The organism is Amycolatopsis sp. NPDC004169 (assembly GCF_040610315.1).
Taxonomy (GTDB): domain Bacteria; phylum Actinomycetota; class Actinomycetes; order Mycobacteriales; family Pseudonocardiaceae; genus Amycolatopsis.
This window is the reverse complement of the sequence record NZ_JBEXMD010000055.1, coordinates 1-57,671: the sequence shown is the minus strand read 5'-3', so window position 1 is coordinate 57,671 and position 57,671 is coordinate 1. Positions and strand designations below refer to the sequence as shown.

Annotated in this window: 45 protein-coding genes (1 of these 45 running past the window's edge); 28 read left to right on the top strand and 17 right to left on the bottom strand. The window is 71.7% G+C overall.

Going from position 1 to position 57,671, the window contains the following annotated elements; all coding sequences use genetic code 11:
- Positions 1-1,213: the 5' portion of an amino acid permease gene (locus ABZX11_RS43090; protein ID WP_354924345.1), read on the bottom strand. The gene continues 5 nt to the left of window position 1, outside the view; the window shows 1,213 of its 1,218 coding nt (coding positions 1-1,213); it begins with the start codon at positions 1,211-1,213; its stop codon lies off the left edge, out of view.
- Positions 1,214-1,293: 80 nt separating this feature from the next.
- Here ABZX11_RS43090 and ABZX11_RS43085 point away from each other — a divergent pair, with 80 nt between their 5' ends.
- From ABZX11_RS43085 to ABZX11_RS43070, 4 genes are all read left to right on the top strand, one after another.
- Positions 1,294-2,076: a GntR family transcriptional regulator gene (locus ABZX11_RS43085; protein WP_354924343.1), complete on the top strand. Its 783-nt coding sequence runs from the start codon at positions 1,294-1,296 to the stop codon at positions 2,074-2,076.
- A gap of 40 nt (positions 2,077-2,116) precedes the next feature.
- Positions 2,117-2,629 (top strand): hypothetical protein, encoded by a 513-nt coding sequence (locus tag ABZX11_RS43080; RefSeq protein ID WP_354924341.1) that lies wholly within the window; start codon positions 2,117-2,119, stop codon positions 2,627-2,629.
- A gap of 176 nt (positions 2,630-2,805) precedes the next feature.
- Complete coding sequence (locus ABZX11_RS43075) at positions 2,806-3,303, top strand: hypothetical protein (protein WP_176178271.1); 498 nt, start codon at positions 2,806-2,808, stop codon at positions 3,301-3,303.
- A gap of 186 nt (positions 3,304-3,489) precedes the next feature.
- Positions 3,490-4,158, top strand: a complete 669-nt coding sequence (locus ABZX11_RS43070) for a hypothetical protein (RefSeq protein WP_176176067.1) — start codon at positions 3,490-3,492, stop codon at positions 4,156-4,158.
- Between the two features lie 54 nt (positions 4,159-4,212).
- Here the strand turns inward: ABZX11_RS43070 and ABZX11_RS43065 are convergent, their stop codons facing one another.
- From ABZX11_RS43065 to ABZX11_RS43050, 4 genes are all read right to left on the bottom strand, one after another.
- A complete protein-coding gene (locus ABZX11_RS43065; RefSeq protein ID WP_176176068.1) occupies positions 4,213-5,871 on the bottom strand; it encodes a fumarate hydratase in 1,659 nt (552 codons plus the stop codon).
- A 693-nt stretch (positions 5,872-6,564) separates the two neighbouring features.
- Positions 6,565-7,596, bottom strand: coding sequence for a sigma-70 family RNA polymerase sigma factor (locus ABZX11_RS43060; protein ID WP_254897244.1), 1,032 nt, complete (start codon positions 7,594-7,596; stop codon positions 6,565-6,567).
- A 288-nt stretch (positions 7,597-7,884) separates the two neighbouring features.
- Positions 7,885-8,310, bottom strand: a complete 426-nt coding sequence (dtd, locus tag ABZX11_RS43055) for a D-aminoacyl-tRNA deacylase (RefSeq protein WP_176176069.1) — start codon at positions 8,308-8,310, stop codon at positions 7,885-7,887.
- Positions 8,307-9,809 carry a methyltransferase gene (locus ABZX11_RS43050; RefSeq protein ID WP_176176070.1) on the bottom strand — a complete coding sequence of 501 codons (1,503 nt, stop codon included), beginning with the start codon at positions 9,807-9,809 and terminating at the stop codon, positions 8,307-8,309. The genes dtd and ABZX11_RS43050 overlap by 4 nt, the downstream gene beginning before the upstream one ends.
- Before the next feature lie 28 nt (positions 9,810-9,837).
- On the opposite strand from ABZX11_RS43050, the gene ABZX11_RS43045 reads away from it, so the two are divergent.
- Together ABZX11_RS43045 and ABZX11_RS43040 are read left to right on the top strand one after the other, a co-directional pair.
- Positions 9,838-11,103: an amidohydrolase gene (locus ABZX11_RS43045; protein WP_176176071.1), complete on the top strand. Its 1,266-nt coding sequence runs from the start codon at positions 9,838-9,840 to the stop codon at positions 11,101-11,103.
- Between the two features lie 17 nt (positions 11,104-11,120).
- Positions 11,121-11,456 (top strand): DUF3099 domain-containing protein, encoded by a 336-nt coding sequence (locus ABZX11_RS43040; RefSeq protein WP_176178273.1) that lies wholly within the window; start codon positions 11,121-11,123, stop codon positions 11,454-11,456.
- A 3-nt stretch (positions 11,457-11,459) separates the two neighbouring features.
- Here ABZX11_RS43040 and ABZX11_RS43035 read toward each other — a convergent pair whose 3' ends face one another.
- Genes ABZX11_RS43035 through ABZX11_RS43020 form a run of 4 tightly spaced genes read right to left on the bottom strand, consistent with a single transcriptional unit; the run spans position 11,460 to position 14,673 of the window.
- On the bottom strand, positions 11,460-12,362 hold the full coding sequence (locus tag ABZX11_RS43035) for a sugar kinase (protein ID WP_176176072.1): 903 nt from the start codon (positions 12,360-12,362) through the stop codon (positions 11,460-11,462).
- A complete protein-coding gene (locus ABZX11_RS43030) occupies positions 12,359-13,264 on the bottom strand; it encodes a pseudouridine-5'-phosphate glycosidase (RefSeq protein WP_354924337.1) in 906 nt (301 codons plus the stop codon). Before ABZX11_RS43030 ends, ABZX11_RS43035 begins: the two co-directional genes overlap by 4 nt.
- Positions 13,265-13,273: 9 nt before the next feature.
- Positions 13,274-13,891 (bottom strand): HD domain-containing protein, encoded by a 618-nt coding sequence (locus ABZX11_RS43025; protein WP_354924335.1) that lies wholly within the window; start codon positions 13,889-13,891, stop codon positions 13,274-13,276.
- Positions 13,891-14,673: a sporulation protein gene (locus ABZX11_RS43020; RefSeq protein ID WP_354924333.1), complete on the bottom strand. Its 783-nt coding sequence runs from the start codon at positions 14,671-14,673 to the stop codon at positions 13,891-13,893. The genes ABZX11_RS43025 and ABZX11_RS43020 overlap by 1 nt, the downstream gene beginning before the upstream one ends.
- Before the next feature lie 68 nt (positions 14,674-14,741).
- Between ABZX11_RS43020 and ABZX11_RS43015 the strand changes: the two genes are divergently transcribed.
- Positions 14,742-14,984: a DUF3039 domain-containing protein gene (locus tag ABZX11_RS43015; protein ID WP_176176076.1), complete on the top strand. Its 243-nt coding sequence runs from the start codon at positions 14,742-14,744 to the stop codon at positions 14,982-14,984.
- A 165-nt stretch (positions 14,985-15,149) separates the two neighbouring features.
- The gene (locus ABZX11_RS43010) at positions 15,150-15,986 is read left to right on the top strand and encodes a hypothetical protein (RefSeq protein WP_354924331.1); all 837 of its coding nucleotides are present in this window, start codon (positions 15,150-15,152) and stop codon (positions 15,984-15,986) included.
- 90 nt (positions 15,987-16,076) lie between these two features.
- Here the strand turns inward: ABZX11_RS43010 and ABZX11_RS43005 are convergent, their stop codons facing one another.
- Both ABZX11_RS43005 and ABZX11_RS43000 read right to left on the bottom strand, forming a co-directional pair.
- Complete coding sequence (locus ABZX11_RS43005; RefSeq protein ID WP_354924329.1) at positions 16,077-19,208, bottom strand: efflux RND transporter permease subunit; 3,132 nt, start codon at positions 19,206-19,208, stop codon at positions 16,077-16,079.
- An 89-nt stretch (positions 19,209-19,297) separates the two neighbouring features.
- Positions 19,298-20,464: a YihY/virulence factor BrkB family protein gene (locus ABZX11_RS43000; protein WP_176176079.1), complete on the bottom strand. Its 1,167-nt coding sequence runs from the start codon at positions 20,462-20,464 to the stop codon at positions 19,298-19,300.
- 235 nt (positions 20,465-20,699) lie between these two features.
- Between ABZX11_RS43000 and ABZX11_RS42995 the strand changes: the two genes are divergently transcribed.
- The 5 genes from ABZX11_RS42995 (at position 20,700) to ABZX11_RS42975 (ending at position 27,670) form a co-directional block, all read left to right on the top strand.
- Positions 20,700-22,436 carry a DEAD/DEAH box helicase gene (locus ABZX11_RS42995; protein ID WP_176176080.1) on the top strand — a complete coding sequence of 579 codons (1,737 nt, stop codon included), beginning with the start codon at positions 20,700-20,702 and terminating at the stop codon, positions 22,434-22,436.
- 554 nt (positions 22,437-22,990) lie between these two features.
- Positions 22,991-24,130, top strand: a complete 1,140-nt coding sequence (locus ABZX11_RS42990; RefSeq protein WP_176176081.1) for a substrate-binding domain-containing protein — start codon at positions 22,991-22,993, stop codon at positions 24,128-24,130.
- Positions 24,131-24,219: 89 nt separating this feature from the next.
- On the top strand, positions 24,220-24,993 hold the full coding sequence (locus tag ABZX11_RS42985) for an ATP-binding cassette domain-containing protein (protein WP_004561026.1): 774 nt from the start codon (positions 24,220-24,222) through the stop codon (positions 24,991-24,993).
- 20 nt (positions 24,994-25,013) lie between these two features.
- Positions 25,014-26,477 carry an ABC transporter permease gene (locus ABZX11_RS42980; RefSeq protein ID WP_354924326.1) on the top strand — a complete coding sequence of 488 codons (1,464 nt, stop codon included), beginning with the start codon at positions 25,014-25,016 and terminating at the stop codon, positions 26,475-26,477.
- 11 nt (positions 26,478-26,488) lie between these two features.
- Positions 26,489-27,670, top strand: a complete 1,182-nt coding sequence (locus ABZX11_RS42975; protein WP_176176083.1) for an ROK family transcriptional regulator — start codon at positions 26,489-26,491, stop codon at positions 27,668-27,670.
- 127 nt (positions 27,671-27,797) lie between these two features.
- Here the strand turns inward: ABZX11_RS42975 and ABZX11_RS42970 are convergent, their stop codons facing one another.
- On the bottom strand, positions 27,798-27,977 hold the full coding sequence (locus ABZX11_RS42970; protein ID WP_004561029.1) for a hypothetical protein: 180 nt from the start codon (positions 27,975-27,977) through the stop codon (positions 27,798-27,800).
- A 301-nt stretch (positions 27,978-28,278) separates the two neighbouring features.
- Between ABZX11_RS42970 and ABZX11_RS42965 the strand changes: the two genes are divergently transcribed.
- The 3 genes from ABZX11_RS42965 to ABZX11_RS42955 all read left to right on the top strand — a co-directional run bounded on the left by ABZX11_RS42965 (position 28,279) and on the right by ABZX11_RS42955 (position 31,585).
- Entirely contained in the window at positions 28,279-29,109 is an 831-nt protein-coding gene (locus ABZX11_RS42965; protein WP_354924348.1) for an EamA family transporter, read from the top strand.
- Between the two features lie 281 nt (positions 29,110-29,390).
- Complete coding sequence (locus ABZX11_RS42960) at positions 29,391-30,749, top strand: glutamine synthetase (protein WP_354924324.1); 1,359 nt, start codon at positions 29,391-29,393, stop codon at positions 30,747-30,749.
- 53 nt (positions 30,750-30,802) lie between these two features.
- A complete protein-coding gene (locus ABZX11_RS42955; RefSeq protein ID WP_354924322.1) occupies positions 30,803-31,585 on the top strand; it encodes a hypothetical protein in 783 nt (260 codons plus the stop codon).
- Here the strand turns inward: ABZX11_RS42955 and ABZX11_RS42950 are convergent.
- From ABZX11_RS42950 to ABZX11_RS42940, 3 genes are read right to left on the bottom strand one after another with little or no spacing between them, the layout of a single operon-like run.
- Entirely contained in the window at positions 31,563-33,014 is a 1,452-nt protein-coding gene (locus ABZX11_RS42950; RefSeq protein ID WP_354924320.1) for an amino acid permease, read from the bottom strand. The two genes, ABZX11_RS42955 and ABZX11_RS42950, sit on opposite strands and share 23 nt — an antisense overlap.
- Positions 33,015-33,032: 18 nt before the next feature.
- Positions 33,033-33,698 (bottom strand): response regulator transcription factor, encoded by a 666-nt coding sequence (locus tag ABZX11_RS42945; protein WP_354924318.1) that lies wholly within the window; start codon positions 33,696-33,698, stop codon positions 33,033-33,035.
- Positions 33,695-34,858 (bottom strand): histidine kinase, encoded by a 1,164-nt coding sequence (locus ABZX11_RS42940; protein WP_354924316.1) that lies wholly within the window; start codon positions 34,856-34,858, stop codon positions 33,695-33,697. Before ABZX11_RS42940 ends, ABZX11_RS42945 begins: the two co-directional genes overlap by 4 nt.
- Positions 34,859-34,967: 109 nt before the next feature.
- On the opposite strand from ABZX11_RS42940, the gene ABZX11_RS42935 reads away from it, so the two are divergent.
- The 11 genes from ABZX11_RS42935 to ABZX11_RS42885 all read left to right on the top strand — a co-directional run bounded on the left by ABZX11_RS42935 (position 34,968) and on the right by ABZX11_RS42885 (position 54,263).
- A complete protein-coding gene (locus ABZX11_RS42935) occupies positions 34,968-35,552 on the top strand; it encodes a hypothetical protein (protein WP_354924314.1) in 585 nt (194 codons plus the stop codon).
- A 50-nt stretch (positions 35,553-35,602) separates the two neighbouring features.
- Entirely contained in the window at positions 35,603-37,549 is a 1,947-nt protein-coding gene (malQ, locus tag ABZX11_RS42930; protein WP_354924312.1) for a 4-alpha-glucanotransferase, read from the top strand.
- Positions 37,550-37,624: 75 nt separating this feature from the next.
- The gene (gene glgX, locus ABZX11_RS42925) at positions 37,625-39,751 is read left to right on the top strand and encodes a glycogen debranching protein GlgX (RefSeq protein ID WP_176176092.1); all 2,127 of its coding nucleotides are present in this window, start codon (positions 37,625-37,627) and stop codon (positions 39,749-39,751) included.
- Positions 39,748-42,024 (top strand): malto-oligosyltrehalose synthase, encoded by a 2,277-nt coding sequence (gene treY / locus ABZX11_RS42920; RefSeq protein ID WP_354924310.1) that lies wholly within the window; start codon positions 39,748-39,750, stop codon positions 42,022-42,024. The genes glgX (ABZX11_RS42925) and treY overlap by 4 nt, the downstream gene beginning before the upstream one ends.
- Positions 42,021-43,745, top strand: coding sequence for a malto-oligosyltrehalose trehalohydrolase (gene treZ, locus ABZX11_RS42915; protein WP_354924308.1), 1,725 nt, complete (start codon positions 42,021-42,023; stop codon positions 43,743-43,745). Before treY ends, treZ begins: the two co-directional genes overlap by 4 nt.
- 51 nt (positions 43,746-43,796) lie before the next feature.
- The gene (gene glgX / locus ABZX11_RS42910) at positions 43,797-45,944 is read left to right on the top strand and encodes a glycogen debranching protein GlgX (protein WP_176176095.1); all 2,148 of its coding nucleotides are present in this window, start codon (positions 43,797-43,799) and stop codon (positions 45,942-45,944) included.
- Positions 45,945-46,293: 349 nt separating this feature from the next.
- Positions 46,294-48,276 (top strand): maltotransferase domain-containing protein, encoded by a 1,983-nt coding sequence (locus ABZX11_RS42905; protein WP_354924306.1) that lies wholly within the window; start codon positions 46,294-46,296, stop codon positions 48,274-48,276.
- 42 nt (positions 48,277-48,318) lie between these two features.
- Positions 48,319-50,127 carry a maltose alpha-D-glucosyltransferase gene (gene treS, locus ABZX11_RS42900; RefSeq protein WP_354924304.1) on the top strand — a complete coding sequence of 603 codons (1,809 nt, stop codon included), beginning with the start codon at positions 48,319-48,321 and terminating at the stop codon, positions 50,125-50,127.
- A 5-nt stretch (positions 50,128-50,132) separates the two neighbouring features.
- Positions 50,133-51,512 (top strand): aminoglycoside phosphotransferase, encoded by a 1,380-nt coding sequence (locus ABZX11_RS42895; RefSeq protein ID WP_354924302.1) that lies wholly within the window; start codon positions 50,133-50,135, stop codon positions 51,510-51,512.
- The gene (glgB, locus tag ABZX11_RS42890) at positions 51,509-53,716 is read left to right on the top strand and encodes a 1,4-alpha-glucan branching protein GlgB (protein WP_354924300.1); all 2,208 of its coding nucleotides are present in this window, start codon (positions 51,509-51,511) and stop codon (positions 53,714-53,716) included. The genes ABZX11_RS42895 and glgB overlap by 4 nt, the downstream gene beginning before the upstream one ends.
- A 154-nt stretch (positions 53,717-53,870) precedes the next feature.
- Positions 53,871-54,263, top strand: coding sequence for a hypothetical protein (locus ABZX11_RS42885; RefSeq protein ID WP_176176100.1), 393 nt, complete (start codon positions 53,871-53,873; stop codon positions 54,261-54,263).
- 55 nt (positions 54,264-54,318) lie between these two features.
- Here the strand turns inward: ABZX11_RS42885 and ABZX11_RS42880 are convergent, their stop codons facing one another.
- A complete protein-coding gene (locus ABZX11_RS42880; protein WP_176176101.1) occupies positions 54,319-55,722 on the bottom strand; it encodes an RNA polymerase sigma factor in 1,404 nt (467 codons plus the stop codon).
- A gap of 172 nt (positions 55,723-55,894) precedes the next feature.
- A complete protein-coding gene (gene ppgK / locus ABZX11_RS42875) occupies positions 55,895-56,659 on the bottom strand; it encodes a polyphosphate--glucose phosphotransferase (protein WP_176178274.1) in 765 nt (254 codons plus the stop codon).
- Between the two features lie 67 nt (positions 56,660-56,726).
- Between ppgK and ABZX11_RS42870 the strand changes: the two genes are divergently transcribed.
- Positions 56,727-57,545, top strand: a complete 819-nt coding sequence (locus ABZX11_RS42870) for an inositol monophosphatase family protein (protein WP_354924297.1) — start codon at positions 56,727-56,729, stop codon at positions 57,543-57,545.
- Positions 57,546-57,671: the final 126 nt, after the last annotated feature.

The following is a 57,671-nucleotide window of genomic DNA, read 5'->3' as shown; positions in this document are numbered from 1 at the left end:
GGCGGATCCGACGAACGCCGTAGGCCGAAGCGCCCAGCACCAGGACGCCGACCCCGGCGAGCACCGACGGCAGCGGCAGGCTGAAGGCGAGCACCACGCACCCGGCCAGGCCCAGCACGGCGACCGGCCGGGCCTTCCCGCTCAGCGTGAACGCCGCGGCGTTGGCGATCGCGTAGTAGGTCAGCACGGCGAAGGACGAGAAGCCGATCGCCGCGCGGAGATCGAGCGTCGCGGCGAGGACGGCGACGACGAGCCCGACGGCGAGCTCGGCCCGGTGCGGCACCCGGTAGCGCGGGTGCACCGCGGCGAGGAAGCGGGGGAGGTGGCCGTCGCGGCTCATCGCCAGCGTCGTGCGCGAGACGCCGAGGATGAGCGCGAGCAGCGAGCCGAGCGCGGCGATCGCCGCACCCACCCGCACGACCGGTGCCAGCCACCCCGGGACGGCCGCGGCGATCGGGTCCGGGCTCGCGGCGAGCGTGGCCGGGCCCAGCCGGACGAGCAGCAGCACCGCCAGTGCGGCGTAGACCACGAGGGTGATGCCGAGGGCGAGCGGGACGGCCCGGGGGATGGTGCGGGCCGGGTCGCGGACCTCTTCGCCGAGGGTGGCGAGCCGCGCGTACCCGGCGAAGGCGAAGAAGAGCAGCCCGGCCGCTTCGAGCACGCCGCCGCCACCCGGCCAGGCGACCAGCGGGCCGCCCGCGGACGGCCCGGCGGCCATCGCCACGGCCGAGACCAGGAGCACGAGCAGGGTGCACGACACGATCACCCGGGTGGCGAGCGCCGACCGGTGCACGCCGAAGTAGTTGACGCCGGTGAGCGCGGCGACCACCGCGACGGCGAGCAGGCTCCGCCACGGCTGCCCGAGGCCGGGTGCGGCGTAGGCGACGACGGTCAGCGTCATCGCGGCGCAGCTGGCCGTCTTCCCGGCGACGAATCCCCACCCGGCCAGGTAGCCCCAGAATTCACCGAGCCTTTCCCGGCCGTAAACGTAAGTTCCCCCGGATTCGGGGTGAATCGCGGCCAACCGCGCCGAGGACATCGCATTGCAGTAGGCGACGGCGGCCGCAAGGACCAACGCGATGAGCAATCCGGCCCCCGCCGCGCGCGCCGCCGGGGCGAACGCGGCGAACACCCCGGCGCCGATCATCGAGCCCAGGCCCAGGAAAACGGCGTCGGCCAGGCCGAGCCTGCGGTCGAGGGAAGTCGGGGGCATCCGGGTGATCCTCCAAGTGGCGGCCGTGGTTCGTGCCACAGCGAACCACAGCGTGCCGGAAACCGAATAGGGTCGATTCCGTGCCCGCCCCTTCGCGCCATTCCCGCCTGTCCGCCGACGGTCCCGTCCTCGACGGGATTCCCGAACACGGCCGTGTCCCGCGTTACTACGCGGTCAAGGTCGAACTGCTGGCGGTGATCGCGGAACTCGGCGAAGGCGCGGTGCTGCCCACCGAACGGGAATTGTGCGAACGGTTCGAAGTGTCGAGGGCGACCGTACGGCAGGCGGTCGGGGAACTGGTGCTCGAGGGGCGGCTCAGCCGCCGCCAGGGGAGCGGCACCTACATCGCCGGTCCCAAGCTCGTCCAGCCGCTGGCCCTGGTGAGCTACACGGAGGGGCTGCGGCGCCAGGGCGTCCGGCCGGGCCGCACGGTGATCACCCTGGAGCGCCGCCCGGCGGGCAGCGCGCTGGCCGCCGACCTGCAGGTGACCTCGGACGCCGAGGTGTTCCACCTCGAGCGGGTGCTGCTGGCGGAGGAGGAGCGCGTCGGGCTGGAGTCGACATATCTCCTGGCCGCCCGGTTCCCGGACCTCCTCGATGTCTTCGACCCGGAGCAGTCGCTGTACGCGTGCCTGGCCGAGCAGCTCGGCGCGGTGTTCGACGGCGCGGAGGAGCGGGTCGAGACGGTGCTGGCCACCCCGCGCGAGGCGCTGCTGATCGGGACGAACCCGGCGCTGCCGATGCTGCTCACCCACCGCGTCTCGTGGGGTCCGGACGGGGTGCCGTTCCAGCGGGTGCGCTCGCTCTACCGGGGCGACCGGCTCAGCTTCACCACCCGCCTCGGCCGCGCCGCCCATCGGTGAGCCGATGCAACCCGGCGGGCGTTCACTCCGTCTGGGGAGTATGCGTACGACGGTGAAACTGCTGGGCGCGGGCTTGCTGCTGCTCACGGCGACGGCCTGCGCGGCGAATTCCGGCGCCGGCGCCCCGGCGGGGAGCGGTCCGGAGTCCGTTTCGTCCACGATGTCGGTGACATCGGCGACGGCGGTGCCGGGAACACCCACGCCCGGCCCGCCGCCGTCACAGACGGTCGGGCGGCCGACGCAGGGCATCGCGCCCGGGGACGACGTCATCGCCGAGACCCAGGTCGACGCCCGCGCGCTGCCCGAGGGCTACCCGCGCAGCCTGACCCGCAGCCTGGACGGCAAGACCCTGATCCTGCAGGCCGAGGAGGGTGGCTGCCGCCGCGTCTCGGCGCGGGTCGGTGAGCAGACGGCGCAGCACGTGGTCGTGCTGGTCGCCGTGGCCTCGGCGCCGAAGGGCCAGATGTGCCCGGACTACCTCAAGGAGATCACGGTCCCGTTGGCGCTCGCCGAACCGCTCGGCAGCCGCACGGTCGTGCTCCGCCAGGGCTGAACCGCTGAAGACGCTGGGAGGGCCGGCCCGGGATGCCCGGGGCGGCCCTCCCAGACCATATCCGGACCTGGTCGGGGCAGTGTCGGCCGGCTGCGTCGGGGACCACGTTCGAGCCCGGTCGGTGCAACCCCGCGCGCCCTTCGTTCCGTCTTCCGGGCATGAGGTACTCAGCGAAGGTGGTCGGGACAGGCGCGCTCCTGCTGATGGTGACGGCCTGCGCCGGCCCGAGCATGTCCGGCAGCCAGTCCGAGGCACCCGCCCGCACCGTGACGACACCGGCCGCGCCGAGCGGCTCGCCGAGTGAGTCCGTGCTGCCGGCGCCGGCCGAGCCCAATCCGCCCGGCAAGCCGCGGCTGACCGTTCCCGAGGGCAGCACCCAGGTCCCGGCGAAGCAGATCGACGCGACCGCGTTGCCCGCCGGCTTCCCGCGCGAGGTGTGGACCGCCAACGGCGGCACCGTGCTGAACATCCGCGCCCAGGAGGGCGGCTGCGGGCACGCGCTCGGCGAAGCGACCGAGCAGGCGGGCGACCACGTCGTGGTCAACCTGAGCGAGACGAAGGCCCAGACCAACCAGATGTGCACGATGGACATCCGGTACCCGGTCATCTCGGTCAGCCTGGCCGCGCCGCTCGACCAGCGCACGGTGGTGCTGAAGACCACGCCACCCAAGTAACGGATCGCGGCCCCGGGAACGCCCCGGGGCCGCGTGCTGTCCGCAGTGGACGATCGTGGTCCGGACCAGTGGGCACCCGTGGTCCGGTTCGTCGAAGATGTCGAAAATTGTCAGCCCTTCCGCTGAACCACCACCGCGCCCGGAGCCGTGTCCCGGGGTGAGGTGGCGATCAGAGAGGAGGGCCCCATGCCCCGGTTGAGCAGTGGCCGGCACCGCAAGCAGGCGACCGTCGGATTGGCCGCGTTGCTGGGCGTCGCCGGTGTCACCGCGACCGCCATCGCGTTGAGCAGTCCCGCGGGCAACGCGGCCGAAGCGCCCAAGGAGAACTGCGGCGGCCTCGACACCGCCCTGCAGAACAACCTGAACTTCATCGCGGGCCAGCAGGCGAACCCCGACGCGCAGTCGGCCGCGCGGATCGCCAACCGGCAGGCGGTCGTGGACCTGATCCAGCAGCGGCGGCAAGTTGCGGGCTGCACGGCGAACGTCGCGCCGAACAACGGTCAAGCGGCTGCGGCGCCCGGGAATTCCGGCAACGCGCCGGGTAAGGCCCAGGCGCCCGGCCAGCAGAAGAAGCAGGAGCAACAACCGGCCGCCGGTGGCGCGGTGGGTCAGGTGGTCTGCCCGGGTTCGACCGTGACGCTCTCCGGCGAGGGCGGCGCACCGGCCGCGTCCAGCAACCAGTTCCCGGCCGGGACCAAGCTGAAGGTCACGAACCTGGACAACTCCAAGAGCACGACCGTCGAGGTGACGTCGGTGTCGGGCAGCTGCACGCTGCTCAACAACGCGGCCTTCGAACAGGTGCGGGAGCCCGGCAAGTTCCTCATCCGGCGCGCGCGGATCGAGCGCGTCGGCTGAGCGAAGGAAAAAGGGGGACACCGGCGGCGGGCCGGTGTCCCCCTTTTCCGTGCGCTAGCGGAAGCTGATCTGCAGCACCGGGTCGCCGGTGCTGGCGAAGAAGTCGTTGCCCTTGTCGTCGATGACGATGAACGCCGGGAAGTCCTCGACCTCGATCTTCCACACGGCTTCCATGCCGAGCTCGGCGTACTCGAGGACGTCGACCTTCTTGATGCAGTCCTGCGCGAGCCGCGCCGCCGGGCCGCCGATCGAGCCGAGGTAGAACCCGCCGTGCGCCTGGCAGGCGTTCGTCACCTGCTTCGACCGGTTCCCCTTGGCCAGCATGACGAGCGAGCCGCCGGCGGCCTGGAACTGCTCGACGTAGGAGTCCATCCGCCCGGCCGTGGTCGGGCCGAACGAGCCGGACGCGTAGCCCTCGGGCGTCTTCGCCGGGCCGGCGTAGTAGACCGGGTGGTTCTTCAGGTAGTCCGGCATCTCCTCGCCGGCGTCGAGCCGCTCGGCGATCTTCGCGTGCGCGATGTCCCGGGCGACGACCAGCGGCCCGGTGAGCGAAAGCCGCGTCTTGACCGGCAGCTGCGACAGCTGCGCGCGGATCTCGGCCATCGGCCGGTTGAGGTCGACGCTCACGACGTCGTCGGAGAGGTCTTCCTCGGTGACGTCGGGCAGGAAGCGGGCCGGGTCGCGCTCCAGCTGCTCGATGAACACGCCGTCGGCGGTGATCTTCGCCTTGGCCTGGCGGTCGGCGGAGCAGCTCACGGCCACGCCGACCGGGCAGCTCGCGCCGTGGCGGGGCAGCCGGATGACGCGGACGTCGTGGCAGAAGTACTTGCCGCCGAACTGGGCGCCGATGCCGAACTGGCGGGTCATCTCCAGCACCTGCTGCTCGAGATCCCGGTCCCGGAAGGCGTGGCCCAGCTCGGAGCCCTCGCCCGGGAGGTTGTCGAGGTAGCGCGCGGAGGCGAGCTTCGCGACCTTCAGGTTGAACTCCGCCGACATGCCGCCGACGACGATCGCCAGGTGGTACGGCGGGCAGGCCGCGGTGCCGAGGCTGCGCAGCTTCTCGTCGAGGAAGCGCGCGAGCCGCTTCGGGTTCAGGACGGCCTTCGTTTCCTGGTAGAGGAACGTCTTGTTGGCGCTGCCGCCGCCCTTGGCCATGAAGAGGAATTCGTAGGCCGGGTCGTCTTGCCCGTCTTTGTGGTAGAGCTCGATCTGCGCCGGCAGGTTGGTGCCGGTGTTGCGCTCGTCCCAGAAGGTGACGGGCGCCATCTGCGAGTACCGCAGGTTCAGCTGCTGGTAGGCGTCGAAGATGCCCCGCGAGAGGGCACGCTCGTCGTCACCGCCGGTGAGGACGCCTTCGCCGCGCTTGCCGATGACGATCGCGGTCCCGGTGTCCTGGCACATGGGGAGCACGCCGCCGGCCGAAATGGCGGCGTTGCGCAGCAGGTCCATGGCGACGAACCGGTCGTTCCCGGAGGCTTCGGGGTCGTCGACGATCGCCCGCAGCTGCTGCAGGTGTGACGTGCGCAACAAGTGCTGGATGTCGGTGATGGCGGTGCGCGCCAGGGTGGTGAGCGCTTCCGGGGCGATCTTCAGGAAGGTGCGCCCGGCGGCTTCGACGGTTTCGACGCCTTCGTCGGTGACCAACCGGTATTCGGTGGTGGTGTCCTTGCCCAGCGGGAGGACTTCGGTGTGCTGAAACGTGGTGGACGGCACTGCCAGGCTCCTTTGCCAGCTCCGGGATCGGTCCACCCTACGCAGGGTGGGCTCGTACCGGATATGAGCACCCGGTCACTGTGGGCCACCCCACGCGGTTGCTCGTTCCGCTGTGACTCTGTGCGGTTCCACAACCCCGAAGCCCGATTGTGACTACGGCCGGCAGTACCGCGTCAAGGCGGGAAAGATGCCTTGACCCGGCACCGCCGGCCGTGTTGTGGCTTCGGATCGGGGTTGGGGGAGGTCTGGCTTGTGGTTCCGTTCGGTCGTCCCTGCCGGTTCGGTCTTGGGAAACGCGCGTGCCCTGCGGGCGCGCGCGCCGACCCTTCCGGTACGCGAGTCGTCCGTCTGGGTACGCGTGGCGATGGGCTGGGGCGGAAGCTGGTCGGGAGGCCGGGTCCACCCCGACGGACCCGACCTCCCGGGGAAAGCTCCCGGGTGCGTGCACACCCGGTTGCGAGGCCTGCGGGCCGAGCACGGTCGCTCCGTGGCCGCCTCTGACGAGGCTGGCGTGACGCAGGTCATAAGTCAACGCCGCCGAACGGGTGCTGGCGGAGGGTTGCTACCCGCGTTCGTGAACGGTGAAACGCGGTTTTCGTGGAAAATTTTCGCGCTCGGTTGCGTGGCTGGTCATCGGCTTGCGCGCACGAAAAAGGGCGGGTGCCCATGGCACCCGCCCTTTCCGGGAAGCGGTCAGCTGGCGTACGCGCGGAGCCGGTCGGCTCGCTCGCCCTGGCGGAGCTTCGACATGACCTCGCGCTCGATCTGGCGGACGCGCTCGCGGGACAGCCCGAAGTGCTTGCCGATCTGGTCGAGCGTGCGGGGCTGGCCGTCGTCGAGGCCGTAGCGCAGGCGGATCACGTGCTGCTCGCGGTCGTCCAGCGTCGCCAGCACGCGGCGCAGGTCGTCCTGCAGCAGGCCCGAGATCACGGCGCTCTCCGCGTCCGTCGCCTCGGAGTCCTCGATGAAGTCGCCCAGCGGGGCGTCCTCCTCGGTGCCGACCGGCATGTCCAGGCTTACCGGGTCACGCGAGTGGTCGAGCAGGTCCGAGATCTTGTGCGCCGGGATGCCCGACTCGGCCGCCAGCTCCTCGTGCGTGGCGTCCCGGCCCAGCTGCTGGTGCAGGTCTCGCTTGATGCGGGCCAGCTTGTTCACCTGTTCCACCAGGTGGACCGGGAGCCGGATGGTGCGGCCCTGGTCGGCCATGCCCCGGGTGATGGCCTGCCGGATCCACCAGGTGGCGTACGTCGAGAACTTGAACCCCTTGGAGTAGTCGAACTTCTCCACCGCGCGGATCAGACCCAGGTTCCCCTCCTGGATCAGGTCGAGCAGCGGCATCCCCCGGCCGGTGTAGCGCTTGGCCAGCGAGACGACCAGGCGGAGGTTCGCCTCCAGCAGGTGGTTCTTGGCCACGTGACCGTCGCGCACCAGGGCGGCCAGCTCGGTGCGGCGCTTGGCCGTGAGGTCCTCGGCGGTGTCCAGCATGTGCTGGGCGAACACGCCGGCCTCGATGCGCTTGGCCAGCTCGACCTCGTCGGCCGCGGACAGCAGGGCCGTCTTGCCGATGCCGTTGAGGTAGACGCGGACGAGGTCGGCGGCGGGGCTCTGGGCGTCGAGGTCGGCGTCGGTGAGCGCCCCCACGCCCAGCGACGGCTCCTCGGTCGTCTGAGCCGGGATGCGCTCGCGAATCCCGCGAGACTCGCGTTCGAGAGTCTGGACTGACATTCTGCCTCCCCGGTCACGGGCTGAACGTGCTGCTGCGGTCGTCCACCGGGTGCGTACCCGCGGACCGGGGCCTGTGGATCCCGGTTCGCCGGTCCGGCCGGCTTGGCTGGACATCTGGCACAACGCTCCGGGTTCCCAAAACGTTCCCGGCTCGTCATAGGAGAAGACGGCTGCGGGAGCGATCCGGTTGCTGAATCAAGGCTGAGCTTTTCCTGAGAACGTTCCGTGACCGGCGAACCTGAGAATTCCATATGAATCCGGTGGGAAACCGAACCGGGATGGAGTGGTCTAGACCTCTACCAGAACCGTGAACGGACCGTCGTTGACGCTCGAGACCGCCATCATCGCCCCGAAACGCCCGGTCGCCACGGTGGCGCCGCGGCCGCGCAGCTCGGCAACGACGGACGCCACCAACGGCTCGGCGACCTCCGGCCGGGCCGCCTGCGTCCACGACGGCCGCCGCCCTTTCTTCGTGTCGCCGTAGAGGGTGAACTGGCTCACCACGAGCAGTGGCGCATTCGCCGTGGCGCATGATTCCTCGTCGCGCAGCACCCGCAGTTCGTGCAGTTTGCGGGCCATCGTGGCGGCTTTGGCGGCGTCGTCGCCGACGTGGATTCCCAGCAGCACAAGCAAACCCGGCTCGTCGATCGCGCCGACGACCTCGCCGTCGACCGTCACGTCCGCCCGCGTGACGCGGGCGACGACCGCCCTCACCGGTCCGCCGGGACGAGCATCCCGTGCCGCACGAGCTCCCGGACGACGGGCAGCGCCGCGGCCGCCAGCTCCTCCGAAGACAGGCCCTGCGCGGCCGCGAGGAGCTCGATCAGGTCCTCCAGCGGCAGCGCGCCGCGGCAGCCCGCGAGCAGCCGCATGGCCAGTTCGTCGACCTCGTGCTGCCAGCCCGGCCCGTCGGTGCGGTGCAACCGCCGGACGGTCGTCTCCCAGCCTTCGTCGCCGGGTTCGTCGACGCTTTCCAGCAAAACCGTTTCCGGCACCACAAAACGGACATCAAGCAAGGAATCACCCGACTCGCGCAGCCAGTCCACCCGGTCCAGCCACCCGGCCGCTTCCGGGCCCAGCGGGTCGTCGTAGGCCTGCCGCAGGTCCTCGCACACCACGGTCGGCGTCCGCCCGGCCGCCCGCCGCAGCGTGACGAAGCCGAAGCCGATGCCCCGGACGTCGTTCGCGGCGAACCAGTCGAGCCACGCCGCCGCCTTCGCCCGGCCCTCGGCCGACCGCGGGTCGAGGCCCGCGTCCCGCAGCCACGTCCCGACGTAGAGCGCCGGGTCGGCGACGTCCCGCTGCACGAACCAGGCGTCGGTCTCGGCGGGCAGCCAGCGGCTCACCCGGTCGGCCCAGTCTTCGCGGGAGGTGTGCAGCCAGGACGCGAGCAGGTGACCGGTGCCGCCGTCGTTCAGGAAGCCCGGCAGCTGCCGCACGACCAGCGCGCTCGCGTCGTCGCCGGCCAGCCCGGAGTCCCGGTAGGTGTAGTCCACGCGGGCCGGGCCGACCACGAACGGGGGATTGCAGACGACCTGGTCGAACTTCCGCCGCGCGACCGGCGCGAACCACTCGCCCCGCAGCAGTTCGACGTCCAGCTCGTTCAGCCGGAAGGTCGCGGCGGCCAGGGCCAGCGCCCGCTCCGAGACGTCGGTGGCGGTGACGCGCCCGGCGTGCCGGGTCGCGTGCAGCGCCTGCACGCCGTTGCCGGTGCCCAGGTCGAGCAGGGTGCCGACCGGGCGGCGGCTCGTCGCGCGGATCAGCGACAGCGACGCGTGGCCGACGCCGAGCACGTGGTCCTCGGGCACGGTGTGGCCGAGCAGGTCGGCGTCGAGGTCGGAGACGACCCACCAGGAGCCTTCCTCGTCGCCGTGCGGCCGGATGTCGAGCGCGGCGCGGTAGCCGTCCGCGGCCGGCGCCAGCACCCCCGCGGTGACGGCGTCCTCGGGGGCCAGCGGCGCGAGGGCGGCCTTGACGGCGGTCTCCGGCTCGGTGGCGCCCAGCAGGAACAGCCGGATCAGCGTGCCGAGGTCGCCGGCGTCCCGGCTCGCGCGTTCGGCCGGAACCGGCTCGCCGCGGCCCAGCGCCGCGTGCGCGGCCCCGCCGAGGGCCGCCACCACGCCGTCGGCGTCGTAGGAGGTGCGCCGGAAGGCCTCGCGCAGCCGCGCGCAGACGTCGTCGGACAGGTCGGGCAGTACGCTTCGCGTGCTCACGGTGGGTAATGCTGCCACGATGGCCCCTGTGACCCTTGAACGCGTCCTCGCCCCGCTCGACGCGGCGCTGCCCGAGCTCGAAGCGCTGTACATCGACTTCCACCGGCACCCGGAGCTGTCCTTCGCCGAGCACCGGACGGCGGCCGAGCTGGCCCGGCGGCTGGAGGACGACGGCTACGAGGTGCACACCGGCATTGCCGGCACCGGCGTGCTGGGCGTGCTGCGCAACGGCGACGGGCCGACGGTGCTGCTGCGGGCCGACATCGACGCGCTGCCGGTCGAGGAGAAGACCGGGCTGTCCTACGCCAGCACCGCCCGCGGCACCGACGAGCACGGCAAGGACGTCCCGGTCATGCACGCCTGCGGGCACGACATGCACGCCACCTGGCTCTCCGGCGCCGCCGCCCTGCTGGCCAAGGGCCGTGACACGTGGTCCGGCACGCTGCTGGTGGTGTTCCAGCCGGGGGAGGAGAGTGCGGGCGGCGCGTCGGCCATGGTCCGCGACGGCCTGTTCGACATCGCGGGCAAGCCCGACGTCGTGTTCGGGCAGCACCTGGTCCCCGGCCCGGCAGGCTGGGTGCTCACCCGGCCCGGCGTGATCATGGCCGCCACCGACACGCTGCGCGTCACCCTGCACGGCCGCGGCGGGCACGGCTCGCGCCCGGAGACCACCGTCGACCCGGCCGTGCTGGCCGCGTCCGTGGTGCTCAAGCTGCAGACGATCGTCTCGCGCGAGATCGCCGCCACCGACTCGGCCGTGGTCACCGTGGGGTCGCTGCACGTGGGCACGGCGAGCAACGTGATCGCCGACGACGCCGTGCTGGAGGTCAACGTCCGGTCCTTCGACCAGGCCGTCCGCGAGCGGGTGCTGGCCGCGGTCGAGCGGATCGTCAATGGCGAGGCCGCCACCGCCGGCGCGCCGAAGCCGCCGGACATCGAGCGGTCCGGTTCCTACCCGATCACCGAGAACGACGAAGCCGCCAACGAGGCGCTCACCGAGGTGTTCCGCGCGCGGTTCGGTGCCGACGTCGTGCTGCCTGCCCCGCTGGTCACCGGCAGTGAGGACTTCAGCGAGTTCGGCCGGGCGGCGGGCGTGCCGTCGGTGTTCTGGCTGGTCGGCGGCTACGACCCGCAGACGGTCATCACGGCGATGACCGAGGGCCGGTTCGAGCGCGACATCCCGTCCAACCACTCGCCGCGGTTCGCCCCGGTGCTGCACCCGACCCTGCGCACCGGCATCGAAACCCTCGTCGCCGCCGCGGTGAGCCGGTTGTCCCACCCAGGTGTCGGATGAACCGCGCAAGTGGGACGATGGACGGTGGAGGTGGTGCAGTGACCACGCCCGCCAAGGACTCGGACCCGGTGCTGATCACCGGGGCGGCCCCGTCGTACGAAGAGCAGTTCGCCGCCCGCAAGCGCAAGTACGTGATCATGATGGCCTGCCGGATCCCGTGCCTGATCCTCGCCGGGCTGACCTACCACACCTGGTGGCTGGCGCTGGGGTTCCTCGCGATCTCCGTGCCGTTGCCGTGGGTGGCGGTGCTGATCGCCAACGACCGCCCGCCCCGCAAGACCGAGAAGATCTCGCGGTACGAGCACGAGCCGAAGGCGATCGAGGGCACCACCCACCGCGTGATCGACGGCTGAGCATCAGACCGGCTGGGGGCCGACCTTTCCGACGGCCAGCGCGCCCAGCCGGGTCCCGTGCCGCAGGACGTCCACAGTGGACTCCCCGGCCAGCCACCCGGTGAGCACGCCCGCGTCGAACGCGTCGCCCGCGCCGGTGGAGTCGATGCACTCGGCTTCCACCGCGGGCACGCTGGTGACGCCGTCGGCGTCGACCCAGCTGGCGCCCGCCAGCCCGGCGGTGACGACCACCGCCCCGACCGTGCCGAGCAGTTCTTTCGCGCTCGCCGGATCCGCCGAGCCGGTCAGCGCGACCAGCTCCTCGGTGTTCGGCATCAGCAGGTCGACCCCGCGGACGTCGGCCAGGAACGCGGCCGGGTCGGTGATGTGCGCGGCCGCCTGCGGGTCGACCGACGTCGTCAGCCCCGCCTCCTTCGCCACGGCCAGTGCGGCCAGCCCGGCCGCGCGCGACGGCGGGTCCAGCAGCACGTACCCCGACAGGTGCAGGTGGCTCGCCCCCGCCAGGGCCTCGGGGGTGACGTCCTCGGGCGCGAACCGCTGGTTCGCCCCGCGGTCGGCCAGCATGCTGCGCTGCCCGGACCCGTCGACCATGACGACGACGCAGCAGGTCGGCGCCTCGGCGTCGACGGCGAACGCGCACCGCACGCCCGCCGCCTCCAGCTCGGCCCGGATGAGCCTGCCGCCCGGGTCGTCGCCGATCCGCGCGACCAGCGTCGTCTCGGCGCCGAGGTGCCGCAGCCACAGCGCCGTGTTGGCGCCCGCGCCGCCGCCGGTGAACCGGATCTTCGCGCGGGCGTCGCCACCGTGCGGCAACGGCTTGTCGTGCCGGGCGATCACGTCCAGCGCCGCGTCCCCGACCACCACGATCCCGCCGGTGCCGGATGATTCACTCGCGAGCTCGCTCATGCCAGCGCCACCGCGACCTCGGTCGCCAGCTTCGCGTTGTTGAGCACCAGCGCCTCGTTCGCGTCGATGCTCACCCCGCCGCTCGCGGTGTGGAAGTGCTCCAGCAGCACCGGCGTGACGTCGGCGCCGTGCACGCCCTGCGCCTCGACCAGCGCCAAGCCCTCGGCGAGCAGCCGGTCGTGCAGCTCCCGGTCCATTTCGGACGCTTCCGGGATCGGGTTCGCCAGCAGGACACCGGAATCCGCGTACGCGCGGTGCGCGTCGATCACGGCGGCGGCCTGCTTCGGGTCGTCGACCCGCCAGCCCACCCGGTGGCCGGACGAGCGCAGGTAGAACGCCGGGAAGTCGTCGGTGCGGTAGCCCAGCACCGGCACCGAGTTCGTCTCCAGCACCTCGAGGGTGGCCGGGATGTCGAGGACCGACTTCACGCCGGAGCAGACGACCACGGTCGGCACCTTCGCCAGCACGCCGAGGTCGGCCGAGACGTCCCAGCTCTGCGCCGCCCCGACGTGCACGCCGCCGAGCCCGCCGGTGGCGAACATGCCGATGCCGGCCGCGGCGGCCAGCGCCGAGGTGCTCGCCACGGTCGTCGCGCCCGAGCGGCCGAGGCCGATGGCCGGGCCGAGGTCGCGCAGCGAGAGCTTGTCCAGGCCGGCGTCCGGCGCGCAGACGCGCTCGAGCTCGGCGGGGGAGAGGCCGACGACGACCCGCCCGTCGAGCACCGCGATGGTGGCCGGGACGGCACCGCCGTCGCGGACCACGCCTTCGAGGCGGCGGGCGACGTCGAGGTTGCGGCCCGGCGGCAGGCCGTGGGACAGGATGGTGCTCTCCAGCGCGACGACGGGGTGCCCGTCACGCAGCGCCGAGGCGATCTCTTCGTGCAGGTGGAGTGGGGTGGTCACGAGGGACCATCATCGGTGATCGGTCCGCTCGCCGCGCCAGTGGGTCAGCTCGGCGGCCAGGTTCTTCGCGGCGGCGCTCGCCCAGCGTGTCCGCGCGGTTCCGCTGCGGTAGAGCTCGCGCGCGAGCATGCGCTCGAGGACCTCGATGCGGCCCTCGCGCCAGACGTCGTCGGGGTACTTCGCGTACTCCTCGCGCACTCCGCGGGCGTACGCCGCGTACTGCTCTTCGGGCGCCCCGAGGATGGCGAGGTCGGCGTCGAGGAGGGCGGTGGCCAGCCGGTCGTCGGCCGGGGCGTCGTGGCCGATCGTGGCGAGGATCAGGCCTTCGACGCGCTCGACGTGCGCTTCGGCCACCCCGGCCAGGGCTTCGCGGGCCCAGGCGGCGCTGGCCCGTTCGTCTTCGCCGGGCTTCGCGTCGTAGACGACGTCGTGCGTCCACGCGGCCACGGCGACGATCGCCCGGTCGGTCTCCCCGAGGTCCGCGGCCAGCCAGGCGGAGTCGCGCGCGACGGCGGCCGCGTGGGTGAGCGTGTGGTAACGGCGGTGGGGCTCGGCGTACCGGGCCTGCAGCTGCGGCCAGGCGTCGGAGCGGCCGCCGAGCGCGGCGACCGCGTCCGGCCACTCCATCAGTCGAAGATCCCGCGCGGCCGCGCGAGGAGGTCGAGCCAGCCTTCGAGCTGCTTCTCCCAGCCGACGTCCGGCTTCACGGTGAACATCCCGAGGAAGTTCTGGCCGCGGCCGCCGAACCCGCCGGTCTTGCTCACCCGGACCCGCTTCGTCACGTCCAGCACCACGTCGGTGCCTTCGGCCGAGGTCAGGAAGGTGACCGCGAGCTGGGTGAACACGCTCGCGAAGCGCGGCGACGGCGTGAAGCGGATCTCCTGGAAGAACGGCAGCTGCTGGCGGGCGCCGTCGACCCGGCCCTGCTCGAGGATCGCCTCGCGGAAGGTGAAGCCGAGCCGGCTCAGCGCGTCGAGGATCCGCTTCTGCGCCGGCAGCGGTTCGACGGCGACGGCGTCGGCGTCGAACGGGTCGCTGACCGCGGCCAGGTCGAGCTCGGCCCGGACACCGACCGCCATGCCGGGAAGCGGCTTGGCGTAGACGCTGGTCACCGGCGTCTCCCAGGGCAGCGGCACCTCGAACGGCACCCGGACCTGCTGCCCGGCCCGGATGACCTCGCGGCCGACCAGCTGCCGGGTGCCGAAGGGGAGGTCTTCGGTCTGGTCGCCGGGGACCTGGACGCGGGCCAGCAGGGTCACCGCGAGGCCCTTGATCTCCTGGTCGACCTCGCCGCCGAGCAGCAGCACCTCGCCGTGCAGCGTGCGGCCGGGGGCGGTGGTGGCGTCGAGCAGGCGGGCGTCGATCCGCGCGCCGCCGGAGCCGAACGTCGCGAGCACCTTCTGGAACATGCCCGGGATCCTGCCAGGCGGAGGGGCCGATCGCGGAAGGTTCGGCGGGACTCGGGCACAATGGACGGGTGAGCACCGAGACGCTGACGAAGCCGGAAACCACGCCCGAGGGCACGGACACCACCGACGACGACTCGCCGAAGATGTTCCACTACGTGAAGAAGAACAAGATCGCCGAGAGCGCGGTCATGGGCACTCACGTGGTGGCGCTGTGCGGCGAGGTCTTCCCGGTGACGAAGTCGCCGAAGCCCGGGTCGCCGGTCTGCCCGGCCTGCAAGGAGATCTACGACAGCCTGCGCCCGGGCAACTGAGCCGGTCGTGAGGTCCCCGGCGGGTGTACCCGCCGGGGTTTTCCGCTGTCCGGAATCGGACAGATCGTCGAACAAACGTGAATAACCTTCATTCGGCGGGTGTGCCCGGTGCGGGGGTCCTGGTAAATCCAGCGGGCCAGGTTCCCTCACCCACCGGAGTCGCACATGCGCAGAACCGGGATCGTGCTCACCCTCGTCGCCCTGCTGGCCGTCGTGTCGCCCGCGCTCGCGCAGGCCGTCACCGGCTGGACGGAGGTCGGCTCCGACAACGCCCGGGCCCTCGACGAGAGCCAGGGCCTCGCGACGATCGTCCGCCCGTCGGGCACGACCATCCGCTACACCGGGATCGGCACGATCCCGGCCGACCTGAACGCCCAGGGCTGGAACCACGTCGGCGACCCGGGCTCGGCCCAGGGCTGGTACGTCGAGCCCTACCAGCGTGACGACCGCGGCGCGAAGCTGTTCCGCGTCCAGGCCCCGGACGGCTCGTGGGCCAACTACAAGCACAACCTCGAGTCGTGGGAGGCGAACAACAACTCCTTCGCCGCGGTGTCGCCCGACGCGCGCTGGCTGGTGGCGGGGGAGTGGGGCACCATGGACCGGCTCCTGGTGCACCCGATGCCCGGCGTGGTGGCCAAGGACCCGGCGCAGAACCTGCCCTACGCGGCGGCCATCCGCCTCGACCACCCGGTCCGCGACGTCCAGGGCTGCGACTTCCAGACCGCGACCCGCCTGCTCTGCGCGTCCGACGACCCCGACGGCAGCCTCTTCGGCACGACCAAGCCCCTGCTCCAGGTCGACCTGGCTGCGGCGCTGAACGGCTCCGACGTCACCGCCCACGTCACCTCGCTCGGCCAGCTCCCGCTCCGCAGCGGCTGCTCGGGCTCGTTCGAGGTCGAAGGCATCGACTTCGACGAGCGCGACAACACCCTCCGCGTGGTGGTCATGGCCCCCAGCATCTGCATCCTCTGGGACAGCAAGACCTACCGCTTCAAGCAGTAACCCGTAGCTCGCGTGACCCGAGCCGTGACTCACGTGATTGGGGCCGTAACTCGCGAGTTACGGCCCCAATCACGCGACATCCGGCTCAGGTCACGCGAGTTCGGGGTTCAGGGACTCCGATTCGGGGGCCTGGGCGGGGGTGCGGCGGGCGGCGCGGCGGGCCTTGCGGCGTTCCTTGCGGGTCTCGACCATCGTGTAGAGGGTCGGGACCAGGACCAGGGTCAGCAGGGTGGAGCTGACCAGGCCGCCGATCACCACGATCGCCAGCGGCTGGCCGATGAACCCGCCCTGGCCGGTGATGCCCAGTGCCATCGGGACCAGCGCGAAGATGGTCGCCGCCGCGGTCATCAGGATCGGGCGCAGCCGGCGCCGTCCGCCTTCGGTGACGGCGTCGGTGACGCTCATCCCCTCCGCGCGGTACTGGTTGATCAGGTCGATCAGCACGATCGCGTTGGTCACCACGATGCCGACCAGCATCAGCATCCCGATCAGCGCCGGCAGGCCGAGCGCGGTGCCGGTGGCCAGCAGCAGCCCGATCGCGCCGGTGGCCGCGAACGGGATCGACACGAGCAGGATCAGCGGCTGGATCAGGCTCCGGAACGTCGCCACCATGATCAGGAACACGATCGCGATGGCCGCCAGCAGCGCCAGGAACAGGTTCGAGAACGCCTCCTGCTGGTCCTGGCTGACCCCGCCGAGCGAGTAGGCCGCACCGCCGGTGAACGTCAGTCCGTCCAGTTCGGACTTGATGTCCGCGGTCGTCTTGCTCAGGTCGTCACCGGTGTTCTTCGCGGTCACCGTGGTGCTCAGGTCGCCACCGGTGCGCCGCACCGACGCCGGGCCGTCCACAGTGGACACCTTCGCGACCTCGTCCAGCCGGACGACGCCTGCCGGGCCCGGGATCGGCAGCCCGCGAACCTGGTCGACCGTCACCGGGGCCGTGCCGGCGCGCAGCACGATGTCCGTGCGCTGGCCGCCGACCGGCAGCTGTGTCACCGTGCGGCCGGCGATCGCCTGGTTGGCGATCTGCCCGATGGTGCTCGCCGACAGCCCGCGCGCGGCGGCCGCGGCGTCGTCCACCTCGACCTGCACCCGCGGCGAGCCGACGCTCAGGTCGCTCGACACCTCGGTCAGCCCGGACACCCCGCGCAGCGCCTGCACCACCTGGTCGGACGCCGGCTTCAGCGCGGCCTCCGACGGCGCGGTCACCGTGACCGAGACCTGGTCGGAGTTGAACCCGGACGCGTCCGCGCCGATCTTGATCTCGCCCAGCTCCGGCCGGGACGTCAGCTTCGACCGCAGCCGGTCCGACAGCGCGTTCAGGTCGGTGTCCTTGGCGACGGTGACGGAGATGCTCGTGTTGGTCCCGCCGCCGAAGCCGAACGTCCCGCCGCCGCCGATGCTGACCTGGTAGGTCTGCACCGCGGGCTCGGCCGCCAGAGCCTGCTCGACGGCCGTGGCCGCCTGCTCCTTCGCCTCGACGCTGGTGCCGGCGGGCAGCTTTTGCGTCATGTTCAGCGTGGTGCCGCCGGACTGGTCGAGGAAGTTCGTGTTCAGCCGCGTCGCGAGCCCGACCGTGCCGGCGAAGATCAGCAGGGCCAGCAGGACGACGGTCAGCCGCCGCTTGGTCGCGAACCGGATCACCGGCAGGTAGGCGCGCTGCAGGACGCTGCGACGCTCCTTCTCGACGGCCGCCTCGCGCGCCCGCTCGGCCTCGACGGCGTCCGCCGGGACCTCGGGCCGCTTCAGGAACCAGTACGCCAGCACCGGGACCACGGTCAGCGACACGAGCAGCGACGCCAGCAGCGCCACCGTCACGGTGATCGCGAACGGCGAGAACAGCTCGCCGACGAACCCGCCGACGAACGCGATCGGCAGGAACACCGCGACGGTCGTCAACGTGGACGAAGTGACCGCGCCGGCCACCTCGCGGACGCCGTCGAGCACCGCGCGGTCCTTCTCCTCGCCGTAGGCCAGGTGCCGTTTGATGTTCTCCAGCACCACGATCGAGTCGTCGACCACCCGGCCGATCGCGATGGTCAGCGCGCCGAGGGTGAGCAGGTTGAGCGAGAGGTCCCCGGTCCACAGCGCCAGCAGCGCGACGACCACCGACAGCGGGATCGACACCGCGGTCACCAGCGTCGAGCGCACCGACAGCAGGAACAGCAGGATGACGACGACGGCGAACGCCAAGCCCAGCAGGCCTTCGACGGTCAGGCCGTGGATCGCGTCCTTCACCGGCGTGCCCTGGTCGAACACGACGTTCATGTCGGCGCCGGCCTTCTTCGCCAGGTCCGGCAGCTTGTCCCGCACCGCCTGGGAGATCGCGACCGCGTTCCCGTTCTCCACCATGGTGATCGACAGGCCGAGGCTGGGCTTGCCGTTGGTGCGCGTGATCGACGTCGGCGGCGCGAACCCGGCTTGGACGTCGGCGACGTCACCCAGCTTCACCGGACCCCGCGCCGGGGCGCCGGCCCGCGCGGTCGGCGTCAGGTAGAGGTTGCGCAGACTGTCCACAGTGGTCTGTCCGCCGCCGACCTGCACCGACAGCGTCTTGCCGTCCTGGGTGAGCGTCCCGGCGGGCACCGCGGCCCCCGCCGTCTGCAGCGTGGTGGCGATCGAGGCCGGGTCGACACCCGCGGCCGCGAGCTTGGCGTAGTCGAGCGTGATCGTGACGCGCGGGGTCTGCACGCCGGTGACGGTCACCGTGCGGACGCCCTCGATCTTCCGCAGCTCCGGCGCGACCTGGTCGGTCAGCGCGGGCGCGAGCGACTGCGGGTCCCCGGTGGTGCCCGCGGCGACCAGCACCACCGGCAGGTCGTCGGTGCTGCCCGCGGACACGGCGGGCTCGCTGTTCTGCGGCAGCCGCGGCCGGACCTGGTTGACCACCTGCTGGATCTGCGAGACGGCGGCATCGATGTCCGTGCCGAACTCGAACTGCGCGACGACCCGCGAGACGCCGTCCGACGACGTCGACGTGATCTGCTCGAGGCCCTTCAGTCCCTGGAGGCCGCCTTCGAGCGGCTCGGAGACCTGCCGGTCGACCGCGTCCGGCGACGCGCCGGGGTACGCGGTGACGATCTGGGCCTGCGGGAACTGCAGGGACGGGAAAAGCTGTTGTTTGAGCTGCGGCAGCGCGAAGGCGCCGAATCCGACGACCACCAGCGCGAGCAGGCCGATCAGGCTCCGGTTGCGCAGGCTCAGTCTGGCCAGCACGGACATGACGTGGAAAACCCCCTCGGGAACGACGCGGCGACCGACGCCTGCGTCAGTGACGGGGGAACTGTCCCATGTCCGACCTGAGGAGCGACTCAGTCTGGGGGTGGATTCCGGGTCCCCCGCGGGGAGGACCCGCGACCCTGAGCTGCGCTGGGTGCCGGCTCCGGCGCGCTCGGTGACGGCGTGTCCTCCGGCGACGGGTCCTCTTCGGACGGCTCGGGCGCGGCGCCGTTGGCCGCGGCCTCGCCTTCGGCCGGGCGCCGCAGCGGCGTGGTCGAGCGCTCCCACAGCTTGCGGCCCTCCTCCGAGCGCAGCCGCTCGGAGGCGCGTTCCATCTCCAGCCGCCGCCACTTGCGCCGCTGCCGCCGGGTCGCCTTCGCCGGCCACAGCTCCTGGATCGCGCTGTTGAAGTAGGCGCCGCCGACCACGGCCAGCCCGATGAAGAACATCAGCAGCAGGAACGCGATCGGCGCGGCCAGCGCGCCGTAGGTGTAGCCGGTCTTGGTGATCCAGTTCAGGTAGACGCGCAGGCCGACCGAGGACAGCAGGAACACGACCATGGCGAGCACCGCGCCGGGCAGCCCGCGGTGCCACGGCAGCTTCCGCGGCAGCGCGAGCTTGTACAGCGTGGTCAGCGCGAGGGTGATCATCGCGCCCAGTGCGGGGAAGTAGAGCGCGCTCACCCACGACGTCACGGTCGGGCGCCAGGCCAGCGGGAAGAACTCCGGCAGCAGGTCGGGGCCGATCGCCAGCAGCGGCAGCCCGACCACCAGGATGACCAGGCCGCACAGGTAGAGCAGGAGCGCGAAGATCCGCTGCCAGACGTCGTTGCGGACGCCGTACTGGTCGTGCGCGACGGTGATCGCGTCCACGAACGACGACATCGCCGACGAACCGGCCCACAGCGAGATGAGGAAGCCGACCGAGACGATCTCGCCCTTGCCGACGGTGAGGATGCTGTTCACGGTCGGTTCGATGATGTCCTGGACGGCGTTGGTGCTGAAGACGGTCCGGCAGAAGCCGATGATCCGGTCGTGCACCGCGCCGACGACCCCCTGGCCGAACCACTCGCCGACGAAGCCGAGCGAGCCGAGCAGTCCCAGCAGCAGCGGGGGCAGCGACAGCGTCTGCCAGAAGGCCGCCTCCGCGGCCTCGGAGAAGATGTTGCCTTCCCACGCCTTGGCGAACGTGCGCGTGACGAGCCGCCACGGCCCCTTGCGGGCCACCTTCGTCGCTGCGGACGGCTGCACCTCACCCATGACGTGTCCAGCATGGTCCATCCGTGCTGATTTGGCTCGTCACACCCCCTGCGGCCGGGCGTGTCGGGCGACATCACCCGTGCCGGTGCCCGGAACCGCCGGACCCGGCCGGTAGACTCGGTCCAGTGCCCTCACCGCAGTCGCCGGCCGCGCAACGCAGCAGAAGCCGGTACCACAGTGAGGGTTTTCGCACGTCACAGCACTTGAGGCAGTTGAGCGAGGGGGAGGACCGGCGATGACGGAGACGCAGCTCGGGGCGCCTCCCGCGGAGAAGGACTCGACCGCGCGCCCGCTGCGGGCGTGGCAGCGGCGGGCGCTCACCAAGTACCTGACGCAGAAGCCGAAGGACTTCCTCGCGGTGGCGACACCCGGCGCCGGCAAGACGGTGTTCGGCCTCCGGATCGCCGCGGAGCTGCTGAGCGACCGCACGGTCGAGGCGATCACCATCGTCACCCCGACCGAGCACCTCAAGCACCAGTGGGCGGCCTCGGCCGCGGCGGCCGGCATCGCCATCGACTCGAACTTCCGCAACGGCACCGGCGTCACTTCGTCGGACTACAACGGCGTCGCGCTGACGTACGCGCAGGTCGCGGCGCACCCGACGCTGCACCGGGTGCGCACCGAGAACCGCAAGACACTGGTGATCCTCGACGAGATCCACCACGGCGGCGACGCGAAGAGCTGGGGCGACGCGATCCGCGAGGCGTTCACCCCGGCGGTGCGGCGCCTGTCGCTGACCGGGACGCCGTTCCGCTCGGACGACTCGGCCATCCCGTTCGTGACGTACGAGCCGGACGCGGGCGGCTTCCAGCGCAGCAAGGCCGACCACGCGTACGGCTACGCGGACGCGCTGGCCGACGGCGTGGTCCGGCCGGTCGTCTTCCTGGCGTACTCGGGCGAGGCGTCCTGGCGCACGAGCGCGGGCGAGGAGTTCACCGCCCGGCTCGGCGAGCCGCTGACGGCGGAGCAGAACGCCCGGGCGTGGCGCACGGCACTCGACCCGGCGGGCGAGTGGATCCCGGCGGTGCTGCAGGCGGCGGACACCCGGTTGTCGCAGGTCCGCCAGAGCGTGCCGGACGCGGGCGGCCTGGTGATCGCGACCGACCAGGAGTCGGCGCGGGCGTACGCGAAGATCCTCGAACGCCTCTCGGGCGAGACCCCGACGCTGGTGCTCTCGGACGACCCGAAGGCCTCCGGCCGGATCAAGGAGTTCTCCGAGACGAACGAGCGCTGGATCGTGGCGGTCCGGATGGTCTCCGAAGGCGTCGACGTCCCGCGCCTGGCCGTGGGCGTGTACGCCACGAGCGCGTCGACCCCGCTGTTCTTCGCCCAGGCGATCGGCCGGTACGTGCGAGCGCGCAAGAAGGGCGAGACGGCGAGCGTGTTCCTGCCGTCGGTGCCGGTGCTGCTGGAGCTGGCCAGTGAGCTGGAGGCCCAGCGCGACCACGTGCTGGGCAAGCCGCACCGCGAGAAGGAGGGCTGGGAGGACGAGCTCCTGGCCCAGGCCAACCGCACCGAGGACGAGCCGGGCGAGGAGGAGAAGGCGTTCACGTCCCTGGGCGCCTCGGCCGAGCTCGACCAGGTCATCTACGACGGCAACTCGTTCGGCACGGCGGTGTTCTCGGGCTCGGACGAGGAGCAGGAGTACCTCGGCCTGCCGGGCCTCCTGGAGCCGGACCAGGTCCGCGCGCTGCTGCGGAAGCGGCAGGAGGAGCAGATCGCGGACGAGAAGCGCCGCAAGCCGGCCAAGGAGGAGGCCCCGCCGCCCGCGGCCCGGCCGCAGTCGGTGAGCGAGCGGCTCGGCGCGTTGCGGAAAGAGCTGAACGCGCTGGTCGGGATGTACCACCACCGCACGAAGAAGCCGCACGGCGCGATCCACAACGAGCTGCGGCGGGTCTGCGGCGGCCCGGTGACGGCGATGGCGACCGTCGAACAGCTCGAGGAGCGGATCGTCACCCTGCGCTCCTGGTAGGGGCCTGCGGGCCGCAGCGGGCCCGCGCTGTCGCCCGGGAGGCTGAAGTTCCGGTGATCACGGTCCGTCTCCGCGGCGGCCGGATCACCGCACCGGCGGGCTTGTGACGCTGCGTACCACCATGTCACCGCCGGGCTGCCCGTCCGTCCCCGGCTTTCGGGCCGATCGGGCCGTTCCGGCCCCGAAGTCCGCAAGTCGGCGCCCGATCCCGGGGTCAAGTCGTGGATTCACCACGGGGTAGCGCTCGGTGCACACGACCGGAGCAGTGTCACGGTCCGATGAAACATCGATGTAACTTACCGTGAGTGCTGGCGATCACATCGTCAGCGGATCTACTCTTTCCGGGCGAGGTTCAGCCCGTGTTGCCGAACCGTGTCCAATTGGTGTCATTTAATCGATCCAGCTATCTTCCCCGCAGCCGCTCAGCGGCATATGTTGTCGCCCACAACATATGCGCGACGGTGCGCCGGGCCTCCCCGGATCGCCGCCTCGCTGGCCCGAAGCACACGCTGACGGCCGCTCGTCACCAATGCTTGGATCCGGAAGGAACGAGGATGCGCAGCAGAACCCTTACCCTCCTCGCCGCCACGGTGAGCGCCGGCCTGGTGCTCACCGCCTGCGGTACCAACAGTTCGAACAGCGGGGGCACGGGGAGCAACTCCGCTTCCTCCTCCGCCCCGGCCGCCGGCGGCGGCGCGGGCGGCAAGGTCGGCGTCATCCTGCCGGAGACCGCCAGCTCGGCCCGCTGGGAAGCCTTCGACAAGCCGATGCTCCAGGCCGCCCTCGCGGCGCAGGGCTTCGAGGCCGACGTCCAGAACGCCCAGGGTGACGCCCAGAAGTTCGCGTCGCTGGCCGACGGCTTCATCAGCTCCGGCGTCAAGGCCCTGATCATCGCCCCGGCCGACCCGGCCGTCGGTGCCGCCGTCGAGGCCAAGGCCAAGACCGCGGGCATCCCGGTCATCGACTACGACCGGCCGAGCCTCGGCGGGTCCGCCGAGTACTACGTCTCGTTCGACAACGAGAAGGTCGGCCAGCTGCAGGGCCAGGCCATGGCCGACGCGCTCAAGGACAAGCCGGGTGCCGGTGTCGTCCAGATCGAGGGCGCCCCGACCGACAACAACGCCACGCTGTTCACCAAGGGCCAGGACTCCGTCCTCGAGCCGCTGTTCTCGGCGGGCACCCTGAAGCGGATCCAGAAGCAGCCGATCAACGACTGGGACAACCAGCTCGGCGGCACGACGTTCGAGCAGATCTTCACCAACAACGGTGGCAAGGTCGACGGCGTCGTCGCGGCGAACGACGGCCTGGCCGGCGCGATCATCACCGTTCTCAAGAAGAACGGCCTGAACGGCAAGGTCCCGGTCACCGGCCAGGACGCCACCGCCGACGGCCTGAAGGCCGTCATGCGCGGCGACCAGTACATGACCGTCTTCAAGCCGATCAAGGAAGAGGCCGAGGCGACCGCGAAGCTGGCTGCCGCGCTGGCCAAGGGTGACAAGGCCGCCGCCGACGCCATCGCGACGGGCAAGCTGCACGACCCGAAGAACAACCGCGACATCAAGTCCGTGCTGCTGACCCCGACGACGATCCTGGCGAAGGACGTCAAGACCGTCGTGACCCAGGGCTACGTGAAGGCGACCGAGATCTGCGGTGGCGACCTCGCCGCCAAGTGCAGCTCGCTCGGCATCTCCTGAGCCCCCGCACCACCCCATGAACAGCCGGGCCGGGACGCGCACCCCGACGGCGCGTCCCGGCCCGGTCCCCACCAGGAGAAAGCCCATCCATGAGTGAGCCCATTCTCGAGATCAAGGGCCTGAACAAGAGCTTCGGGCCGGTCCACGTCCTCCACGACGTGGACTTCGACGTGCGTGCGGGCGAAGTGACCGCGCTGGTCGGCGACAACGGTGCCGGCAAGTCGACACTCGTCAAGTGCATCGCCGGCATCCACCCGTACGACTCGGGGGCCGTGCGGTTCAACGGGCAGGACGCCCACATCCGCGGCCCGAAGGACGCGGCCGAGCTCGGCATCGAGGTCGTCTACCAGGACCTCGCACTCGCCGACAACCTCGACATCGTCCAGAACATGTTCCTCGGCCGCGAGCGCGGCAGTTCCTGGAAGCTCGACGAAGCCAGCATGGAGAAGGCCGCCCGCGAAACGCTGGCCTCCCTGTCGGTCCGGACCGTCAAGTCGGTCCGCACGCCGGTCTCCTCGCTGTCCGGTGGCCAGCGGCAGACCGTCGCCATCGCGAAGTCGGTGCTGTGGAACAGCAAGGTCGTCGTGCTCGACGAGCCGACCGCCGCCCTCGGTGTCGCGCAGACCCGGCAGGTGCTGGACCTGGTCCGCCGGCTGGCCGAGCAGGGCCTGGGGGTCGTGCTCATCAGCCACAACATGGCCGACGTGTTCGAGGTCGCCGACCGCATCGCCGTGCTCTACCTCGGCCGGCTCGTCGCCGAGGTGCACACGAAGGACGTCACCCACGGCCAGGTCGTGGAACTGATCACCGCCGGTCGCTCCGGTGACCTCGGCCTGGCCCGGCCCGAAGCCGTGGTCCTGTGAGCGGGAAGAAAGAACCGGAAATGACTGAAACCCCTGCCAAGCACGAGGTCGGCAGCCCCGCCGACGCGCTCGCGCAGACCCAGGCCCCCACCGGGGCGATCTCCGACTTCGGCATCGACACGACATCGATGTCAACGGGCGAAGCCGTCCGCGACTACTTCGCCCGCCTGCGCGCCGGCGAGCTCGGCGCGCTGCCGTCGCTGTTCGGCCTGCTCGTGCTGGTCATCCTGTTCAGCGCGCTGTCGGACAACTTCTTCACGCTGGCCAACATCGCCAACGTGTTCCCGCAGGGCGCCGGCGTCATCATCATCGCGATGGGCATCGTCTTCGTCCTGCTGCTCGGCGAGATCGACCTCGCCGCCGGTGTGGCCTCCGGTGTCGCCGCGTCCGTGATGGCCCTGCACTACGTGAACGCGGGGAACCTGCTGGGCTCCCTGGGCACCGGCGTGTTCGTCACGTTCATCGGGGTGCTGGCCGTGGCCCTGCTGCTGTCGGCCTACCAGCGGATCTGGGCCGGCTCCGCGCTCTCACTGGTCGGCCTGCTCATCGTCGCGGTCGGCGTCCCGGCCAACCCGTGGGTGGAGATCCTGCTGGCCATCTGCGTCGGCACCGCCATCGGCTGCATCACCGGCTTCCTCGTGTCGAAGATCGGCATGCCGTCCTTCGTCGTGACGCTGGCGCTGTTCATCGTGTGGCAGGGCGTCCTGCTGCAGTTCATCGGTGAGGGCGGCACGATCGGCATCAGCAACTCGGACGTCCTGTACAAGATCGCCAACGGCAACCTGAACATCCTCGGCAGCTGGATCTTCTTCCTCGTCGCGGCCGGCGGGTTCGCCGTGATCGCGCTGACCAGCCACTTCAAGCGGCTCAAGCGCGGCCTGGTCGTCCAGCCGACCGCGCTGGTGATGATCAAGGTCGGCGCGCTCGTCGTGCTGTCGGCGCTGGGCACCTGGCTGCTGACGATCAACCGCTCGCCGAACAAGGCGGTCGTCACGATCGAGGGCGTCCCGTACGTCATCCCGATCATGCTCGTGCTGCTGGTGGCCGGGACCTACGTGCTCAACCGGACCAAGTACGGCCGGTACGTCTACGCGGTCGGCGGCAACAAGGAAGCCGCCCGCCGGGCCGGTATCGACGTGCCGAAGATCCGGGCGAGCGTGTTCGTCATCGGCTCGGCGATCGCGGCCATCGGCGGCATCGTCGCCGCGTCGAAGGTCGGCTCGGTCAGCCCGCAGTCCGGTGGCCTGAACACGCTGCTGTTCGCGGTCGGTTCGGCCGTCATCGGCGGCACGTCGCTCTTCGGCGGCAAGGGCCGGGTGTCCGACGCGGTGGTCGGCGGTCTCGTGATCGCCGTCGTCATCAACGGCCTCGGCCTGCTCAAGCAGCCGGCCGCGGTGGTCAACATCATCACCGGTCTGGTCCTGCTCCTCGCCGCCACGGTCGACGCGCTGTCCCGGCGCCGCGCGGCTGCGTCGACGCGCTGAACCAGCATGGGATGATAAAGCCCGTGACCAGCACGCCCGTTGCTCGACCGGACGAGGTGCGCCGGCACAACCGCACGACCCTGCTCCGCCTGCTGCACGTCGGCGGGCCGAGCACCCGGGCGACCCTGGCCGCGGAGCTGGGGCTCAACCGGAGCACGATCAAGACCCTCGTCGACGGGCTCGCCGAAGCCGGTGTCGTCGAGGAGAAGGTGCCGAGGCCGGGACGAGGGGCGGGCCGCCCCTCGCTCCTGGTCCTGCCCCAGCCGCACGCGGCGGTCGTGCTCGCGGTCGACCTCCAGGTCGAGCACGTCGCGATCGCCCTGGTCGGGCTCGGCGGGCAGATCCTGGGCCGCAACAGCTGGAACCTGCGCGGCCGGATGGGGCAGCCCGCCGAGGTCATCACCCACGTCATCGAGTCGACGGCCATCCTGGCCGGCGACCTCGGCGTGACCCCGGTGGCGGCCGGGGTGTCGGTGCCCGGCGTGGTCCGGCGGGCCGACGGGCACGTGCACGAGGCCCCGAACCTGCGCTGGACCGACGTCGCCCTCGGCGACCGGCTCGGCGGGGTGCTGCAGATCCCGATCCTGGTCGGCAACGACGCCGAGTTCGGCGCGGTCGCCGAGCACCTGCGCGGGGCGGCCCGCGGGGCGTCCGACGTGGTGTACATCTCGGCGGACGTGGGCGTCGGCGGCGGTGTCATCGCGGAGGGCTCGGCCCTGCGCGGCGGCTCGGGGTACGTCGGCGAGATCGGCCACATGGTCATCCGGCCGGACGGGCGGCCCTGCTACTGCGGCAGCAGCGGCTGCTGGGAGACCGAGGTCGGCGAGGCGGCGCTGTGCCGGGCCCTCGGGCTGGCCGAGGACACCCCGCGCGGCGCGATCCTGTTCGAGCTGCGCGAGCTGGGCCGCGATCCGGAGGCGGCGATGTCGCGGCTCGCGGAGTTCGCGGAGTGGCTGACGCTGGGGCTGATCAACGTCGTCAACCTGCTGGGCCCGCAGCTGGTGATCCTCGGCGACCTGCTGACGGTGCTGCCGGAGGCGGTGCTGCGGCACGTCGGCAACGAAGTCCGCCGGCGCAGCCTGGTGAGCCGGGCGGTCGGGGGCACGCGGATCGTCAGCTCGGCACTGGGAGCGGACGGGAAGCTGGTGGGCGCCGCCGAAGTGGCGTTCGAAGTGGTCCTGGATTCTGTCTGATTTTCTGTCCGGTTTCGTGTCCGAAATCACCGTGGTCGGTAGCTGAACCGTGATATCGCACACGCACTCTGCAAGATGCAGAAAGGCGGCCGGCGCCTGTGCGCACCGGCCGCCTTTTGCGTCTGAGTTACCGCTGGATGTCGGCGGACAGTTCCTTGAGCTTGGCCTCGTGCTCGCGGGCGTGGTGCCCGCAGAAGAGCAGTTCGCCACCCGTGCTGAGGATGGCGCGTACCTGAGCTGCTGCTCCGCACCGGTCACAGCGGTCGGCGGCGGTCAGTTCGGGGCGGGTGAGCGTCGGCGATGTCATGGGGGTCTCCCTCCGTCCCGGCACCGGTCGCCCGGTGCCATCGATCCAGCTACGCCCACTTGGCACTGATGCCGGTGGCGGCGATCGCCTCCGGCTCCGCGTGTTCGTGCTTCCACTGTTCCAGACGTTTCGCGGCTCGCAAGTGTTCCCGCGCCGGTGGGACCTGAGTCACGTCGATTTACCCCGGATGCCGTAGTCAAGTCCCGCATTTCAGGAGACGTTTACCCGGAGAGTGACGTTTTCCGTGGTCAGGCACCATGGGGTCGTGAGTACGGCGACTTCCTCCCGACGGCTTTCGCGGGTGCCCGCCCCGCTCTTGTTCGTTCTCAGCGGAATTTCCATGTACGCCGGAGCGGCGGTGGCGGTCGACCTTTTCGGCCACGCCACCCCGGCGGGCGTGGCCTGGCTCCGCTGCCTGGGCGCGGCGGTGGTCCTGCTGGCCTGGCGCCGCCCACCCCGCCCGGCATGGCGTGGCCGCCGCCTGCTGCTGGCGATCGTGTTCGGCGTGGTGACGGCCGGGATGAACGTGCTGTTCTACGAGGCGATCGCCCGGTTGCCGCTGGGCACGGCGGTGGCGGTGGAGTTCGCGGGCCCGGTGGTGGTGGCGGCCCTCGGGTCCCGCACGCTGCGAGACGTGTTCGCCCTGGTCCTGGTGGCGGCGGGGGTGGTGGCGATCGCGGACGTCCGGCTCGGGGGCAGCTTCTGGGGCGTGGTGTTCGCCCTGGGGGCGGCGCTGGCCTGGGCGGGGTACATCCTGCTGGGCAAGAGGGTGGCGGTGGGCGGCGACGGCATCGACAGCCTGGCGATCGGCTTCTTCGCGGGGACGGTGGTGCTGTTCCCGCTGGCGCTGGGGACGGGACCGGTGTGGTCTTCGCCACGGTTGCTGCTGCTGGGGGTCGGGGTGGGGGTGCTGTCGACGGTGGTGCCGTACGCGCTGGACCAGGTGGTGCTGCGCCGGGTGGGACAGGCGCGGTTCGCCACGCTGCTGGCGTTGCTGCCGGTGACGGCGGGGGTGATGGGGTTCTTGCTGCTGGGGCAGGTGCCGTCGCTGCCGGAGGCGATCGGGACGCTGGCCGTGGTGGCCGGGGTGGGGTTGCGGAGCCGGGATGGGGCGGGGGAGCCGCCTGGGTGAGGTTCGTTCGGTGTTCTTCGCTTGGGGAAGCCTCGGGCTTCCACAAGCTGCGCGGGGTGTGGACAACCGGTCTTCGGCTGCCGGTTTGGGGCGGGTTTCGTCGGTGGTCGCCGATACGCTGGAACGGGGCGGATCCCCCAGGGAGGGCGGGTCCTGCGGGCGGCGGCTTCCGCAGGGCGGCGGTAGACAGGCACCCGGCTTCCCACCCGCAGCAGATCGCGATGGCCCCACTGCCCCCAGCCCGCGATACTTACCCCGGGCAGCAGAAAGCAGGGGTGGCCATGACCAAAGCGGCATCGGCGGCAGCCAAGGACTTCGCCGCCGCCGGGGTGGGTGGGGTTCACCTGGCCTGGGCGGACAACAACGGCGTCCCGCGCTCCCGCATCGTCCCCGTCGCCGGGCTGGCCGAGGCCGCCACGAAGGGCGTCGGGGCCACCTCGCTCTTCGCCGTCTTCGACACCCACGACGCCATCACCTACGCCCACGACCCCCTGTCCACCCCCTCCGGGGACATCCGGCTCGTCCCCGTCGTCGAGCGGCTTCGGCGGCTCGCCGGGCAGCCCTCGCTCGCCTGGGCGCCCGTCCGGCAGCTCACCCGCGACGGTGATCCGTGGCCCTACTGCCAACGCACCGTCCTCGAAGCCCAGGTCGCGGAAGCCGCCCGGAGAGGGCTCGAGTTCCGGGCCGGCTACGAACTCGAGTTCGCCGTCGCCCCGGTCGGCAGTGCCGGCGTCGTCGCCAACCCCGGCCACCCCGGGCCCGCCTACAGCCCGCACGCCCTCCTGCCCCTTGACGGCTTCGTCGGGGCCCTCCTGCACGACTTCGCGGCCAACGGCCTGCGGATCGGCCAGCTCCACGCCGAGTACGGCGTCGCCCAGCTCGAACTCTCCCTCGCCGCCACCGATCCGGTGTCCGCCGCCGATGATCAGCTCCTGGCCCGGCAGACCATCCACGCCGCCGCGCGGGTGCACGGTCTTGCCGTCAGCTTTGCCCCGGTGATCAGCCTCGACGCGGCCGGCAACGGCTGGCACCTGCACACCTCCGTGCACCGCCAGGGCCGGAACCTTCTCGAAACCGGCGAAACCGGGCAGCCCGGAGGCGACGGCGCCGGCTACCTCGCCGGCCTGCTGCGCGATCTGCCCGCCCTGACCGCGATCACCGCCCCGAGCGTCCCCTCGACGCTGCGGCTGCGGCCCGGCTACTTCGCGGGCGCGTACGCCTTCTGGGGCGTCGAGAACCGCGAAGCTCCTCTGCGGTACGTCCCGGGCTCGGCCCTGCTGGGCGCCGGCCACGCGAACGTCGAGCTCAAGACCTCCGACGCCTCGGCCAATCCGTACCTCGCGCTGGCCGCCGTGCTCGCCGCCGGGATGGCCGGCATCGAGGACGCTCCCGCGCTGCCCGCGCCGATCGGCGAGGACCCAGGCGGCTGGACCGACGCCGAACGCGAGGCGCGCGGGGTGCGCCCGCTGCCGGCGAACCCCGCCGAACAGGACGCCGCGCTCGTGGCGTCGCCGCGGATCGGGCGCGTGCTCGGGGACGAGCTGCTGGGCGCCTTTCGCGCCGTCCGGGCCTCCGACGCCGCCTGGGCGGCCGACCGCACCGCCGACGAGATCGTCGCCGCGCACCTTTGGCGCTACTGAGAACCCTATGCTGGTCGAGACGGCCGGCGGCGGAACAAGGTCTGAGGGGACCGATGACTTCGGGGATCGACGGCGGACAGCTCGACCTGTCCGGGGTGCGGTGGCTGCCGGGCGGGGCCCGGCTGGCCGCGGTCGCCCAGGCGGAACTGCCCCAGAAGGACGGCCTGGCCGCGGCGTTCTGCGGGCTCGCCGCGCTGCGGGCGGCCGGGCTCGACGTACCCGACCAGGACGCCGTCGCGGCGGCCGCGGGCACGATCCTGGGGCCCGCCGTGCACCCGCCGGGCGAGCCGGGACGCCGCGATTTCCGCCGGTCGCTGCCGGTCGTGGCCGATCCGGCGGCCGCGGGCACCCGGGTTTCCGGGCTCGCGGCGGCCGTCGAGTCGCTGTCGCGGGGTGCCCTCGCCGCGGTGCCGGTGACGGGGGAGTGGACCACCGCGGCGCTGTTCGACCTGCTCGTCGGGCTGTGGGACGTCCCGCGCGTCGCCGTGCTCGCCCGGGTCGACGGCGCCGAGCTGGGCGCGCACGACACCCCGGAACGCGCGCTGCTCGACTACCTCGACACCGGCGTCCCACCACTGTGGACTTCCCGCTGGCGGCCGCCCGGCGGGCATTTGGTGCTCTTGGCGGGCATCCGCATTGGCGCCGAGGGCACCCTGCTGTCCGTTGTGGACACTTACCCGTCGCTCGGCGACGAAGGCCGCCACGACCAGCCGGTCGAATGGGTGACGGCGGCGCTGCGCGGCCTCGGCGTGCTGGTGGTGGTCGACGCCGGCCAGGCCGCCGTGGTGCGGGCGGCGGCCGGCGCCGCCGGGCTCACTCCGTCCTTTGGGGACTGACCGCGAACCGGGAGTGGCGGCGGCCGTAGGCGAAGTAGATCACCAGGCCGATCACCAGCCACGCGGCGAACCGGATCCACGTCAGCACGTTCAGGTTCAGCATCAGGTACAGGCACGCCAGCGCGGCGACGACCGGGACCACCGGCGAGAACGGCACCCGGAACGGCCGGTCGAGGTCCGGACGGCGGCGGCGCAGCACCGGGACCGCCACCGCCACGATGATCATCGCCGACAGCGCGCCGATGCTCACCATGTCGGCCAGCTCGGAGATCGGGATGAACGCCGCCAGCACGGCGATCAGGGCGGCGCCGCCGATGGTCATCCGGTGCGGGGTGCCCCACTTCGGGTGCGCGGTGCCGAGCGCCTTGGGCAGCAGGCCGTCGCGGCCCATCGCGAAGCCGATCCGGCCGATCGTGACCAGCTCGACCATCATCACCGACGTCAGCCCGGTGACCGCGCCGAGGGAGATCAGCGCGCCCACCCAGTGCTGGCCGACCCGGTCGAACGCGTCCGCCAGCGGCGCGCCGGTGTCGATGTCGGTGAACGGGATCATGCCGGTCAGCACGATCGAGACGCCGATGTAGAGCAGCGCGCACACGCCCAGCGCGCCGAGGATGCCGACGCGCAGGTCCTTGCGCGGGTTCAGCGTCTCCTCGCCGAGGTTCGCGAGCGCTTCGAAGCCGGTGTAGGCGAAGAAGACCACCGCGGCCGCGGTGATCATGCCGGCGATGCCGTAGACCGACTGCTCCAGGCCGAGCGCGGCCTGGACGATCGGCTGCTCGAGCACCGTCGTCCCCGCCGCCGGGGCCTGCGCCGGCGGGATGAACGGCGTCAGGTTCGCGCCCTTGACGAAGAACAGGCCGACCGCGAGCACCAGCACGCAGACCGCGACCTTCACGCACACCAGCAGGTTGGTCAGCCAGGCCGACTCCTTGATCCCCAGCACGGCGACCACGGTCAGCACGGCGATGATCAGCACCGCGCCGATGTTGACCTTCGCGTCTTCGCCGAACCACTCCGGCGACAGCCCGAGCAGGTTGGCCAGGTAGCCCGACCAGCCGCGCGAAACCACCGCCGCGCCGAGCGCGAACTCCAGCAGCAGGTCCCAGCCGATGATCCAGGCGAACACCTCGCCGAGGGTGGCGAAGGCGTAGGTGTAAGCGCTTCCCGCCGTCGGGACGCTGGAGGCGAGCTCGGCGTAGCACAGCGCCGCGAGCCCGGCGACGACCGCGCCGAGCACGAACGACAGGGTCACGGCCGGCCCGGCGTGGGTCTTCGCCTCGACCCCCGCCAGGGTGAAGATGCCGGTGCCGATGATGATCCCGACGCCGAACCCGACCAGGTCACGGCCGCGCAGCCGCCGTTTGAGTTCCCCGGACTCCTGGCGGTCCAGGACCTCGTCCACGTTCAACGTTCTCCGCTCACCCATGAGGAGAAAGTTAGAAGGTCACGGGTCCTTCCGCAGATCGGCCGGGCTCAGGCCGGTCTCCTGGGCGAGGATCGCGGCCTGCACCCGCGAGCGCAGGCCGAGCTTGGCCAGCACGCGCGAGACGTGCGTCTTCACCGTCGCGTCGCCGATGTACAGGCGGGCGCCGATCTGGGCGTTGGACAGCCCCTCGCCCAGGCAGCCGAGCACCTCGCGCTCGCGGTCGGTCAGGTCCGCGACGCCGCGCGGCAGGGGTGCCGGGGCCGCCGCCGCGGCGAACGCGGTGATGAGCCGGCGCGTGACCTGCGGGGCGAGCACGCCGTCGCCGGCCGCGACGAGCTTCACGGCTTCGACCAGCCGGGGCGCTTCGACCGATTTGAGCAGGAATCCGGCGGCTCCGGCCCGCAGCGCGCCGTGCACGTACTCGTCGAGGTCGAACGTGGTCAGCACGAGGACCTGCGTGAGCCCCGCGGCCACCAGTTCCCGGGTGGCGGCGATGCCGTCGGTGCCCGGCATCCGGACGTCCATCAGGGTGACGTCCGGCCGCAGCGCCCGCGCCTGCCGGACGGCGGTGGCGCCGTCGGCGGCCTCACCGGCGACCTCGATGCCCTCGGCGTTGCCGAGGATGGTGGTGAGGCCGAACCGGACGGCGCTGTGGTCGTCGGCGACCAGCACGCGGATGGTCATCGGGCGAGGGGGAGTTCGGCGCGGACGAGCCAGCCGTCGCCGGCCGGGCCCGCGGTGAGCTCGCCGCCCACCGCGCCGGCGCGTTCGCGCATGTTCAGCAGGCCCGTCCCGTCGCCGGCCGCGGGGAGCGGGCGGCGGACGTCGTTGCGGACCTCCACCGCCAGCACGTCGCCGAGGCGGTGGACGGCGACGTCCACCCGCCCGCCCGGTGCGTGCTTCACGGCGTTGGTCAGCGCCTCCTGCGCGATCCGGTACGCCGTCAGGTCGACCGCCGCCGGCAGCGGCCGCCGGGAATCCACAGTGGACTCGACGTGCACCTCCAGGCCGCTGGCCCTCGCCGACTCCACCAGCTTGGCCAGGTCCGCCAGCCGGGCGGGCGCGGTCGTCTCCGCGGCCGCGCCCTCGGCCTTGAGCAGCCCGATCATCGCGCGCATCTCCTCCAGGGCGCTGACACTGTTCTCCCGCACCGACTCCAGCACCGCCTTCGCCAGCTTCGGGTCCGGCAGCGACAGCGCCGCCTCCGACTGGATCGCGATGGCCGAGAGGTGCCCGGCGATCACGTCGTGCAGGTCGCGGGCCATCCGCCCGCGCTCGGCGGCCACCGCCGCCCGCCGGTCCAGTTCCGCGATCTTCGCCAGCTGACCGGCGTTGGCCCGCTCGGTCTCGGCGACGTCACGCTGCTGGCGCACGTTGGCCGCCCACCACACCGGCGTGATGACGAACGGCAGGACGCCGACCGCCGCCGGCACCGCCGTCCGCCACTCCCGCGCGAGGACGAGCACCGCGGCGAGCACGCCCACCACCGAGAACGCGGCGAGGCCGATCATCACCCGGCTGGTGCGGCGGGAGCCGTACAGCGTCGCCGCGTACAGGAAGTCGGTGTAGACGATCAGCACCGGCAGCGACGGCCCGAGCGCGATGTCCGCCGCGAGCACCGCCGTGGCGAGGAGCAGCGCGAGGGGCACCCGGCGGCGGAGCAGCTCGAGCCCGCACAGCGCGGTCAGCTCCAGCAGCCGCACCCCCAGCGGGGCGTGGTCGTACGCCGTCACGAGCCGGTGGACGCCGGTCGCGTAGACGAGGAACCCGATCAGCCAGGTGGCCAGCGCGATCAGGCCGTCCTGCTGCCACACCGGGAGCGAGCGCAGGCGGGGGAGGGGCACCCGGTCATCCCAGCACACCGCGCGCCGGGCCCGCGTCCGACGAAGTGATGACGCCCGGTCCTCCCGATCGCCGACGCGGCCGGGCGCACCGGCGCGGGAGTGTGGCGGGGTGGCAGAGATCGGGGAGTTCTTCGCGGAGAACCCGATGGCGGCCGTCATCGCGGCGGGCGAGCTCGGGTTCTGGGTGGTCATCGCGGCCGGGCTGGCGGTGCGGTACGTGCTGCGCGCGCGGCGCGCGTCGGCGGTGCTGCTGGCCATGGTGCCGCTGATCGACGTCGTGGTGCTGGTGGCGACCGCGCTCGACCTGTCCGCCGGTGGCGAGCCCGGGTTCACGCACGGCCTCGCGGCGGTCTACCTCGGCTTCAGCGTGGTGTTCGGGCCGGGCCTCGTCCGGTGGGCGGACGGCTGGTTCGCGCACCGGTTCGCCCGCGCGCCCCGGCCGTCGAAGCCGCGGGGGAAGGAGAAGCTGCGCCACGAGTGGCGCGAGTGGGGCAAGTGCCTGCTGGCCTGCGGGCTCGCCGCGGTGGCCCTGCTGGCGGTGATCTTCGCGATCGGCGAGCCGGAGCGGGTCGCGCCGCTGTGGGGGTGGTTCCCGCGGCTGGGCACGGTGACGGTGATCTGGCTGTTCGCCGGCCCGGTGTGGGAGGAGCTGGCCGGCACGAAGGAGCGGGGAGGACGCCGCAGCGCGGGGTGATGTCGGCCGCGCGGATGGCGGGAACGGCCGGGCACCGGAATGCTGGTGCCGTGCCCGAACAGATCCCCGCCCTGCACGAGCTCGCCGACCACTACGGCGTCGCCACCCGGTACCAGAACGCCGACCGGGTCTGGGTCGACGTGGCCGACGACGTCGTGGTCGCCGTTCTCGGCCAGTTCGGCGTCGATGCGACCAGCGACCAGGCCATCGCCGCCGCACTGAGCGCCGCGCGCGAAGCGCCGGCCGCGCTGCCGCCGACCGTCGTGGTGCGGGAGGGCACCGGCCGCACGCTCGGCGTCGACGCCGAGGTCGTCCTCGAAGACGGGACGCGGCGGCGCGCCGACGGGGAGCTGCCCGCCGACCTGCCGCTCGGGTGGCACCGGATCGTCACCGCCGACCAGGACGTCGTGCTCGCCGTCGTCCCCGCGAAGCTGCCGCGGGTGCGGCCGGCCTGGGGGTGGATGCTGCAGCTCTACGCGCTGCACTCGGCCGGCTCCTGGGGCATCGGCGACTACGCCGACCTCGCCACCTTCGCCGCCCGGTCGGCCACCGAGCTCGACGCCGGCGTGCTGCTGGTGAACCCCGTCCAGGCCATCAGCCCCGCGCACCCGGTCGAGCGGTCGCCGTACTCGCCCGCGAGCCGCCGGTTCGCCAACCCCGTCTACCTGCGCGTCACCGCCACCGAGACGTTCGAGCAGGCCGACGCCGCCACCCGGGCGGCCGTCGAGTCGCTCGCCCCGGACCGCGAAGGCGAGCTGGTCGACTACGACGCCGTCTGGACCGCCAAGCGCGCCGCCCTCGAGCTGCTGTGGCCGCACCGCGTCGAAGCCGTCCCCGAAGACGGTGACCTGGCCGATTTCGCCCTCTACTGCGCCCTCGCCGAGCGGCACGGCGGCGACTGGCGGGACTGGCCGGAAGACCTGCGCGACCCCGCCGGGCCGGCCACCGCGCAGGCGCGTGCGGAACTGCAGGAGCGCGTCGCCTTCCACTCGTGGCTCCAGCACCTGTGCCGGGTGCAGCTGGAAACCGCGCGCACGGCCGCCCGCGAGGCCGGGATGACCGTCGGGATCGTGCACGACCTGCCGGTCGGGGTGCACCCCGGCGGGGCGGACACCTGGGCGCTCAAGGACGTCTTCGCCGCCGACGTGCGGGTGGGCGCGCCGCCGGACGCCTTCAACCAGCAGGGCCAGGACTGGAACCTGCCGCCGTGGCGGCCGGACAAGCTGGCCGAAGCCGGGTACGCGCCACTGCGGGACGTCATCCGCGGCGTCCTGCGCTTCGCCGACGGCATCCGCGTCGACCACATCGCCGGCCTGTGGCGGCTGTGGTGGATCCCGCCGGGCGAGCCCGCGCACCGCGGCACGTACGTCCACTACGACGCCGAAGCGATGGTCGGCGTGCTCGCCCTCGAGGCGCACCGGGCCGGCGCCGTCGTCGTGGGGGAGGACCTCGGCACCGTCGAGGAGATCGTCACCGAAACCTTGCACGAACGGGGGATGCTGACCTCGGCCGTGCTGTGGTTCGAACGTGACTGGGACGCCCCCGGCCAGCCGTTCACGCCGCCGGAGAGCTGGGACCCCGACGCCATGGCCAGCATCTCCACCCACGACCTGCCGACCGTCGAAGGCTGGCTGAAGGGCGAGCACGTCCGGGTCCGGGCCGAGCTCGGGCTGCTCGACCGCGGGGTGGCCGCGGAGGAGGAAGCGGCCGCCGGGGAGCGCACGGCGCTGTTCGAACTCGTTGCGCGGGAAGGGATCGCGGACGACGACCCGGTCGTCGCGCTGCACACCCTGCTCGCCAGGGCCGCGTCACGGCTGGTGCTGACCTCGCCGGCCGACGTGGCGGGCCAGGTGCGGCAGCCGAATCTGCCCGGAACGGTCGACCAGTACCCTAACTGGCGGATTCGCCTGCCCGTCAGCGTGGACGGCTTCTTCACCGCGAAGGGGGTCCGCGCCGCGGTCGCACCGCTGGCGGCGGCCCGGCCGCTGTCCCGGTAACGACCATCCCGTGGCACGCGACCCCCGGGTGACACGCGGACGCCACCGGCACGACCCAAGCTCGAGGAGAACCCTGTGCGGCCCTGGCCCGGAACGCCCTACCCGCTCGGCGCCACCTACGACGGAGTGGGGACGAACTTCGCCCTGTTCTCCGAGGTGGCCGAGCGCGTCGAACTGTGCCTGTTCGACGCCGAGGGCAAGGAGGAGCGGTACGCGCTCGAAGAGGTGGACGGCTTCGTCCACCACGGCTACCTGCTGAACGTCGGCCCGGGACAACGCTACGGGTTCCGCGTGCACGGCCCGTACGACCCGAAGCGCGGGCTGCGCTGCAACCCGAACAAGCTGCTCATCGACCCGTACGCGAAGGCCGTCTCGCACGGCGTGAAGTGGGACGAGTCCCTGTTCGGCTACAAGTTCGACAACCCGGCCGAGCGCAACGACGACGACTCCGCGGGCCACGTGCCGTATTCGCTGGTGGCGAACCCGTTCTTCGACTGGGGCAACGACCGCCAGCCGAAGCGGCCGTACAACGAGACGGTCATCTACGAAGCCCACGTCAAGGGCATGACCGTGCATCACCCGTTCGTGCCCGAGGCGCTGCGGGGCACCTACGCCGGGCTCGCGCACCCCGCCGTCGTCGAGCACCTGCAGAAGCTCGGGGTGACGGCGGTGGAGCTGCTGCCCGTGCACCAGTTCGTCACCGACCACGGCCTCGCCGAAAAGGGCCTGACGAACTACTGGGGCTACAACACGATCGGGTACTTCGCGCCGCACGACGCCTACGCGGCGATGCCCGGCGAGGGCGGCCAGGTCCAGGAGTTCAAGGGCATGGTCAAGGCCCTCCACGAAGCGGGGATGGAAGTGATCCTCGACGTGGTTTACAACCACACCGCCGAGGGCAACCACCTCGGGCCGACCCTGTCGATGCGCGGCATCGACAACGAGGCCTACTACCGCCTGGTCGAGGGGGAGCCCGAGTACTACATGGACTACACCGGCACCGGGAACTCGCTCAACGTGCGCAACCCGCACACCCTGCAGCTGATCATGGATTCGCTGCGCTACTGGGTGACGGAGATGCACGTCGACGGCTTCCGGTTCGACCTCGCCTCGGCGCTGGCGCGCGAGTTCTACGACGTCGACCGGCTGTCGACGTTCTTCGACCTCGTCCAGCAGGACCCGATCGTCAGCCAGGTGAAGCTGATCGCCGAGCCGTGGGACGTCGGTCCCGGTGGCTACCAGGTCGGCAACTTCCCGCCGCTGTGGACGGAGTGGAACGGGCAGTTCCGCGACACCGTCCGCGACTTCTGGCGCGGCGAGCCCTCGACGCTGGGGGAGTTCGCGAGCCGGATCACCGGCTCGTCGGACCTCTACCAGGACGACGGCCGCCGCCCGTTCGCGTCGATCAACTTCGTCACCGCGCACGACGGCTTCACGCTGCGGGACCTGGTGTCCTACAACGAAAAGCACAACGAAGCCAACGGCGAGGACGGCCGTGACGGCGCCGACGACAACCGGTCGTGGAACTGCGGGGTCGAGGGCGAGACCGACGACCCGCAGGTCAACGAGCTGCGCGTGCGGCAGCAGCGGAACATGCTGGCCACCCTGATGCTGTCACAGGGCGTGCCGATGATCCTGCACGGCGACGAGTTCGGCCGCACCCAGCAGGGCAACAACAACGTCTACTGCCAGGACTCCGAACTGTCCTGGATGGACTGGGAGCTGGCCAAGCAGAACGCGGACCTGGTCAAGTTCACCGCCGGGCTGGGCGCGTTCCGGCGCCGGCACCCGGTGTTCCGCCGCCGCCGCTTCTTCCAGGGCGGCCCGGTCGGCAAGGGCGAAAAGCTCGGCGACATCGCCTGGTTCACCCCGGCCGGCGAGGAGATGACCGAGCAGAACTGGGACGACGGCTTCGGCAAGGCGGTCGTCGTCTTCCTCAACGGCAAGGCGATCCCCGACCTCGACCCGCGCGGGATGCACGTCGAGGACAACTCGTTCCTGCTCGCCTTCAACGCCCACTACGAGGACATCGACACCACGCTCCCGGGCAACGGCTACGGGGAGAGCTGGACCGTCGTGGTCGACACCGCGACCGGGGAGGTCGAACCCGCCGACGCCAAGCCGATCGAAGGCGGCGGCAGGCTCACCCTCCCCGCCCGGTCCCTGATCGTGCTGCAACGGACGGAGACGGAAGCCGAATGACGGTGCCGGAGTCGACCTACCGGGTACAGCTGCGCCCGGAGTTCACCTTCGCCGACGCGGCCGGCATCGCCGGCTACCTGCGCGACCTCGGCATCGGGGCGCTGTACGCGTCGCCGGTGCTGGACGCGGCCCCCGGCTCGACGCACGGCTACGACGTCGTCGACCCGACGCGCGCGCGGCCCGCGCTCGGCGGCGAGGCGGCCCGGCAGGAGCTGTCGGCGCTGCTGAAGGAGCTCGGGCTGGGCCTGGTGGTCGACATCGTGCCGAACCACATGTCGGTCGAGGTGCCGAAGGCGAACCGCTGGTGGTGGGACGTCCTGAAGCACGGCCGAGACTCGGAGTACGCGTCCTTCTTCGACATCGACTGGGACCGCGGCCCGATCCTCCTGCCCGTGCTCGGCGACGACGACGCCGTCGCCGAGCTGACCGTCGAAGGCGACGAGCTGGTCTACTACGACCACCGCTTCCCGCTCGCCCCCGGCACGGGAACCGGGACGCCGCAGGAGGTCCACGAGCGCCAGCACTACCGCCTGATCGGCTGGCGCCGCGGCAACGCCGAGCTGACCTACCGCCGGTTCTTCGACATCACGAACCTGGCCGCGGTCCGCGTCGAAGACCCGACGGTGTTCGCCGCGACGCACGGCGAGGTGCTGCGCTGGGTCGCCGACGGCGACGTCACCGGCCTCCGCGTCGACCACCCCGACGGCCTCGCCGACCCGGGCGGCTACTTCCGGCGGCTGCGGGAGAACGCGCCGGACGCGTGGATCGTGGCGGAGAAGATCCTGCACCCCGGCGAGCCGCTGCCGCAGTCCTGGCCGGTCGACGGCACCACCGGCTACGACGCCCTGCGCGAGATCGCCGGCGTCTTCATCGACCCGGCGGGCGAGCCCGACTTCACCGCGCTGGCGAACGAACTGGGCGTGAAGACCGGCTACCACCGCGTCGAGGCCGAGGCCCGGCGCCTGGTCACCGACCGCATCCTGGTCGCCGAGGTCCGGCGGATCGCCGCGCAGCTGCGGTACGCCGACCCGGAACAGGCCCGGCAGGCGGTGGCCGAGACCATGATCGCCTTCCCCGTCTACCGCTCCTACCTCCCCGAAGGCGCGGACCACTGGGCGGCGGCGATCGACGGTGCCCGCCACGCCCGCCCCGATCTCACCGAGACGCTGGCGATCCTCGACGCCACCGTGCGCAAGAACCCGGAAAGCGAGCTGGCCACCCGCCTGCAGCAGACCTCCGGCATGGTCGTGGCCAAGGGCACCGAGGACACGACGTTCTACCGCTACACGCGCTTCGCCGCGCTGAACGAGGTCGGCGGCAACCCGGACCGCTTCGGCCTCGGCGTCGAGGAGTTCCATCGGCTGGCCGCCGAGCGCGAGGCGGGCTACCCGGCGGCGATGACGACGCTGACCACGCACGACACCAAACGCTCGGAGGACACGCGCGCCCGGATGGCCGTGCTGGCCGAGGTGCCCGGCGAGTTCGCCCGAGCCGTCCGGCGGTGGACCGAGCGGCGGGGGATCGACGAGCCGTCGCTGAACCTGCTGGCCTGGCAGACACTGGTGTCGACCTGGCCGATCGAGCCCGCCCGGCTGCGGGACTACCTCGACAAGGCGGCCAAGGAGGCCAAGCTCCGGACCAGCTGGACCGACCACGACGAGGCGTTCGAAGCCGACGTCGCCGCTTGGCCCGAAGACGTCATGAACGACGCCGAGCTGGCCGGGGACGTCGACGGGTTCGTCCGGCGCATCGAGGGACCCGGCTACGTGAACTCGCTCGGGCAGAAGCTCGTCCAGCTGACCGCGCCCGGCGTCCCGGACGTCTACCAGGGCACCGAGCTGTGGGACTTCTCCCTGGTCGACCCGGACAACCGCCGCCCGGTCGACTACGTCGCCCGCCGCGAGATCCTGGACCGGGTCCTCGACGGGGAGCAGCCGGAGATCGACGCGTCCGGCGCGGCGAAGCTGCTGGTCGTGCACAACGCGCTGCGGCTGCGCCGCGAACACCCGGCGCTGTTCCGCGGCTACCGGCCCCTGCGCGCCGAGGGTGCCGCGAGCAAGCACGTGCTGGCCTACACGCGCAGCCCCGATCTCGCCGTCGCGGTGACCCGGCTCCCGGTCGGGCTGGAAGCCGACGGCGGCTGGCGCGACACGGTCCTGCCGCTGCCGCCCGGCGTCTGGACCGACGTCCTGACCGGCCGGGAGGTCACCGGCGAGCTGGCCACCCTGTTCGACCCCTATCCCGTCGCGTTGCTGGTGCGAGGAGACGCATGAAGTTCAGCGTGTGGGCCCCGGCGGCCCGCCGGGTCCGGGTGAGCGTCGACGCGGGCGTGCACGAAATGACCGAGGGCGACGGCGGCTGGTGGCACGCCGACGCCGAGGGCGTCAACTACGCCTTCCTCCTCGACGACGACGAGAAACCGCTGCCCGACCCGCGGTCGCGGTGGCAGCCGCACGGCGTCCACGCGGAGTCGCGCGTGTACGACCACGGCGAGTTCGCCTGGACCGACGACGCCTGGCACGGCCGCCAGCTGCCCGGCGCCGTCCTCTACGAGCTCCACGTCGGCACGTTCACCGAGGGCGGCACCTTCGACGCGGCCATCGACCGGCTCGACCACCTCGTCGACCTCGGCATCACGCACGTCGAGCTGCTGCCGGTCAACGCCTTCGACGGCACCGCGGGCTGGGGTTACGACGGCGTCCTCTGGGGCGCGGTCCACGAACCCTACGGCGGCCCGGACGGGCTCAAGCGGTTCGTCGACGCGGCCCACGCGCGCGGCCTGGCCGTCGTGCTCGACGTCGTCTACAACCACCTCGGGCCCTCGGGTGCCTACCTCGACAAGTTCGGGCCGTACTTCGCCGGGCAGAACGACTGGGGGCCCGGCCTCAACCTCGACGGCGCCGGCTCCGACGAGGTCCGCCGGTACGTGGCCGACAACGCGCTGAGCTGGTTCCGGGACTTCCACATCGACGCGCTGCGCCTGGACGCCGTGCACGCCCTGCTCGACCGGCGCGCGGTCCACCTGCTCGAGCAGCTCGCCACCGAGGTCGACGCGCTGTCCGCGGCGCTCAACCGGCCGCTGACCCTGATCGCCGAGTCCGACCTCAACGACCCGCGGCTGGTCACGCCCCGCGAGCGCGGCGGCCTGGGCCTGCACGCGCAGTGGTCGGACGACTTCCACCACGCCCTGCACGTCAAGCTCACCGGCGAGACGAGCGGGTACTACGCGGACTTCGCCGCGCCGGACGCCCTCGAGCGGGTCCTGCGCGAGGCGTTCTTCCACGCGGGTACCTGGTCGTCCTTCCGGGAGCGGACCCACGGCCGCCCGGTCGACACGCGGACCGTGCCCGGCCACCGCTTCCTCGCGTACCTGCAGAACCACGACCAGATCGGCAACCGCGCGACCGGCGACCGGCTCTCGGCGACGGTCTCGCACGACCGGCTGGCCTGCGGCGCGGCCATCCTGTTCTGCTCGCCGTACACGCCGATGGTGTTCATGGGGGAGGAGTGGGCGGCGAGCACGCCGTGGCAGTTCTTCGCGTCCTTCCCGGACCCGGAGCTGGCCGAGGCCGTCCGCACCGGCCGCCGTCGCGAGTTCTCCCGGCACGGCTGGGGCGAGTCGGACGTGCCGGACCCGATGGACCCGGCCACCGTGGAGCGTTCCCGGCTCGACTGGGCCGAGGTGGAGCAGCCCGGTCACCGGGAGGTGCTGGAGCTGTACCGCGCGTTGATCCGGCTGCGCCGCCAACGGCCCGAGCTGGCCGACCCGTGGCTGCCGGACCTGCGTGTCGACGCCGCGCCGGACGGGTCGTGGGTCGTGGTGCACCGTGGCACGCTGCGGCTGGCCGTCAACTTCGGCCCCGGCCCGGTGACCCTGCCGCTGGGGGCGACGAACGCGCTGCTCACGTGGGGTGCGGCGACCGTGGACGGGGGTGCCGCGCACCTGCCGCCGGACACCTTCGTGCTGGCCGGAACGCCGGTTTCCGCCGGGTAACTCCTCGGTAATGGCGCGCAGGAACCACCACCGATCTGGGACGATTCAGGAATGGCCACACGACCCTCCGCCGATCACGTCCTCGCCGGCCGCCCCTTCCCGCTCGGCGCCCACCCCGAGGCCGGCGGGGTGCGGTTCGCGATCACGTCCGCCGTGGCGGACGCGGTCGACCTGTGCCTGATCGACGCCGACGGGTCGGAACGCCGGATCGCGCTGACCGAGCGCACGTTCGGCGTGTGGCACGGGCTGGTGCCCGGGGTGACGCCGGGGCAGCGGTACGGCTACCGGATCCACGGCCCGTACGACCCGGCCCGCGGCCTGCGGTGCAACCCGCACAAGCTGCTGGTCGACCCGTACGCCCGGCAGATCACCGGCGGGCTCACCGACCTGGCCGCGGCCCAGGGCTTCACCGGCGACCCCGAGCGCGGCCCGATGTCCACTGTGGACTCCCTGGGCAGCGTGCCGCTGTCGGTGGTCACCTCGCCCGGCGGGCCGGACACCGGGATCAAGCCGGAGGTGCCCTTCGAGGAGGCGGTGGTCTACGAGCTGCACGTCAAGGGCTTCACCCGGCAGCACCCGTTCATCCCGGAGGCCCTGCGCGGCACCTACCTCGGCCTGGCCCACCCGGTGGCGATCGAGTACCTGACCCGTCTCGGGGTCACCTCGGTCGAGCTGCTGCCGGTGCACGCGTTCCTCGACGAGCCGTCGCTGATCCGGGCCGGGCGGCACAACTACTGGGGCTACTCGCCGCTCGGCTTCTTCGCCCCGCACGCCGCCTACGCCAGCGAGCCCGGCCACGAGGTCGAGGAGTTCCGGCTGATGGTGGCCGCCCTGCACGCGGCCGGCATCGAGGTGATCCTCGACGTCGTGTTCAACCACACCTGCGAGGGCGGGCCGGACGGGCCGACGCTGAGCTTCCGCGGGCTGAACGCGCCGGTGTACTACCTGCACACCGAGCGCGGGCACATGGCCGACATCACCGGCTGCGGCAACACCCTGGAGGCCGGCTCGCCGACCGTGGTCCGGCTGGTCACCGACTCGCTGCGGTACTGGACGCAGGAGATGGGTGTCGACGGCTTCCGGTTCGACCTGGCCAGCACGCTCGGGCGGCCGCGTGGCGGCGCGTTCGACCCGGCCTCGACGCTGCTCACCGCGATCACCACCGACCCGGTGCTCTCGCGGTGCAAGCTGATCGCCGAGCCGTGGGACGCGACCGGCGAGGGCTACCGCGTCGGCGGCTTCGGCGCCCAGTGGGCGGAGTGGAACGGCCGTTACCGCGACACCGTGCGTGACTTCTGGCGCGGCGCGACCGGCGTCCGCGACCTCGCCTACCGGCTGTCCGGTTCGTCGGACCTCTACGACCACAACCTGCGCCGGCCGTGGCAGTCGATCAACTTCGTCACCGCGCACGACGGCTTCACGCTGCGGGACCTGGTGTCCTACAACGAAAAGCACAACGAGGGCAACGGCGAGGACAACCGCGACGGCACCAACGACAACCGCTCGTGGAACCACGGCGCCGAAGGCGGCACGGCCGACCCGGCGATCCGGGCCCTGCGCGCCCGGCAGGCCCGGAACCTGTTCGCGACGCTGCTGCTGTCGACCGGCACCCCGATGCTCACCGCGGGTGACGAGTTCTGGCGGACCCAGGGCGGCAACAACAACGCCTACTGCCTCGACGACGAGACGTCGTGGTTCGACTGGACCCCGGACGACCCCGAGGCCGAGGCCATGCTCGCGTTCGCCCGCCGGGTGGTGCGGCTGCGCGCGAACAGCCCGGCGCTGCGGCAGCCGGAGTTCTTCGAAGGCCGGACCACCCCGACCGGCAAGCCCGACCTGGTCTGGTTCCGCCCGGACGGCGACGAGTTCGGCGAGACCGACTGGTTCGAGGACCGGCACACGCTCGGCATGTGGATCGACGGCTCGAACAGCCAGGCCCGCAACCGCGACGGCGAGCTGGTGTCCGACCACTCGTGGCTGCTGTGGCTGCACGCCGGCGACGCCCCGGCCGAGGTGATCCTCCCGGGCCGCGAGTACGGCGAGACGTTCAAGCCGACGCTGGACACGAGCACCGCCGACGGCAGCCCGGCCAACCCGGGTGTCTTGGAGGCCAAGAGCCGCGTGACCCTCCAGTCCCGCTCCCTGCTCCTGCTGCGCGCCCCCCGCCTGGCCGCCGAACCCCAGCCCGAACCCTACTGACCCGTACCCCGACGGTCGGCCCGCGTACCCAGGGAGCCGGACCGCGTACCTGGAGGGTCGGCTCACCAACCGACCCTCCAGGTACGCAAGCCGACCGTCCAGGTACGCCGGCCGACCGTCCGGGTGCGCGAATCGTCCATTCGGGTACGGGTGTTGGCCGTTCGGGTTCGCGTGTCGTTCGCGCGCCGGCTTAACCTGCCGGACATCCGCTGGAAATTCGTTGCGGCGAAAGCGTTTCAGCAGGCGCGCACTGGGTACAAGCCTTAAGAACCCTGCCTCGTGGGCGCTTGATCGAGTCAGGCAGACTGTCGCCGTCTGCGTCCAACCGACATATCGAAGGGCGTTGCCCATGACCGGCCGGCTCGGCATCGACGACGTCTCCCCCAGCGTGAGCTGTGGCCGTTATCCGGCCAAAGCCGTTGTGGGGGAACACATCCCGGTCTTCGCGACCGTCTGGCGCGAGGGTCACGACGCCGTCGCGGCCACCGTCGCGTGGCGCGGTCCGGAAGACCGGCTGACCCGTCAGACGCGGATGGCGCCGCGCGGTCCCGACCACCCGGACGAGTTCGCCGCGGTGATCGCCCCGGACACCACCGGGCTGTGGACGTTCCGGATCGACGCGTGGAGCGACCCGTGGGCGACGTGGGAGCACGCCGTCGAGGTGAAGGTCGCCGCCGGGCAGGGACCCGAAGACCTCGCGAACGACCTCGAAAACGGCGCCCGGCTGATCGAGCGCGTCTCCCGCCGTCCCGACCGCCGGGGTGAGAAAGCGCTCTTGACCGGCGCGGTGAAGGCCCTGCGCGACGAAGAGCGCAGCCTCGCCGAGCGCGTCGGGCCCGCGCTCTCGCCCGAGGTCCGCCAGGTCATGCACGAGTTCCCGGTGCGGGAGCTGATCACCAAGGGCAAGCCGCTCAAGATCTGGGTCGACCGCCGCCGCGCCGCGTACGGCTCCTGGTACGAGCTGTTCCCCCGCTCGACCGGCGGTCTCGACGCCGAGGGCCAGCCGGTGCACGGCACCTTCGCCACCGCCGCGACCGCGCTGGACCGCGTCGCGAAAATGGGCTTCGACGTCGTCTACCTCCCGCCCATTCACCCGATCGGGCGAGTGAACCGCAAGGGGCCGAACAACACCCTCGACGCCAAGCCGGAGGACGTCGGCTCGCCGTGGGCGATCGGCGCCGACGAGGGCGGTCACGACGCCATCCACCCCGAGCTGGGCACCTTCGAGGACTTCGACGCCTTCGTGGGTCGCGCGGAGGAACTCGGCATGGAGGTCGCGCTCGACTTCGCGCTGCAGGCCGCGCCCGACCACCCGTGGGTCCTCAAGCACCCCGAGTTCTTCACCACCCGCCCGGACGGCTCGATCGCCTACGCGGAGAACCCGCCGAAGAAGTACCAGGACATCTACCCGATCAACTTCGACAACGACCCCAAGGCCGTCTACGAAGAGATGCTGCGGGTGATCACCGTCTGGATCGACCACGGGGTGAAGATCTTCCGGGTCGACAACCCGCACACCAAGCCGCCGGACTTCTGGGCCTGGCTGATCCAGTCGGTCAAGGACGCCCACCCGGACGTGCTGTTCCTGGCCGAGGCGTTCACCCGCCCGGCGCGCCTGTGGGGCCTGGCCCGGCTCGGCTTCACCCAGAGCTACACGTACTTCACCTGGCGCACCGGCAAGCAGGAGCTGATCGACTTCGCCATCGACCTGCGGGAACACTGGAACGAGGGCCGGCCGAACCTGTTCGTCAACACCCCGGACATCCTCCACGAGTCGCTGCAGCGCGGCGGCCCTGGCATGTTCGCGCTGCGGGCGGCGCTCGCGGCGACGATCTCGCCGACGTGGGGCGTCTACTCCGGCTACGAGCTGTTCGAGCACGTCCCGGTCCGCGAGGGCAGCGAGGAGTACCTCGACTCCGAGAAGTACCAGCTGCGCCCGCGCGACTTCGAACGCGCGCTCGCCGAAGGGCGTTCGCTGGAGCCGTGGCTGGCGAAGCTGAACGCCGTCCGCAAGGCGCACCCCGCGCTGCAGCAGATGCGCACCCTGCACTTCCACCACGTCGACAACGACGCGCTGCTGGCCTACTCCAAACAGGACCCGGCCACCGGCGACACCGTGGTCACGGTCGTCACCCTCGACCCGTACGGGCCCCAGGAGGGCACGCTCTGGCTCGACACCGGCGCGCTCGGCTTCGAAGCGCACGAACGGCTGATCGCGCACGACGAGGTCACCGGCGACACGTGGGACTGGGGTCCGGCGAACTTCGTCCGGCTCGAACCGTGGCGGGCCGTGGCGCACGTCGTGTCGGTCAGGCGACGGCTGGCCGGCTGAGAGAACGGAAGGACAGGAATCCGAGGGACTGAGGTGGAACAGATGGCGGATGAGACCCGGCCTGACGCGGTGTTGGGGCTCGAGGGCGTGCCGCACACCGGCGAAGCGGTGACCGCCGACGGCATGCTCGTGGAACCGCAGGCCGGCGACTTCCGGTCGGCGCAGCAGGCGCCGAGCAACCCGGAGTGGTTCAAGGGCGCGGTGTTCTACGAAGTGCTGGTGCGCGCGTTCGCCGACTCCAACGGCGACGGCACCGGCGACCTGCGCGGCCTGGCCGGGAGACTCGACTACCTGGCCTGGCTGGGCATCGACTGCCTGTGGCTGCCGCCGTTCTACGCCTCGCCGCTGCGCGACGGCGGGTACGACATCAGCGACTTCCGCGCGGTGCTGCCGGAGTTCGGCAGCGTCGAGGACTTCGTCTTCCTGCTGAACGAGGCCCACCGGCGCGGCATCCGGGTGATCACCGACCTGGTGCTCAACCACACCTCGGACGCGCACCCGTGGTTCCAGCAGTCGCGCAGCGAGCCCGACGGCCCGTACGGCGACTACTACGTGTGGAGCGACGACGACTCCCGCTACGCCGACGCGCGGATCATCTTCGTCGACACCGAGACGTCGAACTGGACCTACGACCCGGTCCGCGGCCAGTTCTACTGGCACCGGTTCTTCTCCCACCAGCCCGACCTGAACTACGAGAACGTCGACGTCCAGAACGCGATGATCGACGTCCTGCGGTTCTGGCTCGACCTCGGCATCGACGGGTTCCGGCTGGACGCCGTGCCGTACCTGTTCGAGCAGGAGGGCACCAACTGCGAGAACCTGCCGCGCACGCACGAGTTCCTCAAGCGCTGCCGCAAGGTCGTCGACGACGAGTACCCGGGCCGGATCCTGCTGGCCGAGGCGAACCAGTGGCCGTCGGACGTCGTCGAGTACTTCGGCGACCCGGCCGTCGGCGGCGACGAGTGCCACATGGCGTTCCACTTCCCGCTGATGCCGCGGATCTTCATGGCCGTCCGGCGCGAGTCGCGCTTCCCGATCTCGGAGATCCTCACCCAGACCCCGGAAATCCCCAGCGGCACCCAGTGGGGCATCTTCCTGCGCAACCACGACGAGCTGACCCTCGAGATGGTCACCGACGAAGAGCGCGACTACATGTACGCGGAGTACGCCAAGGACCCGCGCATGAAGGCCAACATCGGCATCCGCCGAAGGCTGGCGCCGTTGCTCGACAACGACCGCAACCAGCAGGAGCTCTTCACCGCGATGCTGCTGTCCCTGCCGGGTTCACCCGTTCTGTACTACGGTGACGAGATCGGCATGGGAGACAACATCTGGCTCGGCGACCGCGACGCGGTGCGCACCCCCATGCAGTGGACCCCGGACCGCAACGCCGGGTTCTCCTCCTGCGACCCGGGCCGCATCTACCTGCCGGTGATCATGGACCCGGTGTACGGCTACCAGGGCCTGAACGTCGAGGCGCAGTCGAACAACGCGTCGTCGCTGCTCAACTGGACCCGCCGGATGATCGAGGTGCGCAAGCAGCACCACGCGTTCGCCGAAGGCGAGTTCGTCGACCTCGGCGGGTCCAACCCGAGCGTGCTGGCCTACAAGCGCCAGTGGCGGCGCCCGGACGGCGGCGAGGACGTCGTGCTCTGCGTGAACAACCTGTCCCGGTTCCCGCAGCCGGTGGAGCTGGACCTGTCCGCGCACCGCGGGTGCACGCCGGTGGAGCTCACCGGTGGCGTGCGGTTCCCCAGCATCGGGGACCTGTCGTACCTGCTGACGCTGCCCGGGCACGGCTTCTACTGGTTCCAGCTGACGAGCCCGGGAGACGAAGGCGAAACGAGGTGAGTTCCTTGTCCGACCCGCGCGAGCTGGTCGACGACCTGACCGAGGACCTGAAGCGCTGGCTGCCGGAGCAGCGCTGGTTCGCCGGCAAGGACCGGCCGGTCACCGACGTCCGGACGCTCGGTGTGACCGAGCTGGTCTCGGGTGATCCGCAGCTGCTGCACGTGGTCGTGGAGGTCGCCCAGGACGACCGGCGCGAGCCGTACCAGCTGCTGGTGGGCCGGCGGACGCACCCGCCGGAGATCGCCTCGACCAGCTGGATCGGCGCCGTCGGGGACCTCAACGCCTACGAGGCGTCCGGGGACCTCGACGTCACCGGCGTGCTGCTGGACCTGATGGCCCGCGAGGAGACCGTCGGGTCGCTGACCTTCGAGCACGAGCCCGGCGTGGAGCTGGAGACCGGGCTGCGGGCGCGGCCGATCACGTCGGAGCAGAGCAACACGTCCCTGGTCTACGCCGGGCAGTACATCCTCAAGCTGTTCCGGAAGCTGTCGCCGGGCAAGAACAAAGACCTGCTGCTGCACCGCGCGCTGCAGGGCGTGGGCAGCAAGCACATCGCGGCGCCGCTCGGCTCGATCACCGGCGACCTGGACGGCGAGCCGACCACGGTCGGCATGCTCCAGCAGTTCGTCTCCGACGCGGTCGACGGCTGGGCGATGGCCACCACCAGCGTCCGCGACCTGATGGCCGCGCCGGACCTGCACGCCGGTGAGGTCGGCGGCGACTTCGCCGGCGAGGCCGAGCGGCTCGGGCGGGCCGTCGCCGAGGTGCACGCGGACCTGGCCGAGGCGCTCGGCACCGAGCCCGTGGACGCCGACGAGCTGGAACGCTCGGCGAAGGCGATGCTCGACCGGCTCGACACGATCGCCGGGCGCGTACCCGAGCTGGCCGTGCACGCCCCGGCGCTGCGGGCGGCGTTCGAGAGGGTGCGCACCCTGCCGCTGGACTCGGTGACCATGCAGTACATCCACGGCGACCTGCACCTCGGCCAGGTGCTGCGGACCGTCGGCGGCTGGCTGCTGATCGACTTCGAGGGCGAGCCGGCGGCCCCGGTGGAAGAGAGGCACGCGCTCCGCTCGCCGTTGCGCGATGTCGCGGGCATGCTGAGGTCGTTCGACTACGCGGCCCAGCAGATGCTGGTCGGCCAGCCGGACGACCCGGCGCTGGCCGAGCGCGCCCACGAATGGTCGGAGCGCAACCGGGCGGCGTTCTGCGAAGGGTACGCCGCGGTCGCGGCGGACCCGCGCGAGCAGGGCGAGCTGCTGCGCGCCTTCGAACTGGACAAGGCGGTCTACGAGGTGGGCTACGAGCACGCGAACCGGCCGGACTGGCTCGGCGTGCCGCTCGCCTCGATCGCCCGGATCACTAGCGGAGGGACGACACCGTGAACGCGGTTCCCGAAGGCCTCCCGGCCGCGGCCCCGCCGGCCGCGGACATCGACCGGCTGCTCGCCGGGTCCCACCACGACCCGCACTCGGTGCTGGGTGTGCACGCGGTGGGCAAGGGCTTCGCGGCCCGGGCGCTGCTGCCCGGCGCGAAGGCCGTCACGCTCTGCGCGGGCGGCCAGAAGTACCCGATGGACCCGGTGATCGACGCGCTGTTCGCCGTCGCCGTGCCCGAGCACCCCGGCGACTACCGGTTCGAGGTCGAGTACGACGGGCACACCGCCGTCGCCGACGACCCGTACCGCTGGCTGCCCACGGTCGGCGAGCTGGACCTGCACCTGATCGGCGAGGGACGGCACGAGCGGCTCTGGGAGGCGCTCGGCGCGCACGTCCGCTCCTACGAGACGCCCAACGGTGTCGTCGAGGGGACGTCGTTCGCGGTCTGGGCGCCGAACGCCCGCGGCATCCGCGTGATCGGCGACTTCAACGGCTGGGACGGGCGCGGGCACCCGATGCGCTCGCTCGGCTCGTCCGGCGTCTGGGAGCTGTTCGTGCCCGGCGTCGGCGCGGGCACCTGCTACAAGTTCCGGATCCTCGGCGCCGACGGCAACTGGCACGAGAAGGCCGACCCGCTGGCGTTCGCCACCGAGCAGCCGCCCGCGACGGCGTCGGTCGTCACGCGCTCGGCGCACCTGTGGGAAGACGACGAGTGGGTCGCCCAGCGCGAAGCCACCCAGTGGGCCGCGGCGCCGATGAGCATCTACGAGGTCCACCTGGGTTCGTGGCGGCCCGGGCTCGACTACCGCGAGCTGGCCGACCAGCTGGGCGACTACCTGGTCGAAACCGGTTTCACGCACGTGGAGCTGCTGCCGGTGTCGGAGCACCCGTTCGGCGGGTCGTGGGGCTACCAGGTGACGTCGTACTACGCGCCGACGTCCCGCTTCGGCTCGCCGGACGACTTCCGCTACTTCGTCGACCGCCTGCACCAGCGGGGGATCGGTGTGCTGGTGGACTGGGTGCCCGCCCACTTCCCGCGCGACAGCTGGGCGCTGGCCCGCTTCGACGGGACTCCGCTGTACGAGCACGCGGACCCGCGCCGCGGCGAGCAGCCCGACTGGGGCACGCTCGTGTTCGACTTCGGCCGCAACGAGGTCCGCAACTTCCTGGTCGCCAACGCGCTGTTCTGGCTCGACGAGTTCCATCTCGACGGCCTGCGCGTGGACGCCGTCGCGTCGATGCTGTACCTCGACTACTCCCGCAAGGACGGGGAGTGGCTGCCCAACCAGTACGGCGGCCGGGAAAACCTGGACGCGGTGCGGTTCCTGCAGGAACTGAACGCGACCGTCTACAAGCGACACCCGGGTGTGGTGATGGTCGCCGAGGAGTCGACGGCCTGGCCAGGCGTCACCCGGCCCACCCACCTCGGCGGCCTCGGGTTCGGTTTCAAGTGGAACATGGGCTGGATGCACGACACGCTCCGGTACCTGTCCCACGAGCCGATCCACCGCGCGTACCACCACAACGAGATGACGTTCTCGCTCGTGTACGCGTGGAGCGAGAACTTCGTGCTGCCGCTGTCGCACGACGAAGTGGTGCACGGCAAGGGATCCCTGTGGGGCCGGATGCCGGGCGACGCGTGGAACAAGGCGGCCGGGCTGCGCTCGCTGCTGGCGTTCATGTGGGCCCACCCGGGCAAGCAGCTGCTGTTCATGGGCGGCGAGTTCGGCCAGCCGGGGGAGTGGTCGGAGTCGCGGTCGCTGGACTGGCACCTCATGGAGGAGCCGCTGCACCTCGGCGTGTGGGAGCTGCTGCGGTCGCTGAACACGATCTACCGCTCGTCCCCGGCGTTGTACAGCCAGGACACCTCGCCGGAAGGCTTCGCCTGGATCGACGCGAACGACTCCAGCGGCAACGTGCTGAGCTTCCTCCGCATCGGCGCCGACGGCTCGCGCCTGGCCTGCGTCGCCAACTTCGCCGGGGTCCCGCACCACGACTACCGGGTCGGGTTGCCGTCGGCGGGCCGCTGGCTGGAGGTGGTCAACACCGACGCCGAGGCGTACGGCGGCTCCGGCGTCGGCAACATGGGCGCGGTGGAGGCCACGGAGAAGCCGTGGCACGGCCAGCCGGCCTCCGCGGTCCTCCAGCTGCCGCCCGCCGGGGTCCTCTGGCTGGTCGAGGAAACCCCGGAGACCCCCGAACTCCCGTAACGCGCGTGTCCCGAGGGGCATCACACGTGACCGGGCGGGCATCACCCCGATGCCCCTCCAAACACGCGTGATGCCCCTCTGATCACAGGTGATGCCCCGGCAATCACGCGAAAAGCCTTCCGCGGGCCGGGCCCGGCGGGCTTACCATCGGGGCATGGACGGCTCCGGTGGTGTCGTCGCGAACCTGATCCTCTTCGCCGTGGTCTGCGTCGCTCCCACGGTGGTGTTCTGGTGTGCGCTGCGCGTGCCGAAGCTGATCGACCGGATCCGTTCGAGGCGAGCGGGGCCGCAGCCGGAAGGTCCGCCGATCGAACGCGTCGCCGCGGACCTGCGGCGGGTGCACCGCCTGCTCGCCGGCTACCCGTCCGGCACACCCGCCGCCCGCCGGATCGGCACCCGGCAGGCGTACGACGAGCTCCTCACTGTGGCCTGCCGCCAGGTCGGCGTCCCGCACCGGCTCGGGGAGCTGCCCGAGGGGATGGACCGGGAGATCGAACGCCTGCGCGTCGAACAGTCACTCCGGGAGCGCGGCCTGGCGGTGCCCTGAAACGCGGAAACCCCGCCACCGAGGTGACGGGGTTTCCGTTGTGCCGGAAGGACAATCAGTCCAGGTAGTCCCGCAGGACCTGCGACCGCGACGGGTGGCGCAGCTTGGACATCGTCTTCGACTCGATCTGCCGGATGCGCTCGCGGGTCACCCCGTACACCTGGCCGATCTCGTCGAGCGTGCGCGGCTGGCCGTCGGTGAGACCGAAGCGCAGCCGGACCACGCCCGCCTCGCGCTCGGACAGCGTCTGCAGCACCGACTGGAGCTGGTCCTGCAGCAGCGTGAACGACACCGCGTCCACCGCGACGACCGCCTCGGAGTCCTCGATGAAGTCACCGAGCTGCGAGTCGCCCTCGTCGCCGATCGTCTGGTCCAGCGAGATCGGCTCGCGCGCGTACTGCTGGATCTCCAGGACCTTCTCCGGGGAGATGTCCATCTCCTTCGCGAGCTCTTCCGGGGTCGGCTCGCGGCCGAGGTCCTGGAGCAGCTCGCGCTGGATGCGGCCCAGCTTGTTGATGACCTCGACCATGTGCACCGGGATGCGGATGGTGCGGGCCTGGTCGGCCATCGCGCGGGTGATCGCCTGGCGGATCCACCACGTGGCGTACGTCGAGAACTTGTAGCCCTTGGTGTAGTCGAACTTCTCCACCGCGCGGATCAGGCCGAGGTTGCCCTCCTGGATCAGGTCCAGGAACGCCATGCCGCGGCCGGTGTAGCGCTTGGCCAGCGAGACCACGAGCCGGAGGTTCGCCTCGAGCAGGTGGTTCTTGGCGCGCTCGCCGTCACGCACGATCCACTTGAGATCGCGGCGCATCTGGGTGACGAGCTTCTCGCCCTCCTCCTCGGCGGTGCGCACGCGCTCGGCGGCGTAGAGCCCGGCCTCGATCCGCTTGGCCAGCTCCACCTCCTCCTCCGCGTTCAGCAGCGCGACCTTGCCGATCTGCTTGAGGTAGGCACGCACGGAGTCGGCCGACGCGGTGAGCTCGGCGTCCTTGCGCGCCTGGCGCAGGGCCTCCGACTCCTCCTCGTCCCAGACGAAGTCCGGGTTGTCGGAGCCCTTCGCCGCCTTGTCGGCCGCGGCACCACGGCGGCGCGCCGCCGGGGTCTCCTCGTCGGCTTCCTCTTCGTCGTCATCGTCGTCGTCGGCCGAGTCGGTGTCCGGCTCGTCGCTGACCGTCTCGTCGACGACGTCGACCTCGACCTCTTCCAGGTCCGACAGGTCGGGCGAACCGAGGTCGTCGTCCTCGAGTTCGCCGGGACCGTCCGGCTCGCCGTCCTCGGTCTTCGGGCCCTTGGTCACGGCCTTCTTCGCGGGCGCCTTCTTGGCCGGCGCCTTCTTGGTGGTGGTGGTCTTGCGGGCCGCCGGCTTCGCCGTCCCGGTGGCTGCCTCTTCGGCCGGCTCGCCGGCTGCGGTCGCTGTCTTCGTCCCGCCTCGGGTTGCGGTTCTTGCGGCTGCCACTTACGCCCTTTCGCAGCGGTCGATCACGACGAGCAACGGCCTGGGGCCACTGCTGCCTCACATTCGGGGATCACGCCTCGGCCTGCGGTTTTGCCCTCCGCAGCCGTGGGCCGTGTTCCATTGTAACGACGGTACGCGCATGCGGTGCGAAGCGATCACCCCCAACGCCGTTTCAGTGCTGGATGCCCTCCGCCGCGGCGGCCGCCGCGCCGACGATGCCGGCGTTGTTCTGCAGGCTCGCGACCAGCACCGGAGTGCGGATGTTCAGCAGCGGCACCCATTTCTCGGCCTTCTTGCTGACCCCGCCGCCGACGATGAACAGATCGGGCCAGATCAGGTTCTCCAGCACGGTCAGATAACGGTGCACGCGCTTGGCCCATTCGGGGTAGGAGAGCCCCTCGTTGTCCTTCACCGACGCCGCCGCGCGCTTCTCGGCGTCGTGGCCGTCGATCTCGAGGTGGCCGAATTCGGTGTTGGGGACGAGCTTGCCGTCCTGGAACACCGCGCTGCCGATGCCGGTGCCGAAGGTGAGCAGGGCGGTCACGCCGGTACGCGCGACCGGGTCGCCGAAGCGGATCTCCGCCATGCCCGCGGCGTCGGCGTCGTTGAGCATCGCCACCTGGTCGACATCGACGCCGAGCCGCTTGGCGAACAGCGCGTCGGCGTCGGTGCCGATCCACTGCTTGTCGATGTTGGCCGCGGTGTGCGCGACGCCCTTCTTGACGACCGCGGGCAGCGTCACGCCGACCGGGCCGTCCCAGCCCGCCTGCGTGACGATGTCGTGCACGACGTCCGCCACCGCCGACGGCGTGGACGGCTTCGGCGTCTCGATCCGGATCCGCTCGCCGATGAGCTGCCCCTTGTCCAGGTCGACCAGGGCACCCTTGATCCCGCTGCCGCCGATGTCGATGCCGAAACCTCGGCGGGTCGCCTCCACCACGGACGTGGTCCCTTCTCGCACGATTCAGAAGCCTGCCTCGGAGACTTTAACCGGATGTGGTGACATGTCGGACGTGGGAGTTGACGAGTCGTTGCTGAAAAGCGTCGCGGTGCAGGTCGCGACGGAAGCCGCCACCCTGGTCCGCGAGGCGTGGGAGGGCATGGCTTCCGGTCGCGCGGTCGCCGTCGGGACCAAGTCCGGGGCGACCGACGTGGTGACCGCGGTCGACCACGAGTCCGAGCGCCTGGTGCGCTCCCGGCTGGCTGCTCTGCGGCCCGGGGAGCCGGTGCTGGGCGAGGAGGGCGGTGGTGCCGCGGGCGACGGCGTGACGTGGGTGGTCGACCCGATCGACGGGACGGTCAACTTCCTCTACGGGCTGCCGTGGTTCGCGGTCTCGGTGGCCGCCCAGGTCGGCGGCGAGTCGGTGGCGGGCGCGGTGGTCGAGCCGGCGAGCGGCCGCGTGTGGTCGGCGGCCCGCGGCCAGGGCGCGTACCTGGACGGACGGCGGCTGGCGGTCTCGGCGCCGTCGGCGCTGGAAGTGACGTTGGTCGGAACCGGTTTCGCGTACTCGCCGGCGCGGCGGACGCGCCAGGCGCGGTTCGCGGCCTCGCTGCTGGGGCACGTGCGCGACATCCGCCGCAACGGGGCGGCTTCGCTGGACCTGTGCGCGGTGGCGGCGGGCTGGCTGGACGCGTACGTGGAGCACGGCCTCAACCGCTGGGACTGGGCGGCGGGCGCGCTGATCGCGGCGGAGGCGGGCGCGCGGGTGGCGCTGCCGGGGACGGCACCGGAGCTGGGTGCGGACGCGACGTACGCGGCGGCACCGTCGATCGCGGACCCGCTGCGGAAGATCCTCGCCGACTGCGGCGCGGCGGAGGTCTGAGCGGATCCCGGTGACCGAGACGGTCGGCTCGCGTACTTGAGGGGTCGGCTTGCGCACCCGGACGGTCGGCCCGCGTGCCTGGAGAGTCGGCTTGCGTGCCTGGAGGGTCGGCTCGGCAGCCGACCC

Bases quoted from the DNA above. Each gene is read 5' to 3' on its own strand.
- ABZX11_RS43080 (WP_354924341.1), top strand. From the start codon at position 2,117: ATGCGTACGACGGTGAAACTGCTGGGCGCGGGCTTGCTGCTGCTCACG.
- ABZX11_RS43070 (WP_176176067.1), top strand. From the start codon at position 3,490: ATGCCCCGGTTGAGCAGTGGCCGGCACCGCAAGCAGGCGACCGTCGGA.
- ABZX11_RS43060 (WP_254897244.1), bottom strand. From the start codon at position 7,596: ATGTCAGTCCAGACTCTCGAACGCGAGTCTCGCGGGATTCGCGAGCGC.
- ABZX11_RS43040 (WP_176178273.1), top strand. From the start codon at position 11,121: ATGGACGGTGGAGGTGGTGCAGTGACCACGCCCGCCAAGGACTCGGAC.
- ABZX11_RS43035 (WP_176176072.1), bottom strand. From the start codon at position 12,362: ATGAGCGAGCTCGCGAGTGAATCATCCGGCACCGGCGGGATCGTGGTG.
- ABZX11_RS43025 (WP_354924335.1), bottom strand. From the start codon at position 13,891: ATGGAGTGGCCGGACGCGGTCGCCGCGCTCGGCGGCCGCTCCGACGCC.
- ABZX11_RS43020 (WP_354924333.1), bottom strand. From the start codon at position 14,673: ATGTTCCAGAAGGTGCTCGCGACGTTCGGCTCCGGCGGCGCGCGGATC.
- ABZX11_RS43010 (WP_354924331.1), top strand. From the start codon at position 15,150: ATGCGCAGAACCGGGATCGTGCTCACCCTCGTCGCCCTGCTGGCCGTC.
- ABZX11_RS43005 (WP_354924329.1), bottom strand. From the start codon at position 19,208: ATGTCCGTGCTGGCCAGACTGAGCCTGCGCAACCGGAGCCTGATCGGC.
- ABZX11_RS43000 (WP_176176079.1), bottom strand. From the start codon at position 20,464: ATGGGTGAGGTGCAGCCGTCCGCAGCGACGAAGGTGGCCCGCAAGGGG.
- ABZX11_RS42995 (WP_176176080.1), top strand. From the start codon at position 20,700: ATGACGGAGACGCAGCTCGGGGCGCCTCCCGCGGAGAAGGACTCGACC.
- ABZX11_RS42990 (WP_176176081.1), top strand. From the start codon at position 22,991: ATGCGCAGCAGAACCCTTACCCTCCTCGCCGCCACGGTGAGCGCCGGC.
- ABZX11_RS42985 (WP_004561026.1), top strand. From the start codon at position 24,220: ATGAGTGAGCCCATTCTCGAGATCAAGGGCCTGAACAAGAGCTTCGGG.
- ABZX11_RS42980 (WP_354924326.1), top strand. From the start codon at position 25,014: ATGACTGAAACCCCTGCCAAGCACGAGGTCGGCAGCCCCGCCGACGCG.
- ABZX11_RS42975 (WP_176176083.1), top strand. From the start codon at position 26,489: ATGATAAAGCCCGTGACCAGCACGCCCGTTGCTCGACCGGACGAGGTG.
- ABZX11_RS42970 (WP_004561029.1), bottom strand. From the start codon at position 27,977: ATGACATCGCCGACGCTCACCCGCCCCGAACTGACCGCCGCCGACCGC.
- ABZX11_RS42960 (WP_354924324.1), top strand. From the start codon at position 29,391: ATGACCAAAGCGGCATCGGCGGCAGCCAAGGACTTCGCCGCCGCCGGG.
- ABZX11_RS42955 (WP_354924322.1), top strand. From the start codon at position 30,803: ATGACTTCGGGGATCGACGGCGGACAGCTCGACCTGTCCGGGGTGCGG.
- ABZX11_RS42950 (WP_354924320.1), bottom strand. From the start codon at position 33,014: ATGGGTGAGCGGAGAACGTTGAACGTGGACGAGGTCCTGGACCGCCAG.
- ABZX11_RS42945 (WP_354924318.1), bottom strand. From the start codon at position 33,698: ATGACCATCCGCGTGCTGGTCGCCGACGACCACAGCGCCGTCCGGTTC.
- treY (WP_354924310.1), top strand. From the start codon at position 39,748: ATGACGGTGCCGGAGTCGACCTACCGGGTACAGCTGCGCCCGGAGTTC.
- treZ (WP_354924308.1), top strand. From the start codon at position 42,021: ATGAAGTTCAGCGTGTGGGCCCCGGCGGCCCGCCGGGTCCGGGTGAGC.
- glgX (WP_176176095.1), top strand. From the start codon at position 43,797: ATGGCCACACGACCCTCCGCCGATCACGTCCTCGCCGGCCGCCCCTTC.
- ABZX11_RS42905 (WP_354924306.1), top strand. From the start codon at position 46,294: ATGACCGGCCGGCTCGGCATCGACGACGTCTCCCCCAGCGTGAGCTGT.
- treS (WP_354924304.1), top strand. From the start codon at position 48,319: ATGGCGGATGAGACCCGGCCTGACGCGGTGTTGGGGCTCGAGGGCGTG.
- ABZX11_RS42885 (WP_176176100.1), top strand. From the start codon at position 53,871: ATGGACGGCTCCGGTGGTGTCGTCGCGAACCTGATCCTCTTCGCCGTG.
- ABZX11_RS42870 (WP_354924297.1), top strand. From the start codon at position 56,727: ATGTCGGACGTGGGAGTTGACGAGTCGTTGCTGAAAAGCGTCGCGGTG.